The organism is Pseudomonas sp. 50_B (genome assembly GCF_017491625.1).
In the GTDB taxonomy this organism is placed as follows: domain Bacteria; phylum Pseudomonadota; class Gammaproteobacteria; order Pseudomonadales; family Pseudomonadaceae; genus Aquipseudomonas; species Aquipseudomonas danubii.
Map to the genome: position 1 here is coordinate 342,497 of NZ_JAFGYX010000002.1, position 57,311 is coordinate 399,807.

A 57,311-nucleotide genomic window follows, 5' to 3' on the forward strand; every position below is an offset into this window, starting at 1 on the left:
TCGTGATTGAACTGCTCGGTCTGATACAACGCCTCCTCGGCGTTCGCCACGGACTCGACCACATGGCCACTGTCGGTGAGGCGGGTTTGCAGGTGATGGCGCAACAGCGCCTCATCTTCGACGACCAGCAACTTCATAACGCTCTCCCAGGCAAAATTCGACATCTCCGAGGGCGCCCCTGCGCCCTGACGATCAATGCGCCAGCGCCGGACCGTGCCCAAGGCACAGTCCGGCGCGGTTCAGGCCAGGCCGCTTATCAGAAAGCGTAGTTGGCCGACAGATAAGTCTGGGCACTGCTGGTAAGGCTCAAGGAACCTTGCTTGCTGCCGCCCCGCTCGCTCATCTCGGTCCCGGCATTGCTGCGCAGGTAACGGTAGCCGAGCTCTACCGAGGTATTTTGTGAAACCTGCTGCAGGACACCCGCCTGCACTCCCACCGCGTAACCGATGTCGCTGTCGCGGCTGAAGCCCGGGGATTCCTGGGTCAGCTTGGTCAAGCCGGCGGTAGCACCGCCAAACAGCTTGGTGCTGCTGGTCACCGGCAGGAACATATCGTAACTGCCCAGCAGATTTTGCTGACGCAGTTTAATGCCATTGTGAGAGCCGGAAACGTAATCGTAAGTGGCGTAGTAACGGCCCTGGTCATTCTGTTGACCGAAACGCACACCCCAAGTGTTGTCCTTGCCGATCACACCATCGGCGTTCGGATGCCCGAGATTGCTGTTGAGCTGGCTTGATTTTTTAACCTTGTCGCTGGTCTGGCCGTAGGTCAGGCTGGCGAAGTTACTGTCAGCGGCTTGGACGGCGGCGCTGGCGCCGAGAACGGTAAAGGCCAGGATCAGTTTTTTCAATGAAGTCATAGGAAGTTTCCTTTGCGCTATTGGCTTTTTGGGTACGGGGCTAGAGTAAACAGCCCGCCCTGAACTCCCCCTGAACACACTCTTAACCTCGCCTGAACCAGATCCATCTAGCTGTCTTGAGGCATTTCAACCTGCACAACGCTCTCGCCCAGCTTTCTGAGTCCCCTCTCTGCACCACACACCGCTACCCTCGAACTCTTCAACCCGGCAAACTAGCGGCCATGAATGCACTCCCTCCTCTCCCCGCTTGCTGTACCTCTCTAGATGCCTCCTGGCCCCTGCCGGAGGCCTTGCCCCATACCCTTTGGCTGAGCACTCGGTTCGATCCCGGGCAATTGGCCGCGGACGATTTCCAGCGCAGCGGCATTGAAGCGCCGCCCAACATCCAGCGCTCGGTGGCCAAGCGCCAGGCCGAATTCCTGGCCGGACGCCTGTGCGCCCGGGCCGCCCTGTGGCAACTGCAGAATGTGGATTGGGTTCCTCCGATCGGCGCCGACCGGGCGCCGATCTGGCCCGAGCATATCTGCGGTTCCATTACCCACGGCACCGGCCGCGCCGCCGCCATCGTCGCCGACAAACAGCACTGGCGAGCCTTGGGAATAGACCTGGAAAAGCTGCTGAGCAATGAACGCGCGGCCAATCTGGCTGAGCAGATCCTCACGCCGGCGGAACTGCAACGCCGGGACCTGTTGCCCCCCGCGTTGCACGCCCTGGCAGTGACCCTGACCTTCTCGATCAAGGAAAGCCTGTACAAGACCCTGTATCCATTGGTGCACAAAAACTTCTACTTCGAACACGCCGAAGTACTGGAGTGGTCTCTCGAGGGCCAGGTCCGAGTGCGCCTACTGACGGACCTGAGCGATGAATGGCACCACGGCAGTGAGCTACAGGGGCAGTTCGTGGTCGAGGACAACCAGTTGCTCAGTCTGATCGCCATCAAGGCCGCCCCGCCGACAATCCTCAGCGGGGCTCCTGCTGCCGGGGCCAGCTGAGGCTGAAGCAGGCGCCCCCGAGGCTCTTGCTCTGGCTGATCAGGGCCCGACCGTCGTGCCAGTGGATGATTCGCCGCACGATCGACAGCCCCAGCCCATGACCGCCGGAAGCCCGGGTACGACTGTCATCCAGGCGCAGAAAAGGCGTGAAGATCTTTTCCCAGGCACTTTCCGGCACGCCGGGACCGTCATCCTCCACATCCACCCGACAGCGCAACTGGCCCACCTGATAACTGACCGTGACCTGGGATTCCGCATGGCGCATGGCATTGCTCACCAGATTCTGCAGCGCCCGGTGCAGATAGCGCGGCTCGGCCTCAACCCAGGCCCCGTCGCACTCGGCGTCGGACAGGCACAGCCCACGCTGGACCTTGAGGTTGGCCCGCAAGGGTGCCAGTTCGCTGATCACTTGGTTAATCAGGGCATCCAGGTCGATACGCTGGAAGTTCAAGGCCGGCGAGCCCTGTTCCAGGCGGGCATAGGTGAGCATCTCGTCCACCAGACGATCCAGGTCCTGAATATCGTGATCCATGCCATCCAGGTACTTCTGTCGCGCCTGATCGGTATTTGCCGAAGCAATCATCTCCAGACCAAAACGCAACCGAGCCACTGGTGTACGCAACTCATGAGAGACCGCCCGCACCAGTTCGCGCTGGATCGCCAACAAGCGTTGCAAATGCTCGGCCATGCCGTTGAATGCAGCCGCCAGGCGCCCCACCGAATCCACACCACGAGCCGGCACGCGGGTTTCCAGGCTGCCCTTGGCAATTTTCGTGGCCGCCGATTCCAGGCCGCTGAGACGTCGCTCCAGTTGGCGTACCAATAAATAGACGATCAGGCCGATCAAGCTCAGGCCGAGCACGGCAATCAGCACCAGCCATTGCGGCGGATAAGGGTTCATCTGATACAGAGGGCCGATTTCCAGCACCCAGGGCGTACCCACCAACCCCGCAAATACCCGGATCGAATCACCGCCCTTGCCCAGGGCCATCACCGTATCGCCCTCGGCCACCCGTCGGCGCTGGTCCTCATCCATATCGGCGGCATCCAGGGTGGACAGGTGCATATCGAAACCAAACCCCTTGGCCTTCTTCAATGCCGCCAGGCGCTCAGGCTGCTCCGCCACCGGATACCGTACCAACTCGTCCGCCAACAGATAGATGGTTGCCCGGGCCAATTGCTCGCTGATCTGTTGCACTTCGGCACTGAGCAGCAACTGCTCCTTCTCGCTGACCAGGCGATAGACCCGGGCGGCATAGGGCCCGATCTGCTCCACCAGCGCCTGTCCGCGCAGCACCCGGCCACGCTGGCTGCTGTCCAGGTCGGTCTGGTTGAAGGTCTTCAGGCTCAGGGGAATCCCCAACAGCCGCTCCCACACGGCCAAGGCACGGCGACGCTCGATCTCGCTCATGGGCTTGAGGTTATCCGCCATCAGCGAGAAGGTGCCGTGGGCCAGTCGTTCGCGGTACTGCTCGCTGCGCACCTCGTTGAGCAGGTGCAGAGCCAGCACCCCCAGCAGCGCCACCAGGATCAGCGCGGCGCACATACCGCCATAGATCCGCAGGAAGATGGAGTTCACGAGGGCAATTCGGCGGCGGCTTCAGGAACGAACAGATAGCCCTTGCTGCGAATGGTCTTGATCAGCCGCGGATGCTCCGGGTCGTCGCCGATCTTGGGCCGGATGCGCGAGATGCGCACATCGATGGAACGGTCCTGGCCGTCATAACCTATGCCGCGCAGAGCGGTGAAGATCTCCTCACGGGACAGTATCCGCCCCGCATTCACCACCAGCAGCCACAACAGATCGAACTCGGCACTGGTCAGCTCGATGCCGACATCGCTCAGCCATGCCTCACGCAGGGCGTTGTCCACCACCAGAGGACCGAATTGCAGGCGCCGGGTTTTCTCCTGGGCAGGCTCCGCTGCTTCGCTACGCCGCAGCAAGGCCTGGATCCGCGCCAGCAACAACCGTGGGCGTACCGGCTTGCAGACGTAGTCATCGGCCCCCAGGTCCAGGCCCATGACCTGATCCATGTCATCGGTGCGGGCGGTGAGCATGAGGATTGGCCCGTCATAGCGACCCCGGACTTTGCGACAGATACTCAGGCCGTCTTCACCGGGCAGCATCAGGTCGAGAATCACCAGGTCTGGCTGCTCGGCAATGATCCTGGCAGCAGCCCGGGCGCCGTTGCCCTCGATGGCCACCAGCAGGCCGTTGCTTTCGAGATATTCACGGGTCAACTCAGCCAGACGCTGGTCATCCTCGACAATCAGTACCTGCCAGGCTTCTTGCTCCACGCTTGACCTCTTTTTTATTGCCAGCATTCACTGGAAAGAAAGCACCCGTCTTTTTGTCATGAAAAAGACGGATAACCGGCCATGGAAAACGTCGCCAGCAACTCATGGACCGCGACGGATTGTAGCAACCGGGATCGGCCCCCACACAAGCGACTAAAACGACTCGGTCAGGGGGATTTTTTGTGATAGGGTTCGCGCCCGCAAAAATCCGCCCAAGGCAATTTCAGGCGGTAAAAAACAGTGACAAACGGTTCCATGCACTAGGACTGCGGCCTGCGCGAGTTTTACCCAGTCCATACACAATTTACGCACAACCTTATCCACAGGCAGCACGTTGCAATCAGCCCCCAAAACGCATTATCTTGTAGCCCGCCGGCCAAAAACACCTATATCTAGGGTTTTACGCAAAAAACCAAACACACTTCAGACAAGAAACTCAAGCCCTTTTCTTGCCCCGTTTGGTGGAACCAATCGCTGTTTCAGAAGACCAAGACCGCGCGTGCGGATGGCATCGTTTTCCACCCTGTCCAGGAGAAAGCGGTACGGGTGTTGCAGCAACAAGACTGTCACCCACCAGGAATAAGGTGCCGAGCCCAGGCTCGACACCATGACTTCGGCATGGAAGCGGCGCCAATAGCCCCCTTCCTGAACTGTCCCGAAGTCGTTATGCCCGGCCTCTGCCGGCTGTAGTGCTTCAGGACGGAACGGTGGGCACCTCATTGGTGCCCAAACAAACATAGAGAACGTGGAGACACCCATGCAAACCGACACAACTCGCGAGAACCCGCAGGCCAATGCGCCGCAGGCCGCCGATTCCAACCTGGATCTGTCTGCTACCGCCCCTGGCCAATTGCGCGTGATCAAGCGAAACGGCACTGTCGTTGCTTACACCGATGACAAGATCACCGTCGCTATCACCAAAGCGTTCCTCGCAGTTGAAGGCGGCACTGCCGCTGCCTCGTCGCGAATCCACGACACCGTGGCGCGCCTGACCGAACAGGTCACCGCGACCTTCAAGCGTCGCATGCCTTCGGGCGGCACCATCCACATCGAAGAGATCCAGGACCAGGTCGAACTGGCCCTGATGCGCGCCGGCGAGCAGAAAGTTGCCCGCGACTACGTGATCTACCGTGACTCCCGCGCCAAGGAACGTGCCACTCGCTCCAGCGGCGAAGAGACGGTACAAGCCCACCCTTCGATCCGCATCACCCGCGCCGATGGCAGCTTCGCTCCCCTGGACATGGGCCGCCTGAACACCATCGTCAGCGAAGCCTGCGAAGGCCTGGAAGAAGTCGATGGCGACCTGATCCAGCGCGAAACCCTGAAGAACCTCTACGACGGCGTGGCCCTGAAAGACGTCAACACCGCCCTGGTGATGACCGCCCGCACCCTGGTCGAGCGCGAGCCGAACTACTCGTTCGTCACCGCCCGCCTGCTGATGGACACCCTGCGCGCCGAAGGCCTGGGTTTCCTCGAGGTCGCCGAGAGCGCCACCCATCACGAAATGGCCGACCTGTACGCCAAGGCACTGCCGGCCTACGTCGCCAAGGGTATCGAGTTCGAATTGCTGAACCCGGTGCTGGCTGAGTTCGACCTGGAGAAACTCGGCAAGGCGATCAACCACGAGCGCGACCAGCAGTTCACCTACCTGGGCCTGCAAACCCTGTACGACCGTTACTTCATCCACAAGGATGGCGTGCGTTTCGAACTGCCGCAGATCTTCTTCATGCGCGTGGCCATGGGCCTGGCAATCGAAGAGAAGCAACGCGAAGACCGTGCCATCGAGTTCTACAACCTGCTGTCGTCCTTCGACTACATGGCCTCGACCCCGACCCTGTTCAACGCCGGTACCCTGCGTCCACAGCTGTCGAGCTGCTACCTGACCACTGTCCCGGACGATCTGTCGGGCATCTACGGCGCCATCCACGACAACGCCATGCTGTCGAAATTCGCCGGCGGCCTGGGCAACGACTGGACTCCGGTACGTGCGCTGGGTTCCTACATCAAGGGCACCAACGGCAAGTCCCAGGGCGTCGTCCCCTTCCTGAAAGTGGTCAACGACACCGCAGTAGCAGTCAACCAGGGCGGCAAGCGCAAGGGCGCTGTCTGCGCCTACCTGGAAACCTGGCACATGGACATCGAAGAGTTCATCGAGCTGCGCAAGAACACCGGTGATGATCGTCGTCGTACCCACGACATGAACACCGCCAACTGGATCCCGGACCTGTTCATGAAGCGTGTCTTCGATGACGGCAAGTGGACCCTGTTCTCGCCATCCGAAGTACCGGACCTGCACGACCTGACCGGCAAGGCCTTCGAAGAGCGCTACGAGTACTACGAAGCCCTGACCGAGTACCCGGGCAAGATCAAGCTGTTCAAGACCATCCAGGCCAAAGACCTGTGGCGCAAGATGCTCTCCATGCTGTTTGAAACCGGCCACCCATGGCTGACTTTCAAAGACCCGTGCAACCTGCGCAGCCCGCAGCAGCACGTGGGCGTGGTCCACAGTTCGAACCTGTGCACCGAGATCACCTTGAACACCAACAAGGACGAGATCGCCGTCTGCAACCTGGGCTCGATCAACCTGCCGAACCACATCGTCAACGGCAAGCTGGACACCGCCAAGCTGGAACGCACCGTGAACACCGCCGTGCGCATGCTCGATAACGTGATCGACATCAACTACTACTCGGTGCCGCAAGCGAAGAACTCCAACTTCAAGCACCGTCCAGTGGGACTGGGCATCATGGGCTTCCAGGACGCTTTGTACCTGCAGCACATCGCCTACGGTTCCGACGCTGCCGTCGAGTTCGCCGACAAGTCCATGGAAGCGGTCAGCTACTACGCGATCCAGGCTTCCTGCGACCTGGCCGACGAGCGCGGCGCCTATGAGACGTTCCAGGGCTCGCTGTGGTCCAAAGGCATCCTGCCGCTGGACTCGCAACAGATCCTGATCGAGGCTCGCGGCCAGAAGTACATCGATGTGGACCTCAACGAAACCCTGGACTGGGCACCGGTTCGTGCCCGCGTGCAGAAAGGCATTCGTAACTCCAACATCATGGCCATCGCACCGACCGCGACCATCGCCAACATCACCGGCGTATCGCAGTCGATCGAACCGACCTACCAGAACCTCTACGTGAAATCGAACCTGTCGGGCGAATTCACCGTGATCAACCCGTACCTGGTTCGCGACCTCAAGGCTCGCGGTCTGTGGGACTCGGTGATGATCAACGACCTGAAGTACTACGACGGTTCGGTGCAACAGATCGAGCGCATCCCGCAAGAACTCAAAGAGCTCTACGCGACCGCCTTCGAAGTGGAAACCAAGTGGATCGTCGACGCTGCCAGCCGTCGCCAGAAGTGGATCGACCAGGCTCAGTCGCTGAACCTGTACATCGCCGGCGCCTCGGGCAAGAAGCTGGACGTGACCTACCGCATGGCTTGGTACCGTGGCCTGAAAACCACTTACTACCTCCGTGCCCTGGCCGCTACCAGCACCGAGAAGTCGACCATCAACACCGGCAAGCTGAACGCTGTCTCCAGCGGCGGCAACCACGGTGACGACTCGGTCCTGGCAGCGCCTGCCGGCCCTGCTCCAGTGCCGAAGGCTTGCGCCATCGACGAGCCGGATTGCGAAGCTTGCCAATAAGCTGAGCTGACAGGCGCCCATGGCGCCTGTGCCAACCCCCGATAGGCCTGCGGCTTATCGGGGGTTTTCTTTTGCCCGCAACAAAGCTGTAGAAGCCGGCTTAGCAATGAACAAGCCTCACCATCCAAGCGTGCGCAAGCCTCAAGGACGCCTTCACTGGCAAGCCAGCCCCGACAACAAGCCAGCCACCTGCGATACAAGCTTGCACGCCTGCAAAGCCCCCCCCACCAGCGCACGCCTACGAACCCAACACCAATAAAGGAACTGGATGGCAGCAAACAGGCATGAAAAAGCCCCTCATTGAGGGGCTTTTTGTGTAGCGCTCAAGCGAACCGGTATCAGGTCATCTGGATGATGGTCTGCATGATGGTGCTCTGAGTGGAGATGGTCTTGGCGTTCGCCTGATAGTTGCTCTGCGCCTTGATCAGGTTCACCAGCTCGTTGGTCAGGTTGACGTTGGACTCTTCCAGGGAGTTGGATTGGATCGCTCCCAGGGTGCCGGTCTTCGGTGCGTCATAACCTGGAATACCGGACGAGTAGGTCTCTTTCCACTGAGTGCCGCCTACCGGCTGCAGACCTTGCTCGTTGGTGAAGCTGGCCAGGGAGATCTGACCGATCGCCTTGGTCTGCTCGTTGCTGAAGTTGGCCAGCATCACGCCGGTGCCATCGATGGTCAGGCTGCTGATCTGACCGGTGGAGTAGCCGTTCTGCGCGATGACCGAGCGAGTGCTTTCGCCGAACACCGAACCGGTTTTGGTCATGTCGATGCTGACACCGTTCGCCGCAGGCTTGGCACCGTTAGGGGCGAATACGCCATTGGTGACGGTACCCGGAGTCCAGGCGGCAGCCGACATGACAATTTTGTTGCCGGCTATGGTGTACGGCGTAGTCCCTGGCGCAGCTGGCGGGGTAATGGTGCTGAGCTTGCCCGACGAGTCGAACGTCATGGTGATCGGCGACTGGTTGGCCATGCTGAATGCAGTACCGTCCGGGTTGCGACCATCAATCAGCGTGTAGGTTTGCCACTCATTGGGGTTCGGCGTCTTGATCATGTACTGATCCATGACGTGCTTGTTGCCCTGAGAGTCATACACCGGGGTACTGAACGACTTGGTGTAGGTGGTGTTGTCGGTCGGATTGAACACATAGACCGGAGCGGTCGAGGCCACATTGATCGGAGTCGAATCGGAGTTCAGGTTGATCGTCGAGGAGATCGAGTCGGTTGGCTTGGGCGCCAGGTTCGAGGTATCGATCCGCAGGTCGGTCAGTACACCGTTGATGATCTTGCCGTTGGCGTCTACGGCATAACCTTGCAGGCGCGCAGTGCCATCACTGTTGGTGATGAAGCCTTCCTTGTCGGTCTTGAAGGTACCGGCACGGGTGTAGGTCAGCGAGCCATTGGTGCTGAGCACGAAGAAGCCCTGCCCCTGAATGCCCATGTCCAGTACGTTGCCGGTGTTGTTGATATCACCGTTAGTGAACTGCTGAGAAACGTTGGACAGGCGTACGCCGTTACCAATCACCTGAGTACCGCTGCCCAGCTTGGTGGCCGAGTAAACGTCGGAGAATTCAGCGCGGGAAGACTTGAAACCAGTGGTCGCGACGTTGGCGATGTTGTTACCGGTGACGTCCAGCTGTTTGTTGGCAGCGTAGAGACCGCTAAGGCCGATATTGAAAGACATATTCCACTCCTTGTGCCGGTTAGTCGGCTCTAGATACCAATGGTTTGTACTTTGGACAGGGCAATCGGGCTGCTCATCCCTGCCAGGTTCAGCATCAACTCTCCGCCGGTCTGGCTGATGGTGACGCTGTTGACCGTCGCCGGCAGGTAGGTGATCAGGTCAGTGCCCTTGCCATCAATGGTGGTGCTGGCCTTGAAGGTGTAGTTACCCGGGGCCGCCTTGGTGCCATCGGTCATGGTGCCATCCCAGACAAAGCTGGCGTTGCCGGCCTTCTGGCTGCCCATGTCGATGGTCTTGACGGTGTTGCCATCCTTGTCGGTGATGGTCACCTTGACCGAGCTGACGCTGGACGGAACGGTCACCGAACCGGTCATGCTCTTGCTGGTGTCAACCTGTGTGGTGCCGGACTGGACGATCACCGAGCGACCGACTAGGGACGAAGCCTGCAGAGCCTGAGACGACTTGTAATTGCCAGTGATGGAGTTCACCGAGGTATTAAGGGTCGTGATCCCTTCCAGGGTGGAGAACTGCGCCAACTGGGCAACGAACGCACTGTTGTCCTGTGGATCCAGCGGGTTCTGGTTGTTCAGCTGGGTCACCAGCAACTTGAGGAACGCGTCCTTGCCCAGGGCCTGCTTGCCGGTGGCGCTGTTCGTCGCTGCCGCCAGGCCATCGGCGCTGGTGGTGTTCGCGGTCTTCTTCGACGAGTTGGCCAGTACATCCTTGAGGGACGGACCGCTGGTGGTATCAGTAACGCTCATTGGCTTCGCCCCTTATCACTGACCCAGGGTCAGGACCTTCTGCATCATGGTTTTGGCGGTATTCATCATTTCAGCGTTGGTCTGGAACGAGCGACTGGCGGAAATCATGTCGGCCATTTCTTCCACCACGTTGACATTGGGGTAGAAGACGTAGCCCTTGGCATCTGCAGCCGGATGATTCGGTTCGTAGCGAGCTTCCAGATTGCTCTGGTCTTCCACCACGCCCAGCACCTGAACGCCTTGGCCAGCAGCATCCTGGTTCTGGAACAGCGAATCGCTGCCACCGCTCTGGGCGCCCTGGAACATGGTGGCAAACACCGGATGACGAGCGCGGTAAGTCTGGTCGATGCTCGACGACACGCTCTCGGCGTTGGCGATGTTACTGGCGACGGTGTTCAGACGAGTGGTCTGAGCGCTCATGCCACTACCGGCAATATTGAAAACACTGGCAAGGGACATGGATTACTCTCCGCGCAGGGCTGCAACCAGCCCTTTGAATTTGCTGTTGAGCAGCGTGAAGCTGGCTTGGAAGTCCACCGAGTTCTGTGCGTAGCTCGATTGCTCCAACTGGGCATCCACGGTGTTCTGGTCGATCGAGGGTTGCATCGGCGTGCGATACAGCAGCGATTCGGCGCCACTGCTCAGGCCCTGGGCTTCGATATGCCGGGTGTTGGTCATGTTCAACGCGAAGGTGCCGCTCTTGACCTTTTCGTTCTGCTCGGCGAGCACAGCGGAGAAATCCAGATCCCGAGCCTTGTAGTTCGGGGTGTCGGCGTTGGCGATGTTGTTGGCCAGCACTTCGGCACGCTTGGCGCGAAAGCCAAGCGCTTGTTCGTGAATACCGAGCGCTTTATCGAAGCTGATGCTCATGTCGGAAACCTTTGGGTGACCTGATTTTTCGTAACCTTGACTTAGCAAGCTACGTGCCAAGTCAAAGACCCCCATAAATCAAGGGTTCTACGGCAGCGGCAAGGCGGCAATGCCAGAAAAGCGGCAATGGATTTCCGCGAAACGCCGGCAAAGCGGCAATCGACCTGCCGCTTTTAGTCCGGCCACCCGATAAAATGGCACCCACAAAAAAGGAGGCCCTGAGGCCTCCTTTTCTATTGCTGCAACCGCCCATCATTTCGCCTGGTAGATGATTCCAGGGCTGCATTGCACCATCTGATAATGATCCGGCAGACCATTGAGCGCTTCGGAAGCGCCCAGGAACAGGTAGCCACCAGGCTTCAGCGTGCTGTGAATGCGCATCAGGATGTCCTTCTTGACCTCAGCCGAGAAGTAGATCAGCACATTGCGACAGAACACGATGTCGAACTTGCCAAGGCTGGCGTAACTGTCCAGCAGGTTGAACGAGCGAAACTCCACCCGGCTCTTGATCGGCGCCTTGACCACCCAGCGACCCGGCCCTTTAGGGTCGAAGTAGCGCTGCAGGCGCTCGGCCGACAAACCACGGCCGATGGCCAAGCTGTCGTATTCGCCGGTCTTGCAGTTATTGAGCATGGTCCCGGACAGATCGGTAGCAACAATCTGCACCCCCATCTTCAACTGGCCCATGTTGCTGCGCTCGAACTCATCGATGGACATCGACAAGGAGTAGGGCTCCTGCCCCGACGAGCATGCCGCCGACCAGATCCGCAAGCGCTGATTGGGGCTGGCCTTGATGGCTTCGGGAAGCACCTTGTTCTTCAATACTTCGAAGGGATAGGTGTCACGAAACCACAAGGTTTCGTTGGTCGTCATCGCATCCACCACCATCTCGCGCAATCCGCTGCGCGGCTGGGTCTGAATCCGCTGAACCAGCTCACCCAAGGTTTTGATGCCTTGCTGTTCCATCAGTTTGTTGAGACGGCTCGAGACAAGATATTGCTTGTTTTCCCCGAGCAAAATACCACAGGCTTTTTCCAGGAAGACCCGGAACTGTTCAAAATCCAAATTACCCGTAGACAATGCTGCCGCCTCTTAAATCTTATGTTCGCCGGGGGCTGATGCCCTCAGCTGTGGTCTGCTGCTTTGATCCGGTCTACTACCCGGGATGCCAGGTCGTCAGGACGGAACTTGGCAAGGAAGTCATCGGCACCGACCTTCTTCACCATCGCCTGATTGAACACCCCTGACAACGAAGTATGCAGGATGATATGCAGCTTTTGCATGCGTGGATCGCTACGTATCTCGGCCGTGAGGGTGTAACCGTCCATTTCGGGCATCTCGATGTCGGAAATCATCATGAGGAATTCCTCTTCCGGCTTCTTGCCCTCATCCACCAGCTTGCGCAGGTAGTCCAGCGCCTGCCGGCCATCGTTCAGCGCCACCACCTCGACACCCACAGTCTGCAGGCAGCGAGTCACCTGCTTGCGCGCCACTGACGAGTCGTCAACGGTCAACACCCGCAAGGAAACCGCCTTGTGCTGAGTCTCGACGTCAACCACGCCCACCGAAATAGACTCGGAGGTGGGGGCGACTTCCGCCAGAACCTTTTCAACGTCGATGATCTCGACCAACTGGTTGTCCACCCGAGTCACCGCCGTCAGGTAGTGATCGCGCCCCGTGCCCTTGGGCGGCGGATGGATCTCTTCCCAGTTCATATTGACGATACGCTCCACCGAGCGCACCAAAAACCCCTGAGTCTTGGTGTTGTACTCAGTGATAATGACGAACGGATTGCTCTGATCCTGCAATCCCCCCGAACCTGTGGCCATTGCCAGATCCAGGATCGGAATGGTCGCCCCTCGAATATTCGCGACACCGCACACCACAGGGTTGGATTTGGGCATCAGGGTCAACTTGGGGCATTGCAGCACCTCGCGCACCTTGAATACGTTGATCCCGTAGAGTTGCTCACCGTCCAGACGGAACAGCAGCAACTCCAGACGATTCTGCCCAACCAATTGCGTGCGCTGGTTTACCGAATCCATTACACCAGCCATGCCCAGACTCCCCAAAGCTTTAAGATCCGACGCACGCTCATCACTAAACGGCACGGCGCTTGCTTTTTAACTGTTATGAACGCCAAAACGACATTTTTCCGACGCCTGACATCCCCCTACCGCGCATTGCTTTGCGGGATGTCGGCGCTATGTATCCTAAACCCTGGCGGCCCTGCCGTTGCTGATTCGGTCACCCTGCCTGATCTACTTATCGGCGTCACTCAAGGGTTTCTTGAATTCACCGTAGAAGACTATCTGGCTACCAGTCAAACGGAAGGACGCTACGAAATCCAAGTCAACCAGCTGGATCCGCGCATGCGCATGCCTGCTTGCGACAAGGAATTGACAGCGAGCCTGGAAAGTCCGGCACAGCCACTGGGGCGGGTAACGGTCAAGGTCCGCTGCGAGGGAGGCTCACCCTGGACGGTGTTCGTGCCAGCCCAGGTCAAACTGTTTCGCGAAGTGGTCACCACTTCGCGCCCACTCAAGCGCGCCGGGATCATCGAGCCAGGAGACGTGGTATTGCGCGAGAGAGATATCAGCCTGAACAATCAGGGCTACCTGACTTCCGTGGACCAGGCCATTGGTCAGAAACTTGTCCGACCAATGGTCGCCGACCAGCTTATTACTCTGGGTCACCTGGAACAGGCTGAAGTAGTACGCAAGGGCGATCAGGTAGTGATTTCGGCACGTAGCGGCACCTTGAACGTGCGCATGCCGGGGGAAGCACTGTCCAACGGCGGCATGAGCGAGCAGATCAGGGTCAAGAACCTGAACTCGCAACGCGTGATCAAGGCTCGCGTCACCGCGCCGGGGCAGGTGGAAGTGGCCATGTAGATAACTGGCGCTCGACTCGCTCGTTCCCTAAACTGTGGCCGATAAAGGGTCGCAGATACCTGCGCTGGCTCGTCGACAATCGAGCCTAAAGTTTTTCAGGGTATGGCCGAAAACATGGCAAGCGTCCAAATACCCAGAGGTTTTCTTCATCATGGTCATCGACTTCAGCCGTTTAAACAGCTCCCCCTCACTGACAGGCAGTACGCGTACCAGCGCCAGCAAGGAAACCGGTGATGCCGGCAAATCCGCTCCGCTGACGACTGCAGCCGAGACCAGCAAAAGCGGGGAATCGGTACACCTCAGCAATGAGGCTCAACAGTTGCAGAAAATCACCGACAAGCTGCGCGATCAGCCTGCTGTCGACAAGGCCCGCGTGGCCGAGTTGAAGCAAGCCATTGCCGATGGCAGCTATAAGGTCGACAGCAACCGTGTAGCCAGCAAACTGCTCAACTTCGAAGCCCAGCGCTAGCCACAGGCTTGCGCCAGGCTTTTGGACGCTTAATCCCCAAGGCCAGCCATGCACGACATCAATCTACTGCAACTGATCAATGACGACCTTGCTCCAGCTCAACAACTGCTGGAGCTGCTCAGAGCCGAATCCATTGCCCTGCACGGCCGCGACATGCCGCTGCTGGAGGATATCCTGGCGCAGAAGCAGGCCCTGGTCATATTGCTGGAACAGCATGGCCGTAAGCGCACAGAGATCCTTGCCAGCCTGAACCTGCCGAGCAATCGTGCAGGCCTCGAACAACTGGCCAGTCACTCCAGCCTGGGCGATCAACTGCTCGAGCAGGGCAACCTGCTGACCCAATTGCTCGCCGACTGCCAGGCCACCAACGAACTCAACGGCCGCTCGATCCAGATTCAACAGGCCACCACCGCCAACCAGTTGAAAATCCTCAACGGCGGCGAACCCCCAGCTCTTTATGACGCCCGCGGCTCTACCTCTATGCTTGCGAAGCCCCGCCCACTCAGTCAGGCTTAAGCCCCAAAAATGAGCGCGTGCTATCAAGCCGTGAAACATACTGGCAAAATGCCAGACCCTGCGTGTAGTTGTATTTTGTCTGGAGATTGATGAACCGTGTTCAACGCCTCAAACGCGGAAGATGCTCCGCAGCCACCTAAGGTGTTCACCACTGCGTTGGAAATTTCCTCCAACCTGCGGCTGCTGCAAGAGAGCCACGACCCGCTGATCATCACTTTCCATGAGCGCAGCCAGCGCTTCCAGAGCTATCTGGTGGAAGTGGACCGCGATAGCAACATGATTGCCCTCGATGAAATGATCCCCCGCGACGGTGAGCGATTCATGCTGGCGGGCGAGCCATTTCGTGTTGAAGGCTTTCATGAAGGCGTGCGCATCGCCTGGGAAAGCAACGGCCTGCCGACCCTCGACGAGTCCAATGGCGGTCGCTGCTACCGGGCCACCCTGCCGGACGAAGTGGTTTACCACCAGCGCCGCAACGCCTTCCGCGCCGCACTCAAGCTGGCGCAACTGGTCGACATCGAACTCAGCGGCGAAAAACTCAAGTCCCCTCTGACCGGCAAGCTGCTGGATATTTCCGCTACCGGCTGCAAGTTGCGCTTCGACGGCGACATCTCTTCGCGCCTGCAACTGGGCCAGGTGTACGAGCGCTTTATTGCCGCCCTGCCCTTCGGCAGCATGACCGCCCCGGTCGAACTGCGTTACCTGCATCACGAGGAACGTATCGACACCACCTTTGCCGGCGTGCGTTTCCACAACATGAGCGGCCTGGTGCAGCGTCAGGTAGAGCGCTTCGTCTATCAGTTGCAGCGTGAAGCGCGGCGCTTCGACAAAGACGATCTCTGAGCCCCACGCACCAATGAAAACGGGCAGTGCCTTGCGGCAACTGCCCGTTTCTCGTTTCTAGGGCCGAGCCCCGCTTAAATGATCCCGAGCGCATTCATCGGGCGACGCCTCATCCGACGCTTGCGGCGTCTCAGGCTCCGCTGCAGGCGCGGCGTCCGGCGCGGGCGCGGTCTGCATCTGATCCTGCACCACCTGCTCATCCACTCGTGGATCGAGGGCCGCCACCAGAGGTGAGCTGGACATGCTGTCCGGCATGGCGACGTGATGCAGCGGCGCATCATCCACCTGATGCAGATTGGTCACCGCCTTCGGCCGAATCCTCCAGACCAGGACCAGAGCAAAGAAACTGAAGAAGGCATACAGCATCTGACTGCCGAACAACTTCATCAGCACCCCAGCCGCCAACGGACCGATGCTCGCCCCCACGCCATAGGTCACCAGCAGCATCGCCGTCAGCGACACCCGACGATCACTTTCCACGTGGTCATTGGAGAAAGCCACCGCCAACGGATAGAGACAGAACTGCACCAGGGAACAAAGGAACCCGAGGACAAACAGCATCTCCAGAGGGACCGACGGCAGGATCGCCAGAGGCAGGGCCACCACCGCCAGGAACAGCGCGAAACAGCGAATCAGCAACGCCCGATCATAGCGATCGGACAACCAGCCCAATGGCCACTGCACCACCAGACCGGCAAAAATGCAGCTCCCCATGAACAGACCGACCTGCTCGGTACTCAAGCCCTGCTGCGACGCATAGAGCGGCGCAAGGCCATAGAAGGAACCCACGATCAACCCCGATCCCAGCACGGTACTCAGGGACTGGGGAACTCGCTTGATAAAGAAGCGCGGCTCCATCGGCGCCGGATGCAGAGGCGCCGGGTGAATACGCCGGGTCATGGCCACCGGCACCAGGCACAGGGCAAAGCACAGGGCCACCAGCATCAACAGTTCCAACCCCAGGGCCGGGTGCATGACCAGAATCAACTGACCCAGAACCAGGCCCAGGTAAGAGGCAATCATGTAGCCGCTGAACACCAGCCCGCGCTGATTGGCGTCGGCCTGCTCGTTGAGCCAGCTTTCGATGACCATGTACTGGCACATCATCCCCAGGCCGACGATCATCCGCAGCACCAGCCAGGCCGGCAGCCAGTCCACCAATCCGTGCCCGAGCACCGCCGCCCCGACGATCCCGGCACAGGTAGCGTAGGCGCGGATATGCCCGACCCGGGCAATCAACCGGTGCCCCAGCTTGCCCCCCAATACCAGGCCGAAATAGTTGGCCGCCATCAAGGCCCCCACCCACAGGCCATCGACATGGTCGGCGGCCAGGCGAAGAGCCAGATAAGTGCTGAGCAGACCCGAGCCGATCAACATCATCAGCGAGGCGAAATAAAGCGCTCGAAAGGATTTCCAGATTTGGCGCATCGGCGTTCCGAGCGGCTCCTTGAATGAGGTGTCGGACCCTTGGCAAACAAGGGCCCGACCAGCGACGGTTCGGTTATGCCTGGGCCGCTAGCACACGCCGCTCCCAGGGAGTGATTTCATCAAAGAAGCTGGTCAACTCCATGGTCTTCGAAGCGATGTAGCCTTCGATGAACTCAGTGCCGAACAGCTCCCTTGCCAACTGACTACGCTTCAGACGCTCCAGCGCCGCATGCAAGGTACAAGGCAGCGACAGATTGTCCGGAACCTCGAACTCGCCCTGGATCGCCGCCGTGGGTTCCAGCTCATTCTCGATCCCGTGCAAGCCCGCTGCCAGGCTCGCGGCAATCGCCAGGTACGGATTGGCGTCCGCGCCCGGCAGGCGATTCTCTACCCGTCGCGCCACCGGCGAACTGGCCGGAATACGCAGCCCCGCAGCCCGATTGTCATGGGACCAGCAGGCATTGTTCGGCGAAGCGTAAGGATGGCACAAGCGCTGATAGGAGTTCACGTTGGGCGCGAACAATGCGGTGAAGTCCGCCAGCCCGGCCTGCAGCCCGCCGATGAAATGGCGGAACATCGCCGTCGGCTGCCCGGCATCGTCGCTGAAGACATTTCGCCCGCTGCCGATCTCCACCAGGCTCTGGTGAATATGCATCGAACTGCCCGGTGTATGCGCCAGAGGTTTGGCCATGCAAACCACGATCAGCCCGTGCTTGAGGGCCACTTCCTTGAGCAGGTGCTTGAACAGGAAGGTCTGGTCTGCCAGCAACAGCGGATCGCCGTGCAGCAGGTTGATCTCGAACTGGCTGACACCCATTTCATGCATGAAGGTGTCGCGAGGCAGGCCCAGGGCCGCCATGCACTCGTAGACTTCCTTGAAGAACGGCCGCAGGCCGTTGTTGGAGCTGACACTGAATGCCGAGTAGCCCTCCTCCCGTCGACCGTCCAGGCCTACCGGTGGCCGAAAAGCCTGTGCCGGATCGTCATTGGCGGCGAACACGAAAAACTCCAGTTCCGTAGCCACCACCGGCGCCAGCCCCAGGGCCGCATAGCGTGCGATCACCTGCTTGAGTTGGCCGCGGGTGGAGAGTCGCGAACTTTCGCCACTGAGCTCATCCGCGTCACAAATGGCCAGCGCCCGCGGCGTCTGGCTCCAGGGCAGACGATGAATCTGCCGAGGGTCGGCATTGAGCGCCAGGTCGCCGTCGTCGCTGCCGTAAAACCGTGCCGGCGGATACCCGCCCATGATGCATTGCAGCAGCACCCCGCGAGCCATCTGCAAACGCCGCCCTTCGAGGAAGCCCTCGGCTGTCATCACCTTGCCCCGCGGCACGCCATTGAGATCCGCAGTGACGCATTCAATCTCATCAATGCCCGTCAATCGCTCGGCGAGTGAACTGTGGCCATCGGTTGTCATGACTCAATCCTTGTTGTTATACGAGCCGCGAACGGCGACCCGTACAAAATACGCATCACCCGTTCAGGATTTCAAGCAGGCAAGAATAAAATCCCGGCAAGGCGCGAACTCCCGGTGAGCAACCCACACGTCACGGCCAGCACCGACTCTGAAAAAGAAGAAGGGAACAGCCCCTGCCAGGGCCCGGCCAGCCTGATAACACCTGGCCGCAGCCGAGCACGCCGATCAGACACTCAAGGCAAGTACAGCTTGAACAGCCCGCCGCCTAATGGGCCGCCGTTGCTGATGCGGGTGTGTCCGCATACGCCATTGCGCTGATGCAACTCGGCAATGCGCCCGGCGAAATACAGCCCCAGCCCGGTGCTGCCGCTGCTCTGATTGATGCCCTGCACATAATCGGCCTGACGCTCGATCATCGCTGGCGGGTAGCCGTCGCCGTCATCGTTGATGGACAGCACCACCTGCCCCTCTTCATCACTGACCGTGATCAACAGCGCATGGCGGGCATAACGCAGCGCATTGTTGATGCAATTGGCCAACACCGAAGCAATCAGCTCTCGATCGAAGAAGCCCAGGGGACTCAAGGGATCGACCTCATAGGTGGCAGAGATTCCACGACTCTTGAACACATCCTGATGGCTCACCAGTTGCGCTTCGATGAAATCATCCAACTCGTGGTAAGCCGGTTGCAGCGGCAACTGGTTGACCCCCAGCTTGTACAGCCCCAAGAGCTGCACCAGCATGCCGTTGAGGTGAGCGAAGTGGTAATCGATCACCCCCTGTTCCGGCGCCAGTTGCGTCTCGGGCTGACGGGCCTGCCACTGGGCATGGGCCTGCATCAGCATGGCCAGGGAATTTTTCATGTCATGGACGGTGGAGGCAATCACCGTGGAAAAATCGAGCGCCTGTTGCTCTTCGTTCATTCGCCAAACGCCTTGCTTCGCAGCTTCTGGTAGCGCGCATAACGCGCATCGGTATCGGGCATCATGCCCACCATTTTCAGGCACGCCTGGCATTCTTCCAGGAGCGCCGCGTCTGTCTTGGGGTCTGTGCCGTGCAACAGCGACTGCGCCATGTTCAAGGCAATACTGATGTTCTTCGGCTGCATGGCCAAAGCCTTGCGGAACAGCTCCCGAGCCTCACTCAGATTGCCCGCCTTGTAGCTGCGCACCCCCTGGCGGTTGATGTCGGCCGCCGCATTGGACGAACTGAGAATAGTCGGATCATCGGTGAGCTTGGCGATGTTCTGCATGACCTTCGGATCGTCGCCGTAGATTTCCGCACAGTTTTTCAACATCGACGCACCGGCACTGGCCTGCCCCAACATCTGCAGCTGCTTGGCCACCAGCAATGCCGCTTCGGGACTCATGAACTGCTCCATACCGTCCAGGCGCATCAACGCCTGCTCGGTGAGCTTCTCTGCGGTTTCCGCATCATTGAGCAGCAGGCTGGTGGCCTTCATCAAGCGCGCACGAATCTGCAGTCCGGGGTCGGTGGGGTTTTCCTTGGCCACAGCACTCAGGGTCTGGTTGATCTCCAGGCGGGTGCGGGTGTCCAGGCCCTTTTCACTGCCCTTGCTGATCAAGGCATGGGCTAGGCCAAGATTGCTTTCCGGGTCCTTGAAGCGCGACTGCGCGCCCTGAGATACAGCCTGCCGATAAGCCCTGGAAGCGCTGTCGAAGTCTTCGTTGGCCATGGCCAGCTTGCCCAGCAGCGCCTGACGACGCACCGCCAGCGGTGACAGGCGCACTGCCTCTTCCAGCACATGCTGGGCACGCTTGGTGTCGCCTTCAGCCACCAGCACATCCGCCAGTCCGTCGTAAAGCCCGGGCATCATCGGGAAAGCCTTGAGGGCCTTTTCATAGACGGCCTTGGCTTCGCCGACCTGCCCGCGCTTGAACAGCAGGCGCCCCAGGCCGACGTAGGCCCAGGGCAAAGGCCGGTCCGCGAGAATACTGTTATACAGGCGCTCCAAAGGCTCGTTCTGATGCATGTCGCGCAGGGCATCTGCCCGATAGCGCAGGCACAACGGCGCGTAACGCGGGTCCTGCTTGCACAGGGCGATGCAGGCGTTGAGCACTTCCACCGGCTTGCCCCGATCAAGGGCTTGAAGAATCGGCTTGAGCAGGGTCTTGCGCTGCTGCAGCCGCTCCAGGCGCTGGGCCAGACCGGAACGGTTGAAGGGCTTGGTCAGATAGGCATCGGGCTCGTGCTCCAGGGCACTGAGTACCATGGCCTGACTGCTCTCGGCAGTGACCATGAGGAACACGCTCTCATGACTGATGAGCTTTTCCAGCATCAGGTCTTCCAGCACCTGCTGGCCGTTTTTCTTGCCGTCGCCCAGATGATAGTCCTGGAGGATGAAGTCATAGCGCTTCTGCGCGCACATGCGCAGGGCCTGTTCGCCAGTATCGGCGGTGTCCACGTCCTTGACGCCCAGCTCACGCAACATCGAACGCACCGAACTGCGGAAGTCCGAGAAATCATCGACGATCAAAAAGCTCTTTTGGTGGTACGCCAGCATCGAAGATTCCAGGCAAGTAAGAAGATCAATCCAGGGACAGCAGGACCCGCCCGGCTTCGCAGCCTGTTTTTGGCGCGCAGATAATAGCTGCTGGCCACGGGCTATCAAGCACTTTCAAGTCGACCTGTGATGCAGATCGCCACTTGGGAACACAATTGTCCACTGAAGTTATCGGCCGGATTCGCCATTCCCTTATAGAGGCCAGACAGCATTTGCCGCCTGATGAAAAAAGTCCTGGCCCTTCGCTGAAAAACACTTAGGCGGCGTGCTCAAACCTTGGATTCTGAAACATCACCTGATAGCGTGCAGCGCCTCAAAGCCTCGATCGTTTTTGCTCCGCAATGCTGGCCCTGCATGCAGGATCGGCCAGCCGGCAAAGGTTCCATCAGTCGCAAGCCCCACAGGCTTGCAATCCGGGTGTCGAAGGATCGGCATGACGCCCGACGGCGGTATCATCGACGAGCAAATGCCGGTCTGCCAGGCAGTGCATCAAGGGATGCGCAGGTCATTATCAAATGGAGTTAACGATGGCGCATGACAGCAGTGCGATAACCGGGATTGAACTGGAACAGTTCATGGACCGCCTTGAGGCGCAACAGCAGGACCAGGAAACCGATACCCTGCTGGCCCAGTTGCAAGCACAGCCGCTGCGGGCCGACTCCCTGGCCTCGATCGACCGCCTGCACACGCTATGGATGCAGGCCGGTGATTCAGCCGCGGCTCGCGCCGTTATCGCAGAGGATGGCAATGCCCTGCTGCAAGCCGTGCATGAGCCTGCCCGCGCTGAGTTGACGATGAACCTGGCCATCCTGCGTTTGCGCATCGCCAGTTATCTGGACGACGACGCAACCTTGCTTGAGGTGCTCGAACAGCTCAACCAGATGGCCGCGCAAACCCTGGACTTCAATGTCGAGCACTATCGTCGCTACCGAATCTTCGACGAGCTGGAACAGGGTCGCCTCGAAGTTGCGCTGAAAACCATCGAAGTGCGCTACGCCCTGACCTTGAGCAATCCTGCCCGTGCGGCGCTGCGTGCCTGGGACGCCGCCGACCAGTATCAACGCCGCGCCCGCGTCCTGGCCTTCCACGACCGCGACGAAGAAGCCCGGAGCGCCGCGCTGGAAGCCGTCAACGCCTTACGCACGGCCGGCCCCGACCAGGACATCGATGAAGGCGACTGGCTGTGGCTGGGCAATTCCCTGATCGAGATCATCCCGTTACGCCTGGCGCTGTTCGAACAACCCATCGCCCAGCTGACTGCTGGCCGCTCGCTGCCCCAGCGCCGCGAATGGGAAGTGCGCACCGCACGCCTGGCCGCCCGCGCCCTGCACGCCCAGGGTGATCTGGCCGGAGCGTTGAAGGTCTGCAATGCCGCAGCCCTGAGCCTGGATTCTGACGGCGGCAACAATTTCATCGAGTACGAACTGCCTTGGCTGATGGAAGCCGGGCGTATCGACGAAGCGGGGTTTCGAGCCTTCATCGACGTTTATGACAGGCAAACCGAGCTCTGGCCGGCCACCGCCCGCCTGGTTCTCGACCGCCTGCAAGATCCCCAAGAGCACAGTGCCTGGTGGCCGATCTGCGTGATGCGCGCCTGTATTACCGAAGAAGCACTGCAGAGTTTTCTCGAAGCGCTGCCGAACATCGAAACCACCGAGCCCGATACCACCCCACTCCTGGCCGCCCTGTACCAGGCCATGGAAGATCTGGAGACACGCGACTCCCTGTTTGCCCAAGCCCGCGCCGAAGCCCTGCGGCGTGCCCCCGAGCAGCCCTGGATCACCCGCCTGACCGCGGTGCATGACGCAGAGCGCGGCCTGATCGACGCGGCCACCGAAGCCAGCCTGCTGCAGAACGCCATCCAGGCAGGTCGCATGCAGGACAATCGCAGTGCGTTCTCGCTGTTTGCCGCTCGGGTCAACAGTCTGGGAGTGATCGAAGCACTGAAAGCACCGAGGCCGGTGCTGTCCTGCGGCAAATACGCCTACAACTACGCACTGAGCATCGAAGATCTGGCAGAGACCGAAGCCGACAAGTTGCCCAGAGACGCCCGAGACCAAGCTTATTCGTTGCTGCGCGAAGCGCAGAAAGATGCCTACGAGCAGGGCCAGGCCCACATGGAGCGCTACTTCGCCAGCGGCAGCGGACATCCCTACGATGCCTGCGCGCACCTGTACTCCATGCTCTGCAACAACCTGGCGATCAACTATCGCTACTACAACCAGATCCGCTACGAAGACGCCATCGAGTTGCACGCGCGCGGCATCGCCGCCAGCCCGTTCGCCGAGCACTACAACGGCCTGCTCAGTGCGCGTATCTGCCTGGAAGATCTGCCTGGCATCATTGATGCCGCAGAACAGCTTTGGCATTACTCGGCGGAGTTCGGCTATAGCCGCCACGACCCGAATGAGTACGTCGCCTCGGTGGCGTACGCCTTGTACAAGCTCGATCGCGACAATGAAATCCTCATCTGGCTTGAACGCTTGCTCAAGTGGCAGGAAGAGCAAGGCGTCAGCGATCAGCAATTGGACAGCTCCGCGCTGTTCGCCCGGATTCAGGTCGCGCGCTACCTGGCCCATGCCCATCCCGACAACGCCGACAGCCTCTGGCAACGTTACGAGCCAGCAGTGCTGTCCTTGAACGAAGTCTCGGTCATGTCAAGCTCGGTGGACTTCCTCAAGGCCCGCGGCCGCACCGCCGAAGCCATTGACTACTGCGCACGAACCCTGGCCCTGTGCGCCCCGGACGATGACTACGACATCAGGTGCCGCGCCCGGATCGAAGAAATCCTGAGCGAGTTGCAAGCCCCGACTCAACCGGCCGCCAAGAAAAACTGGTGGCAGATATGGAAGTAAGCGCCGACAAGCGCAGCCCCAGCTACGCCCCGCGCAACCTGCTGAATGCCGATGAACTCAAACGCGGCATCACTCAGCGCAGCCAGGGGCGCGGAGACGAAGACGCGGTACAGGGTTGGTTGCTGAATCACTTCTATCGGCACCTGGTGGGCAACTTCGAACCCGCACGGCGCATCCAGACCCTGGAGGACGCCTGTGCAGCGCTGGGTACCGATACGCCGCCAGCCTGGGTGAGCGGGTACTTCGACAGCGCTGCCAAGGCACAGCCCGCAGATACCGCCAACGTCGTGGCGCCCCTGGTCTGGATCGAGCCGCAGGAGCCAGCGCTGTTGCAGCAGGAAGCGCAACTGGTGGAGTTTCTGACCTCGCGCAAAGGCACGGCACTGGAGGGCAAGCTGGAACGCATCACTTGCCCGCAGGCCCTGGCGCTATGGGAAAAAGAGCACGCGCAGATGGCCGCACGGGTCGATCAGGGCTGGCGCCAGAGCTCTCCCGACGCCCTCAATGTGACGGTCTCCTGCGCCGAACACACCTGGGTCGAACTGCGTCCGGAAAGCCCGTTGCTACGGGCTGAAATGGCCTTCGAAAGCTATGTGATGCGTCACTGTCTGGGGCAATTCGCCAACCGCCGGGCCTTGACCGGCGGCTACGGTGAACGCTATGCCGAAGCCGTGGAGCAACAGGGCATGCGCGTATTCAGTCTGCGTGATGCCCAGGGCCAGCCCCACATCACCCTCAGCCTGATCATCCAGGACGACGGCGCACTGACCGTAGAGCAAGTCAAAGGCAAGCAGAACCGCCCGCCCATCGAGCGCTACTTCCGGGACCTGCTGCGCCTCCTCAACAGCCTGGGCACCGACCTGCAGACGCCAGCCGACTGCATTGCCATCGGCATCGTCCGCACCGATGCCGGCTGGTTGCGTATCGAGGAAGTCAGCGATGCGCAAGCCCAGACCCGCCTGGTGGCTCGCTACCCGCAACTGTTCTACCGACTGGACGCACCGTCGGCCATGGTCGAATGGCTGGTGGCGGCCCGTCAGTCCGACTTGCTGCTAGAGGTTGCCCCCCAGGCGCCATCGGTCAAGTACGCCACCCGCCATATCTTCAAGAAAAGCCCCCGGCCACAATGCCACCCCGACGACCCGCTGTATCGGACCGAAGGCGTGCCCTGGACGGACATGTCTGCGCCCCTGGCCGAGGAAATCGTGGCCTGGCAAGCCAGGAACCGGTGAAACGCACATGATGACGATAATTGCCGTAGCCTTCGGCGCCTGGCTGGTATGGCGCTACTTTCGCCGACAGTCGCCCACCTCTCTGGTGGTGTTCACGCCGCGCAAACGCTGGGCACTGAGCCTGGCCCAACCCATGGTGGATGCCACCGGAATGACCGGCTTCTTCGATCCCGAGACCACTCATTTCATGGGTCAGGCGAAAGCCTCCCTCAGGGCCCCGCTGCTGCACCAGATCGGCTTTCGCAGCAACGCCACGGACGACGAAGTCCGCGAGCACTTGGACAGCACCCTGGAACGCCAGTGGTTCCGGGTTGACCTGCACAGCCTGAACGCCAGCGACGACCCGCGAGCAGCAATGGCCTTCGCCTGCGTACGCAGCGCCTTCTTTGTCCGTTGCGCAATGTTGATGGGCTGGATAGACACCGAGAGCGGATGGCGGATCATGCTCCTCAATGCCCAACGCGCTCAGGATTGCTTCAGCGACTGGGAGGACTTCGGCAGAGCCTTCATGCTCGGGCGCAGCCAATGGATCGCAGCGTTCAGGGCCGACTCTCTGGGTGAGGTGTTCAATGAAACAAGCCTGAGCCGACTGCTGATGCCCGGTAGCGGCATCTGGGCTGGGGTTGCCTGGCAGGGGCTGCCGGCGTTGTTGCCTGTAGCGGATTGAGACCGCGAAGGGGGATGGTGTCCCAGGGCAGGTTCGAACTGCCAACCTTCCCCTTAGGAGGGGGATGCTCTATCCAATTGAGCTACTGAGACAAAACGGCAAGCGCCTGATATTTCATGGCGCGTGGGACGGCGTGCATGTTAACGGCCAAGGCCGCATTTGTCATGTTATCCATAGGGCTTTTTGCACGAGCCGCCAGGAGCGCTCCGCTCGCTCATGGCCTCGTCGTGCACATTGCATCACTGCAAAAAGCCATCATTGCAAAATGCAATTCAACAATCCCTAGAACCCATCTCAAGTTATTGTTTTTAAAGAGTTTATCTGCAGTTAAACTCTTGGCACGCAGGCTGCTTTATCAGTGGGTAAAACACTGCGGAGATGACGCCCATGAACAGTGCCCTGTTTCTCTTGAATGCGATCGCCATTGCCGTACTGATGGCCTTTCACTTTCAACCTGTAGACAACGCTGACCCTACCGGACTGTCTACCGCTCGTTACAAGCAGCACCCGGTACCGCAGCTGGCAGTCATGAACACCCAGGTCGAGCCTCGCAGAGTGGCTCGGGTCAACCAGGAAAAGACCCCGCAGCAACTTGCCGCCACGCCAACCGAACGCTGGATTTTTTAAGACCAAGACTTCAGGAGCCTCCAATGTCCACCGCAGCCAAAAGCCTGCTTATTCTGACGTTAATCAGCGCTATCGCCGCCTTGCTGCTGCCTGAAGCCCCCTTGGGCAAAGCTGCTCTGATCATCTGCGGCTCAATGTTCAGCCTATTCCTTTTGGCGCTGTTGGCCGGACGCAAGATCAAGTTCGACCCGATATTGCGCTGATCCCGTGCTCGCTCAGTATGGCCAGCAGATGTTCCAGGGTTGTCGTCAACTCACAGGAATTGTCTAGGCGCACAACCTGCTCGTCATCCAGCAAGGCAGAAGAGGCAAACTGTTCGTTGCGCTGTAGGCGACGCTCTATCTCAGGCAGGTTTTCCCTGCCTCTACGCAGCAGGCGACGGCGCAATACCTCGGTATCAACCATCAGAACTATCGGAAGTAAATCAGGATAACGTTCCCGTGCCTGCGGCAAATGGCCTCTAGAGCCGTTGATCAACACGTTCCGCCCCTGCGCCAACCAAGTATCGATTTGCACGGGAATGCCATAACCCAGACCATTAGCTCGCCAAAACAAGGCAAAATCGCCCCGGGCCACCCGCCGCTCGAACTCCTCGACAGTGACCTCTTGCGCCTCCTCACCCACCGACTCGGCCGAGCGCGTGATCACCCTTCTTACAACCTCACATTCCAAGACACTTAAAGGCTGCCTGGCCGCATCAATCAGGCTATCCTTGCCGGCCCCTGAAGGCCCCATCAAATAAATCAGTCTACCCGGCATGGGCTGCCGCTCCGGACAGCACAACTAGTAAATCGGCCATTTGCCACTATCCTCTAACAGGTAGGGATTACGCTTTCATCCGCATAGCATGCACCTTCACAAGTGCACTGACACTCCCGTCGGATGGGAGAATGCGGCCAACAACGCGGGCCCGGTGATCTTTTCAAACCAGTCCGCATTTCTGATAATTGGTGCTGGCATAACGCCTTTATCCAGTTCAATATTTGTCACAGAATTGACGCCAAGGATCTGGCAATTTTGAGGCATGATGCGGGCCTCTTAACAATTCAGGTTGAACATTTGGCAATCAGGCTTGTCCTAAAAGACAGCTCGCGGCCAATTCCGAGAACCGCTCCCCTGAACTAACCGGTTAAATATATGCGCCCATTGAAACAGGCAATTTATTCCAGCCGTACGGCTGACAAGTTCGTCGTACGTCTACCCGACGGGATGCGTGAACGCATTGCCGAGGTGGCTCGCAATCATCACCGCAGCATGAACTCCGAAATCATCGCGCGCCTGGAGCAGAGTCTTATTCAGGAAGGTGCCTTGGGTGAAGAGTTGAGCATGCGTCTGGACAGCCCTGAGCTGTCCTTGCATGAACGCGAACTGCTTCAACGCTTCCGCCAACTTTCACATCGCCAGCAGAACGCTTTGGTTTCGCTGATCGCCCATGACGCCGAAATGGCCGCAGACGCCAACTGATTTCACCCTGAAAGCTCAAGCCAGCCTAGTTGCTGGCTTTTTTTTGCCTGCGATAAAAGCAACGAAGCGCCATAAAGGCGCTTCGCGAATAAACCGATGTGCAAGGCTGGCTCAAAGCAGGAAGATCGTCGCCAAACCAAGGAAGATGAAGAAGCCGCCGCTGTCGGTCATGGCAGTAATCATTACGCTGGCGCCCATTGCCGGGTCACGCCCCAAGCGCGCCAGTGTCATGGGGATCAGGACCCCCATCAGGGCCGCCAACAGCAGGTTCAAGGTCATCGCGGCGGTCATCACCACTCCCAACGACCAACTCCCGTAAAGCATGTAAGCAACAACACCGATCACTCCCCCCCAGACCAGACCATTGATCAGGGCTACAGCCAGTTCCTTGCGCATCAAGCGTGAAGTATTGCCGGTACTCACCTGGTCCAGGGCCATGGCCCGGACAATCATAGTGATGGTCTGATTACCCGAATTGCCGCCGATACCGGCAACAATCGGCATCAAGGCCGCCAGTGCTACCAACTTTTCGATAGAACCTTCGAACAGACCAATCACTCGGGATGCGACAAACGCCGTGATCAGATTGATTGCCAGCCAGGCCCAACGGTTGCGCAAAGACTTCCAGACCGAGGCGAAGATATCCTCCTCTTCCCGCAGACCAGCCATATTGAGGACTTCGGTCTCGCTTTCCTCACGAATCAGGTCGACCATTTCGTCAATGGTCAAACGACCAATCAGCTTGTCGTTCTTGTCGACCACCGGAGCCGAGATCAAGTCATAACGCTCAAATGCCTGAGCCGCATCGTAGGCATCTTCATCCGGATGAAAGCTCACCGGGTCGCTGGCCATGACTTCCGCGACCTGCTTGTCCGGATCATTGACCAGTAGGCGCTTGATCGGCAGCACCCCCTTGAGCACGCCGTCGTAATCCACCACAAACAGCTTGTCGGTATGGCCCGGCAACTCCTTGAGACGACGCAGGTAGCGCAGAACCACTTCAAGACTGACGTCTTCTCGAATCGTCACCATCTCGAAGTCCATCAGCGCACCGACCTGCTCCTCGTCATAGGACAACGCGGAGCGAACGCGTTCACGCTGCTGGCCGTCAAGGGCCTCCATCAACTCATGGACTACGTCTCGCGGCAGCTCGGGAGCCAAGTCAGCAAGTTCGTCGGCGTCCATCTCCTTGGCTGCAGCCAGGAGCTCGTGATCGTCCATGTCGGCGATCAGGGTTTCACGCACGGAGTCGGATACTTCGAGAAGAATGTCGCCGTCACGCTCAGCCTTGACCAACTGCCAGACGGTCAGGCGCTCTTCCAGAGGCAGGGCTTCAAGGATATAGGCAACGTCGGCAGAGTGCAGATCATCAAGCTTGCGCTGCAATTCGACGAGATTTTGCCGATGGACCAGGTTCTCGACCCGATCGTGATGGTGACCTTCCTGACGGTGTGTCAGGTCTTCAACCACCCGCTGGCGCTGCAGCAGCTCAACGACTTGAGCGAGGCGGTCTTGCAGGCTTTCCTGCGTTTTCTTTACTTCTACTTCGGTCATAGGCGAACTCCACTCCCAGCAGAGGAGCACGCCGGAAGGATCAATCAGTCAGTTCATGATTGTGAAAACGGGATACTGAGTAACTACTGGGTAAGTCCATGGAGGTATTCCACAAGCCCCGGCGGGGCTGACGGGCGCAATGATACACCGCTTGGCAGTTTTAAATGTTAAAAAATCGCGGCAAGAACAAGCGCTTGCGGCATAAACCTGAGTAGCGTCCGAATCTATGAGATTGCGACGCCCCGGCAGAAAAAGAAAACACACACGCAGAGAAAAAAGTTCGGCGACAGACAGGGCATTCGACTTCCGAAGATCAAAGCTGTTCCAGCCGGACGAGCAAAAGAGCGACAAATAAAACGCAAAAAGCAAAAAGCCCGCATCTTTCGATGCGGGCTTTCTGATGTATGGTGCACTCGACAGGATTCGAACCTGTGACCGCTCGGTTCGTAGCCGAGTACTCTATCCAGCTGAGCTACGAGTGCATTTTGTGTTTTTAGACCAGGCCACAACTGGTTGAAGCCAAGTTAACTACATTACTGCAACTAACTCTTAAATGGTGCACTCGACAGGATTCGAACCTGTGACCGCTCGGTTCGTAGCCGAGTACTCTATCCAGCTGAGCTACGAGTGCATTTGTTGCCGCGCATTATAGGCCGTTAAATCTTTTTGTAAAGCACTTTTTCTACTAATTTCAACAACTTACAGAAAAAGCCAGATTACAACGTACTAAACAAATAATGGCGGAGAACGGGGGATTCGAACCCCCGACACCCTTTTGAGGTGTACTCCCTTAGCAGGGGAGCGCCTTCGGCCACTCGGCCAGCTCTCCGCAACACGGGGCGTATATTAACCAGCTTTCTCCCCGTTTGCAAACAAAAAAAACGATAAAAATTAATGGCTTGGTTCTTCGTCCTTCTCTTTCTTTATCCGCAGGTAAATTTCCTCACGATGAACCGCCACTTCTTTGGGGGCGTTGACACCAATACGCACTTGATTACCTTTGACGCCGAGCACGGTCACAGTGATCTCGCCATCACCAATGATCAGGCTTTCTGCGCACCGACGAGTCAGAATCAGCATACCTATCTCCTCACGCATTACATTTTCAGGGACTACAGTCTGCAAAAAAAAGGGTGTCGGCCTACAACCTGGTCGGCTGCAGTCCTACACGCCTAAGTATTGACTAGCACGGGCAAAAGAACAGTTTTCTCCCGTGCCGATCAAAAACACAAAGGGCGCGGTCAGACCGCGCCCCTTTCAAACACTTATCACTCGCCCTGGCGGGCTGGAGCGTCAAGCTCAAACGCGGTGTGCAGCGCACGCACTGCCAGTTCCAGGTACTTCTCTTCGATCACTACCGAAACCTTGATTTCGGAAGTGGAGATCATCTGGATGTTGATGCTTTCCTTGGCCAGGGCTTCAAACATGCGGCTGGCCACACCCGCGTGGGAGCGCATGCCGACACCCACGATCGAGACCTTGGCAATATTGGTATCACCGACCACTTCACGGGCACCGATCTCACGAGCGGTGTTTTCCAGCACAGTCTGAGCCGCCAGGTAGTCATTGCGGTGCACGGTGAAGGTGAAGTCGGTGGTGTTATCGTGCGAGACGTTCTGCACGATCATGTCGACTTCAATGTTCGCCGCACTGATCGGGCCGAGAATCTTGAAGGCCACGCCAGGATTGTCTGGCACGCCACGGATAGTCAGCTTGGCTTCATCGCGGTTAAAGGCGATGCCGGAAATGATCGGCTGTTCCATGGATTCCTCTTCATCAATAGTAATGAGGGTGCCCGGACCCTCCTGAAAGCTGTGCAACACGCGCAGCGGAACGTTGTACTTGCCAGCAAACTCGACCGCGCGGATCTGCAGCACCTTGGAACCGAGGCTGGCCATTTCCAGCATTTCTTCGAAGGTGATCTTGTCCAGACGCTGAGCCTTGGGTACCACACGTGGATCAGTGGTATAGACGCCATCTACGTCGGTATAGATCTGACACTCATCAGCCTTCAGGGCCGCTGCCAGCGCCACACCAGTAGTGTCGGAGCCGCCACGGCCCAGCGTGGTGATGTTGCCGTGCTCGTCAACGCCCTGGAAACCGGCAACCACAACCACACGGCCGGCCTTCAGATCACCACGAATCTTCTGATCATCGATCTGCAGGATTCGCGCTTTATTGTGAGCACTATCGGTAAGAATACGTACCTGGTTGCCGGTGTAGGACACCGCAGGAATACCACGCTTGATCAACGCCATGGCCAGCAACGCAATGGTCACTTGCTCGCCGGTGGAGACGATCACATCCAGCTCACGGGGAACCGGTTTAGCTTCGCCACTGATCTGCTTGGCCAGATCGATCAGGCGGTTGGTTTCGCCACTCATCGCCGACAGCACAATCACCAGGTCATCGCCGGCTTCGCGGAACTTCTTCACCTTGTCGGCGACCTGCTCGATCCGCTCGACAGAGCCGACCGAAGTGCCTCCAAATTTCTGTACGATCAAAGCCATTTTCTAAGCCGCCTCAGCCCGTAAAGGGGCGCCCGTTAATCAATCAAACTGCACAGCGCATGGACCCGCCACTAGACGACGGGCCCGGCTCGGCGCCTTAAATACCCTGTTCGACAAATGGCACGGTCAGGGCCAGTGCCGCATCCAGCGCAGCAGCATCAACACCACCGCCTTGAGCCATGTCTGGACGACCACCACCCTTCCCGCCCACTGCCGCAGCGGCTTGTTTCATCAAATCACCGGCTTTGAGTTGGCCAGTCAGGTCCTTGGTTACACCTGCAACCAGTACGACCTTTTCCTCATGGACACTGCCGAGCAGGATCACTGCGCGACCGAGTTTGTTTTTCAACTGATCCACCAGCGCCAACAGCGCCTTGCCGTCCTGGCCATCAAGACGCGCAGCCAACACTTTCACGCCCTTGACGTCTGCCGCCTGGGCGGACAGATCGTCACCCGCAGCGCTGGCAGCCTTGGCCTGCAACTGCTCGAGCTGCTTCTCCAGCAGACGATTGCGCTCCAGCACCGCCGACAGCTTGTCGATCAGGTTGTCGCGGCTGCCCTTGACCAGGGTCGCCGCTTCCTTGAGTTGTTCTTCCGCAGCGTTCAGGTACGCCAGGGCCGCAGCACCGGTGACTGCTTCAATACGCCGCACACCGGAAGCCACGCCGCCTTCGCTGGTGATCTTCAGCAAGCCGATGTCGCCGGTACGGTTGGCGTGAATGCCACCGCACAGCTCCACCGAGAAATCACCGCCCATGCTCAGTACGCGCACGCTGTCGCCGTACTTCTCGCCGAACAGCGCCATGGCGCCCTTCTTCTTGGCGGTGTCGATGTCGGTTTCTTCGGTTTCCACCGCAGTGTTCTTGCGAATCTCAGCGTTTACGATGTCTTCCAGCGCCTTGATCTGCTCAGGCTTGATCGCTTCAAAGTGGCTGAAGTCGAAACGCAGGCGCTGACTGTCCACCAGAGAGCCTTTCTGCTGTACGTGCTCGCCCAGTACCTGGCGCAGTGCGGCGTGCAGCAAGTGGGTGGCCGAATGGTTCAGCGAAGTGGCGTGACGCACGTCGGCGTCGACCTGAGCATCGACTGCAGCCCCCACGATCAGACTGCCCGACGCTAGTACGCCGTGGTGCAGGAACGCACCGCCGGTCTTGGTGGTGTCGCGCACATCAAAGCGCGCATTGCCGGCCTGCAGGTAACCGCAGTCACCGATCTGTCCGCCGGACTCGGCGTAGAACGGAGTCTGGTCGAGAACCACAACCCCCTCTTCGCCTTCATTCAGTACGTCGACCGATTGCCCTTCTTTATAGAGAGCGACCACTTTGGCCGAACCGCTGGTGGCGTGATAGCCGGTGAACTCGGTGGCCACATCGACCTTGACCAGGCTGTTGTAGTCCATGCCGAAGGAACTGGCGGAACGGGCACGTACCCGCTGGGCTTCCATCTCGCGCTCGAAACCTTCCTCATCGAGGGTCAGGCTGCGCTCACGGGCGATGTCACCGGTCAGGTCCATGGGGAAACCGTAGGTGTCGTAGAGCTTGAACACCACGTCGCCCGGCACTACCGAGCCTTCGAGTGCCGCCAGGTCCTGCTCGAGGATCTTCAGACCCTGCTCCAGGGTCTTGGCGAACTGTTCTTCTTCAGCTTTCAGCACGCGTTCGATATGCGCCTGCTGGGATTTCAGCTCTGGGAAGGCTTCGCCCATTTCGGCCACCAGGGCCGCGACGATCTGGTAGAAGAAGCTGCCCTTGGCCCCCAGCTTGTTGCCGTGACGGCAAGCGCGACGAATGATCCGGCGCAGTACGTAGCCACGGCCTTCGTTGGATGGCAGTACGCCATCGGCAATCAGGAAGCCACAGGAACGGATGTGGTCAGCCACGACTTTAAGCGAAGCCTGGGCATCGTTGGTGCAACCGATGGCCTTGGCCGCTGCGTCCAGCAGGCTCTGGAACAGGTCGATTTCATAGTTCGAATGCACATGCTGCAGCACCGCGCTGATCCGCTCCAGGCCCATGCCGGTGTCCACCGACGGCGCTGGCAGCGGGTGCAGCACGCCATCGGCGGTGCGGTTGAACTGCATGAACACGTTGTTCCAGATTTCGATGTAACGGTCACCGTCCTCTTCAGGCGAACCGGGTGGGCCGCCCCAGATATCGGCGCCGTGATCGTAGAAAATCTCGGTGCAAGGGCCGCAAGGGCCAGTATCGCCCATGGTCCAGAAGTTGTCGGAAGCGTAGGGCGCGCCCTTGTTGTCACCGATGCGCACCATGCGCTCGGCCGGCACCCCGACCTCTTTGGTCCAGATGTCGTAAGCCTCATCGTCGCTGGCGTAAACCGTGACCCAGAGCTTTTCCTTCGGCAGGTTCAGCCACTTGTCGGAGGTCAGGAAGGTCCAGGCGAACGTGATGGCGTCACGCTTGAAGTAGTCGCCGAAGCTGAAGTTGCCCAGCATTTCGAAGAAGGTGTGGTGACGAGCGGTATAACCGACGTTTTCCAGGTCGTTGTGCTTGCCGCCGGCGCGGACGCACTTCTGGCTGCTCACAGCGCGGGTATAAGCGCGCTTTTCCTGGCCCAGGAAGCAATCCTTGAATTGGTTCATCCCCGCGTTGGTGAACAGCAGGGTGGGGTCGTTGCCTGGGATCAAGGAGCTGGAGGCTACACGGGTGTGGCCTTGCTCTTCGAAGAAGCGGAGGAAGGCTTCACGGATTTCTGCGCTTTTCATTAGGTTCTTCCACGGAGACTGCGGCCAAAGGCCTGTGCGCAACGTCAACAGACGAAACGACGGCAAAGGGCCGCATTATATCGGCGTTAATCACTTGGTACAGCGTGTTTGTACGATACAAACAGTCAATTGGACGGAGAACACTGTCAGTTACGGGAAAACTCGGCAAAAGTGCGCACCACTTGTTCGATTTGCCCGGAACTGACATCCAAATGGGTCACCAGACGCAGCCGTGACGCGGCACTGAGGCTGATCCCTCGCTCAGCGGCGAACGCCTTGAGGGCTTCGGCCCTATCCCCCATCTGCACATACACCATATTGGTCTGCACCGGCTCGACACTGAAGCCCGCCTGGCTCAGCCCCTGGGCCAGCAGTTGCGCATTGGCATGGTCATCCGCCAGACGCTGTACCTGATGCTCCAGGGCATACAGCCCCGCTGCCGCCAGCCCACCGGCCTGGCGCATGCCACCGCCGACCATCTTGCGCAGGCGCCGCGCCTTGCCGATCAGTTCACGGGAGCCGCACAACACCGAGCCCACTGGCGCACCGAGCCCCTTGGACAGGCACACCGATACCGAATCGAAATGTTCGGTGATCACCCGGGCATCCACCCCCAGCTTCACCGCCGCGTTATACAAGCGCGCACCATCCAGGTGCAGGGCCAGCCCCCGCTCACGGGTAAAGGCCCGGGCCTGGGCCAGGTAAGCCAGGGGCAGCACCTTGCCCTGCATGGTGTTTTCCAGGGCCAGCAAGCGTGTGCGGGCAAAATGAAAGTCATCGGGCTTGATCGCGGCCGCCACCTGATCCAGGTCCAGGGAACCGTCGGCCTGTAGCTCCAGCGGCTGAGGCTGGATCGATCCCAGCACCGCGGCACCACCTCCTTCATATTTATAGGTGTGGGCCTGCTGGCCGACGATGTACTCATCGCCTCGCTCGCAGTGGGCCATCAAGGCCAGCAGATTGCTCATGGTGCCGGAAGGTACAAACAGGGCCGCGGCAAATCCCAGGCGTTGTGCCAGTTCCGCCTCCAACTGATTGACCGTCGGGTCTTCGCCGTAGACATCGTCTCCGGTACGGGCGCAAGCCATGGCCTCGAGCATGCCGGGAGTCGGCTGGGTCACGGTGTCACTACGAAGATCGATCACGCTCATCACATCTGGCTCCAACTACGGGGGACCGCAAGGTCCGCGCTGAACAGGGGGAATTCCCTTTCGAAACGAATTACTGCGGCCCCACGGCCGATTAATCAAGCAGCAACTGTAGAAAACCTTGTGCCACAGGGTGAAAAATCTGATGAACATTATCCAAAAGGCACAATGCTTCCCCGCCAAATCTGTGTTAAAAACTCACCGCCCGCGAAAAACTCGCGGGCAATCGTTCTCAGGGCGGGGTGTAATTCCCCACCGGCGGTAATTGCGCGCAATGTGCATAGCCCGCGAGCGCTTGGCGATGCCCGTGGCAAGTCCACAGGTGCCAACAAGGTCAGCAGACCCGGTGTGATTCCGGGGCCGACGGTCATAGTCCGGATGAAGAGAGAACGGGATTGGCGCCAAAGGGCCGCTGCCGGGCAGCTCGTGGGAAATCCACGGCCGTTCTGCTCGCACCCTTAAATCCCATTCGATTCATATACGCCCTGTTTTTCATACAAACAGGAGTCAGAACAGATGCAACCCACCGCAATCGATAGCAAAAGCAAACACCACCCCAACGAGCGTATCGCCTTTATCCAGGCCTGCTGGCACAAGGAAATCGTCGATCAGAGCCGCCAGGGTTTCGTCGCGGAAATGCTCGCCCAGGGTTATCAGGAAAGCGATATCGACTTCTTCGAAGTCGGCGGCGCCTTCGAGATTCCTCTGCACGCCAAACTGCTGGCCAAGTCCGGTCGCTACACCGGGATCGTCGCTGCGGGGCTGGTGGTGGACGGCGGCATCTACCGCCATGAGTTCGTCGCCCAGTCGGTGATCAGCGGCCTGATGCAGGTGCAGTTGGAAACCGAAGTGCCGGTATTCTCCGTGGTGCTGACCCCGCATCACTTCCATGCAGGCGAAGAGCATCAGAAGTTCTTCTTCGAGCACTTCGTGCACAAGGGCCAGGAAGCGGCAAAGACCTGCGCCGATACCCTGCAGAAAGTTCGCGCCCTGCGCCGTAACGAGCAGCGTGCGGTAGCGGTTTAAACGTTAGCGATATCGCCGGCAAGCTGGCTCCTGCGGGGGCTCGGCTTGTCGGCGAACGCTCCTTCAGGCCAGGCCGTCAGCCGATGCCGGCACAATCAGAATCCCCGCACGCAGGCCGTTCTTGACCTTGGGATTGGGAAAAATGATCCGCGCGCCCTCTTCCTCGATGACCCAACGGGTCTGGGCGATATCCTCGGCCAGCAGGTAACCCACTTCCAACTCGGAAAAGTTCTCGACGTCCGCCGGCAAATGCAGGTGGAAGCTGTCGCTGTGCTTGATGATTTCCCGCGCCACGCTGAACAGTTTCAAGCCATCGAGGGTGTCCTGTTCGGGCTCTGGCTCGGTGCCTTCGATGATGTGCTTGAGACGGGTTTCCAGGCGCTCGACATTGACCCCCTGGTTTTGCCCGAACGGCCGTGCCTTGCCCAACTCCAGGGTGAAGGACTCGGCCCCCAGCTGATCGTAGGTGTAGGCGCTGAAGACAATGGAAGGCTTGTTCTGCAGCAGCACCGCCTCCATACCCGCCGCCCGCAGGCGCGCCAGTTCACGGCGCGAATGCTGACGCCCATCCTTCCACGGATAGAGGGCAAACTGCTCGATCTTCGAGCCACGGATCGCCGTGTGCAGATCGTAGTGCAAGCGTTCACGCCCCGGCAGGTTGAAGAAGCTCGCCGCCAGACGTTCCAGCTCGCAAGCCCGCAGGGCTTCGAAACCACTGCTCAATTCATGCCGACCGTTGAACAGCCGATTGACGTCCTGCTCGACGAATCGCTCGCCACGGCGCATGGCCTCGGGGTTGCCGAACAGGAACAGAATGCGCGCCCTGGGCTTCAAATCGCCCCGGGCAATGTCATGCAACAAACGGTCGAGCAGCTCGATGGGGGCTGTCTCGTTGCCGTGGATACCGGCGGACAGCAACAGGTCCAGACCGTTATCCCGAGCTTCAGGCGGCCGTACTTCCAGGGCGCCCTCGCTCAGCCAGCGCATGCGCACGCCGTCGACAGTCAGTTGAGTCTTCTCTGCCGGTTCACGGCCGGCGAGGGTCAGTTCAAGCAGTTTGCCGAGGGCGAGCATAAAGCGGCTTCCTTAGTGAGCGTGACCGCAGTCAGGGCCATGCACGTGATCATCTTCACCAGCGTCGGCCGGTTCCATTTCCAGTTGCAGGCTGACCAGGTTGGTTGCCAGCGGACGCAGCAACAGGCTGGCGTATTCGGCATCGCCCTCTTCCACGTCCACGCCGATCAGCAATTGGCCACGGCCGTCCTGCTGGATCCACACTTCCTTGCCCTGCCACAGCACCGCGAAGCGGGTGCAGGAGGTTTGCAGTTGGGTGCCGTCGGTGTCTTCAAGGATCAGTTGCAGGGTATCGCTCATGGGGGTCGTTCTCATCTGGGGTGAAGCGGCGCGCCCGGGATCGCCGGGCGCGGGCTTTCAATTGATCTGGAAGGGATAAACCGCGCCCAGTTTAAGGATTTGCGTCAGTTCATCCAGTGCCGTCCGGCATTCAAGCAACAGCTGCGGGTCCGCCAGATCACTTTCACTGAGGCGGTCGCGGTAGTGCTTGCCGACCCACTGGGTCAGGGTGTCGTACAACGGCGCGGTCATGATAACCCCAGGATTGACTGCCGCCAGCTCGGTTTCATTCAGCGCCACTCGCAGACGCAGACAAGCGGGGCCACCGCCGTTCTGCATGCTCTGCTTGAGATCGAAAACCTTCACTTCGCGGATCAGGCCACCCGAGCTGGTGAGGCTTTGCAGGTACTGCCAGACCCGCTCGTTGCTGCGGCATTCTTCCGGCACGATCAGCAGCATCGAACCATCGGCACGGGACAGCAGTTGGCTGTTGAACAGGTAGGAGCGCACGGCATCTTCCACCGTCACCTGCGAGCGCGGCACACAAATCGACTGGAAGTTGCCGCCGCGCTTGCCCAGTTTGCCCTGCAGTTCAGCGAGCATCTTCTCGGTCTCGAGGAAGGCGTCCTCGTGATAGAACAGCACCTCGCCATTGCCCACGGCGATCACGTCGTTGTGGAACACGCCCTGGTCGATCACCGAGGGATTCTGCTGGGCATAGACCACACCCTCCTCGCTCAGGCCATGCAGACGCGCCACGGCTTGCGAGGCTTCCAGGGTCTGACGTGCCGGGTACTTCTGCGGTGCCGGGTAGCGGTTGTCGAACGCGCTGCGACCGAAAACGAAGAACTCGACACCGGCCTGGCCGTAATCACGGCAGAAGCGGGTGTGGTTGGCCGCACCTTCATCACCGAACTGCGCCACCGCCGGCAACGCGGCGTGATGGGCAAAGTGTTTCTGGTCGGCGAACATCGCCCCCAGCACACGGCTGGTGGTCGGATGCTCGATGCTGCGGTGGTATTTGCAGTTCAAGTTGGCGGCGGTGAAATGCACGCGGCCATCGGCGGTGTCGGCACTCGGGCTGACGGTGGCGGCGTTGGCCACCCACATGCTCGATGCCGAGCAACTGGCGACCAGCAAGGGCATCGCCTGCTGGGCGGCTTGCTGGATGACTTGCGCATCAGTCCCGGCAAAACCCAGTTTGCGCAAGGCCGCAACATCAGGCCGCTCCTGCGGGGCGAGCACGCCTTGCTGGAAGCCCATTTCCATCAGCGCTTTCATTTTCGCCAGGCCCTGCAGCGCCGCTTCCTTGGGATTGGAGCCCTGCTGGCTGTTGCTCTGGGAGGCGACGTTGCCGTAGGACAAACCGCCGTAGTTATGGGTCGGCCCCACTAGACCGTCAAAATTGACTTCATAGGATTTCATCAGCGAGGCTCCACGAATCTGTTTGTTATAGGCATCGGTATCTACACAGGGCGCGCGTTTCGCGCTCGTTCGCCAGCCAGCCGGCTCCTACATATCTGCAAGAGCCGGCTGGCCGGCGAAGAGACCATAAAGGCCTCTCGAATCAGGACAAGCGCACACCCGGCGTCAACGCGCTCGGCAGCACCAGGCTCGGGGTTTCCAGGGAAGCCACCGGATACGCGCAGTAATCCGCCGCGTAATAGGCACTGGCCCGATGGTTGCCCGAAGCCCCAACACCACCAAACGGCGCGCTGCTAGCGGCACCGGTCAACTGTTTGTTCCAGTTGACGATCCCGGCACGGCTCTGCAGCCAGAACTGCTGGTAACGCTCGGCAGAATCCGACAACAGACCGGCAGCCAGGCCGTACTGAGTGTTGTTGGCCTCGGCAATGGCCCCATCGAAATCAGCGTAGCGGATCACTTGCAGCAAGGGCCCGAACAGCTCTTCATCGGGACGCTCAGCCACTGCCGTCACATCCAGAATGCCTGGGGTCAGCAAAGCGGCCTGAGCCTGGGGCTGGGTCATTTCCAGCAAGGCCACGGCGCCATTGGCCAACAGTTGCTGCTGCGCATCCATCAGCGCGCGAGCGGCGCCCAGGGAAATCACCGAACCCATGAACGGCGCCGGCTGCTGGTCATAGGCACCGACATCAATGCTTGCGCTGACCGCCACCAGGCGCGCCAGCAACCCATCACCCCAGGCGCCTTGCGGCACCAGCAGGCGGCGGGCGCAGGTGCAGCGCTGGCCGGCCGAAATGAAGGCCGACTGGATGATGGTGTACACCGCCGCATCCAGATCAGCGACCTGATCCACCACCAGCGGGTTGTTGCCGCCCATTTCCAGCGCCAGGATCTTGTCCGGACGCCCGGCAAATTGCTGGTGCAGATGATTGCCGGTGCGGCTGGAACCGGTGAAGAACAAACCATCGATACCCGGATTGGCGGCCAGGGCGATACCGGTTTCCCGGGCGCCTTGCAGCAGGTTGAGGACGCCTGCCGGCAAGCCGGCTTCGATCCAGCACTGCACCGTCAGCTCGGCGACTTTCGGCGTCAGCTCGCTGGGTTTGAACAGCACGCTGTTGCCCGCCAGCAGCGCGGGAACGATGTGCCCGTTAGGCAAGTGCCCCGGGAAGTTGTAAGGGCCGAACACCGCCACCACGCCGTGGGGCTTGTGTCGCAGCACAGCGGTGGCGTCGCCCAAGGGGCCGCTCTTCTCGCCGGTGCGCTCGCGGTAGCTTTGCACCGAGATGGCGATCTTATTGACCATGCTGGTGACTTCGGTGGCGGCTTCCCACAGCGGCTTGCCGGTTTCCTCGCCGATGCAGCGGGCCAGTTCGTCGGCCCGCGCCTTCAGGCTGGCGGCAAAGGCCTCGAGCACGCTGATGCGCTCTTCCAGAGAGCGCTTGGCCCAGGCCGGAAACGCCTGGCGGGCGGCCTGCACGGCGCTTTCCACTTGCGCGGCCGTGGCGCCGTTACCGGACCAGATAACCGCCTGGGTCACCGGATTGACCGAGGTGAAGGCTTCGCCCTGGCCGGCCAGCCATTGGCCAGCGATGTACAGCGTGCTCATTATTTCGACTCCCGAGAAGCAGACAGCGGAACCGCGCGGACCTGGTCGCCGGCGTTGAGTTGCAGGCGCTTGGCGGTAAGAGGATCAACCACCAAGGTGCCCGCGGCGAAGCGTGCAGGCGCCGCAGTGATGCGGCAGTCCTCGCGTTTACGGTTGTGGATCAGGAACGGCGTGGCGTCGTCGCCTGGGGTGCCGATGGCCAGCACCAATGCCTGGCTGTCACGTACCGCGCGGATCTTGCTGGTCTCGCACTCCACCGCCGGGCCGGCGTCGAAGATGTCGACATAGCCCTGGTAGCTGAAACCTTCACTCTTGAGCATGGCCAGGGCCGGCTCGGTGTCGGTGTGGACCTTGCCGATCACGTTGCGTGCATCCTCGGACAGGAAGCAGGTGTACAGCGGAAACTTGGGCATCAGCTCGGCGATGAACGCCTTGTTGCCGACCCCGGTCAGGTAATCCGCCTGGCTGAACTCCATCTTGAAGAAGTGCCGGCCCAGGCTCTCCCAGAATGGCGAACGACCATTCTCATCAGACATGCCGCGCATCTCGGCAATGATCTTGTTGCCGAACAGCTGCGGGAACTCGGCAATGAACAGCATCCGCGCCTTGGCCAGCATGCGGCCGTTGAGGCCGGTGCGGTAATCGGCATGCAGGAACAGCGAGCACAGCTCGGAGTTGCCGGTCAGGTCGTTGGCCAGGAACAGCGTGGGGATCTCGCGGTAGATGTTCAGCTCCTGGGAGGCGCTGACCGTCAGGCCGACCCGGAAGTTGTACCAGGGCTCGCGCAAGCCGACGGCGCCGGCGATGGCGGAAATCCCCACCACCCGGCCGTTGTCGTCTTCCAGCACAAACAGGTAGTCCGCATCGCCACGCTCGGCTTCGCCGCGAAAGGTCTTTTCCGCCCAGCCAACCCTGTGAGTCAGGCGCTCTTCGTTGGCCGGCAAGGTGGTGAGGCCGGTGCCGGTGCTGCGGGCCAGGTCGATCAGCGCGGGTAAATCGCTGCTGCGTACGGGACGAACGATCATGCTATCTCCTCAGACGCAGGCCGCTGATGGCCTGCGCGAAACTCGCTGCTTTCCAGGCATGCTTTCCAGGTAATGGAAGCAGGCTTTAAACCGCCACCAGACGCACGCTGGCACCTTCGCCGACGCCCAGGGCTTCGGCGGCTTGCAGATCCAGGGTGACCGGTTTGCCCGGGGCGTAATCCAGCTCCAGCAACACCGCGCGGTAATCCTGCAACTGACCGTTGGACACCAGGTACTGACGACCACCGCCCTTGAGCGCTTCGCCAATCTTCACTGGCACCACGCGACTCTGGGCAATGGAGCGGATTCCCGAAACCCGTGCATGCAAGGTCGGACCGCCGTCGAAAATGTCAATGTAGTGATCGGTCTCAAAACCTTCGCGCATCAGGATGTCGAAGGTGATCTGCGCCCGCGGGTGCACCTGGCCCATGGCTTCCTGGGCGGCGTCCGGCAGCAGCGGCACGTAGATCGGGTAATGAGGCATCAGCTCGGCAAGGAAGGTCCGGCTCTTCAGGCCGCACAGGCGCTCGGCCTCAGCGTAGTTGAGGTCGAAGAAATTACGCCCGATGGCGTCCCAGAACGGCGAATCACCGTGCTCATCGCTGTAGCCGACGATCTCGGTCACCACCGAGTCGGCGAAACGTTCCGGGTGGCTGGCAACGAACAGCAGGCGACCCCGGGAGTTGAGCTCCGACCAGGGCGATCCCACCAGCTCCGGCACCACATAGAAACTGGTCAACAGACTGTTGCCGGTCAGGTCGTGGCACTGGGACAGGACGTGAATCTTGTTATGGATCTTCAGCTCGCGGGACGCATGGACAAAGGTTTCATTACGGAAGCTGTAGAACGGCTCGGAATAACCGGCGGACGCGACGATGGCCGAACACCCCACCAGCTTGCCGCTGTCGGTGTCTTCCAGGACGAAAAAGTAGCTTTCCTCACCGTTGAAGCTCACTTCAGCAGCGAACGAAGCCTCGCTTGCAGCGATCTTGTCGCTCAAGCGGTCCACATCGTCCGGCAAGGATGTGACACCAATCGGGCTGTCTGCAGCCAGACGCTGTACCTCGCCCAGATCAGCCATTTGCGCGGGGCGCATCACCAGCATGGTGTCACTCCTTACTCTAAAACAGGTCGGAAACCGTCCGACGCAGGGAAAAAAATGCCGGGACAGCCCGGCACAGGAATTAGGCTCGACGCCGGCTGCAACAGCCGGCGCCGAGGAGTACTGCAACCTGGATCAGGCTTGAGTCAGTTTCGCCACGGCACGCTCGAAGCGGTCCAGGCCCTCATCGATATCGGCGTCTTCGATCACCAGGCTCGGGGCGAAACGCACCACGTCCGGACCGGCCTGCAGAATCATCAGGCCTTCTTTCTCGGCGGCGTTGAACACGTCCTTGGCCTTGCCTTTCCAGGCTTCGCTGAGCACGCAACCGAGCAACAGGCCCAGGCCGCGGACTTCGGTGAACAGGCCATACTTCTCGCCGATCTGCAGCAGGCGGGTCTTGAAGCGGTCGTGCTTGGCTTTCACGCCATTGAGCACTTGCGGGGTGTTGATCACATCGATCACCGCCTCGGCCACTGCGCACGCCAGCGGGTTGCCGCCGTAGGTGGTGCCGTGGGTACCGACCACCAGGTGCTTGGCCAGCGCTTCGGTGGTCAGCATCGCCGCAATCGGGAAACCGCCGCCCAGGCTCTTGGCGCTGGTGAGGATGTCCGGGGTCACGCCGTAATACTGATAGGCAAACAGCTCGCCGCTACGGCCCATGCCGGTCTGCACTTCGTCGAACACCAGCAGCGCGTTGTGCTGATCGCACAGTTCGCGAGCGCCTTGCAGGTAAGCCAGCTCGGCCGGCAATACGCCGCCTTCGCCCTGGATCGGCTCCAGCACCACCGCGCAGGTCTTGTCGGAAACCGCGGCCTTCAGTGCAGCCAGGTCGTTGTACGGCACATGGGTGATGCCGGTGATTTTCGGACCGAAGCCATCGGAATACTTCGACTGGCCACCGACGTTCACCGTGAACAGGGTGCGCCCGTGGAAGCTGTTCAGCGCGGCGATGATTTCGTACTTCTCGGCACCGAAACGATCGTGAGCCACGCGACGGGCCAGCTTGAAAGCGGCCTCGTTGGCTTCTGCACCGGAGTTACAGAAGAACGCGCGCTCAGCGAAGGTGGCGTCGATCAGCTTGTGGGCCAAACGCAGGGCCGGCTCGTTGGTGAACACGTTGGACACATGCCACAGTTTATTGGCCTGCTCGGTCAGAGCCCCCACCAGCGCCGGATGGGCGTGGCCCAGTACGTTGACCGCAATGCCGCCGGCGAAGTCGATCAGCTCCCGTCCCGACTGATCCCAGACTCGAGACCCCGCGCCGCGCACAGGAATGAAAGCCGCAGGTGCGTAGTTGGGAACCATCACCTGGTCGAAATCGGCGCGTTGCACCGGAGCTTGCTCAACGGACATCGGAGTCTCCTGAAGAGGAACACCCGCCTGAAACTGGCGAGCGATGGAGGGATTGTAAGGACAGTTTTGTGCCCGGCCTTGTCGCCAAGCGACAACTTCTTATAGCGCCAACCCAGGTTTTACGCGGGTTTATGGCAATGCGACAAATAGCGTCGCAAAGGCGCAGTTTAAACTGCGCAAGGCTCTAGCGGCAGATTCGCCGGGCAATTTGCCCAAGGTAATTACCCAGGTAGTTATCCAGGTTGCTATTCAGATTGCTATTCAGATAGTTACGTGGCGAGCGGCCCCAAACCTCGAAACGGTTATCGGCATTGCGACCACAAGGCGTCGATCGGGATGTTGCGCGGTGAGCGGGTTGCCCGTGGGATTGGCCGGCAAGCCGACGCCTAACGGAAGGGGTCAGCCGCGCTCGGCTGGTACGGAGGAGAGTTCGAACGGGCTGCTGCTGCGCCGCTGATTGCGATCTTCACGGGGGGTGGCGCCAAAGAAATTGCGGTAGGCACTGGAGAAGTGCGGACCGGAGGAGAAGCCGCAGGACAGGCCGATCTGAATGATCGACTTGCTGGTCTGCATCAGCATCTGTCGAGCCTTGTTCAGGCGCAGCTCCAGGTAATACTGGCTGGGCACCCGATTCAGGTATTGCTTGAAGATCCGCTCCAACTGACGTCGGGACACACAGACATGCTGGGCAATTTCGTCGGTGGTCAGCGGTTCTTCGATATTGGCCTCCATCAGCAGCACGGCCTGAGTCAGCTTCGGATGGCTGGAGCCCAGACGGTTCTGCAGCGGAATCCGCTGACGCTCGCCGCCCTCGCGGATGCGCTCCACCACCAGTTCTTCCGACACCGCGCCGGCCAGCTCGGCACCATGATCGCGCGCCAGCACCGCCAGCAACAGATCCAGCACCGACATGCCGCCACAGGCCGTCAGGCGATCACGATCCCAATCGAACAGATGGCTGGTGGCAATGACCTTGGGGAAACGTTCGGCAAAATCGTCCTGCCAGCGCCAGTGCACCGCCGCCCGATAACCATCGAGCAGACCCAGTTGGGCCAGCGGGTAAACCCCGGCGGACAACCCCCCAATCACACAGCCGGCACGCACCAGCTGCTTGAGGGCGCTACTGAGGGTCGAACTCATCGGTGCCGGCGGCTCATCGGCCAGCAGGAACAACTTCTGACAACCTTCAAGCTTGCCCGCCCAAGGCTCCCCCGGCAGTTGCCAGGCGCCTTCGACTGGCGCTTCGGCCTGCAGGAATGCCAGCTCATAAACCACGTCCGGGTGCACCCGCTGGGCAACACGCAAGGCCTCCTCGGCCAGCGCCAGCGTCAAGGCTTTAGTGCTGGGCCAAATCAGGAAACCAATTCGATGGGCAGTCATGGCGGGCAATCCGAAACGAAAACAGTGTTAGAAGCCAAGGGCGGCAGCACCAAGTTAGACCATCTGGCGCGCGGTGCGCAGCATGACCTAATTTGGTGCATAACGGCAGCTATTACTTGAGGCTGCCGGAGAGGAATTGTTGCAAACGTTCTGATTGCGGGTTCACCAGCACTTCCCGCGGGTTGCCGCTTTCTTCCACCACGCCTTTGTGCAGGAACACCAGCTGGTTGGAGACTTCACGGGCAAAGCCCATCTCATGAGTCACCACCACCATGGTCCGGCCTTCCTGGGCCAGGGCCTGCATGACCTTCAACACGTCACCCACCAGCTCAGGGTCCAGGGCCGAGGTCGGCTCGTCGAACAGCATGACTTCCGGCTCCATGGCCAGAGCCCGGGCGATAGCCACGCGCTGCTGCTCACCACCGGACATGTGCCCCGGGTAAGCATCCTTGCGGTGCGCCACACCCACCTTGGCCAGGTAATGCTCGGCCTTCTCGCGAGCCTCAGCCTTGGACACACCCAGCACATGCACCGGTGCTTCCATGATGTTTTCAATGGCGGTCATGTGCGACCACAGGTTGAAGTGCTGGAACACCATCGACAGGCGCGAACGCATGCGCTGCAACTGCTTGGGATCGGCGGCCTTCAGCGCGCCATCCTTGTTGGCCACCAGCTTCAACTCTTCGTTGTTCAGCAGGATCTTGCCGGCATGGGGCTGCTCCAGCAGGTTGATGCAGCGCAAAAAGGTACTTTTGCCCGAGCCACTGGAGCCGATGATGCTGATCACATCGCCAGCTGCGGCCTTCAGGGACACACCCTTGAGCACTTCGTGACTGCCATAGCGCTTATGCAGGTCTTGGACTTCAAGTTTGTACATGCGGTCGGTTCTCACAAAAACAGTCAGTCGTTGAGCAAGCGCCCGTGACGCAGCGCTTCGCGCCCCGCCACCTTGGCCAGCCAGAAACCGGGTTGGGCATAACGCAGCCGCTCAACGGCGAACAACACGCCGCTGGTGCCAGCACACACCGTACTGACCCGATCGGATAGGGGATCAATCACTTCAAAAATCGGTTCGCCCACTTCCACCCAGCTACCGGCCGGACGCAGAAAGCTCACCACGCCGGGGTGCGGCGCATACAGCAATTCGGTGCCTTCAAACGGCATGGCTTCACAGGCTTCACGCCCGGGCGCCGGCCACTCACCAGCGATCAGCCCCTGCTCGGCGAGAAACGCCAGGATGCCAGCGGCATGCGCCTCAGCCTGAGGCCGCCCGGTGTCGGCCTGACCGCCCAGTTCCAGAGTGGTGGCCAGGCAGGCCAGGGGGATCTGCGCCTCGGGAAACTGTTGCGACAGACGCAACCAGGGCAGCGAGCAGGCCTCATCGAACGAGCTGCCACCGGAATCTTCCGCCAGCAACCCGACCTTCACATCCAGGTGCGCCGCCAGGGAGCGCCACTGCGGCCAATGCTGCGGCAAGGCGTACATATGCAGCGCCGCCTCGGTATCGCAATGCAGGTCCAGCACCACATCCGCCGTGCAGGCATGACTCAGGAGCACCCGCTGCATGCCCTGCAACTGGCTGGCGGCCGGCGGTAATTCGGACAGCACTTCGCTCATGGCCTGACGGATCAAGCGCACATTGGCGTGAGGATCATCCCCCAGGCGCCCTTCCAGGCGCTGGGCCACAGGCCCGCTCAACTCGACGAAGTCGCGGTTGAAGTTCTTGCCGCTGCCGGCCTCGAAACGCCCCTGGTGATTGCCTTGCAGCAACTGCCCCAGCCCCAGCGGATTGGCCACGGGCACCAGCTCGACAACACCGTTGAGGGCACCCTCGGCTTCCAGTTCGGCCAGGCGCTTCTTCAGCTCCCAGGCGGTGCGCATGCCGGGCAACTCGTCGGCATGCAGACTGGCCTGGATATAGGCCTTGCGCTCGCCACTGCCGAAACGGAACACCGAGATGCTGCGTTCGCTGCCCAGGTGGCTCCAGGGCAATGGATGATCGATACGCTGCATATCAGTGCTTCCGCGGTGCCAGGTAGCGCAGCCAGCGGCCTTCGGCCAGCTTGAACAGGCGCACCAGGATGAACGTCAGGCACAGATAGAACACACCCGCAGTGATATAGGCCTCGAACGGCAGGTAGTACTGCGCGTTGACCGTGCGCGCCGCGCCGGTGATGTCGATCAGGGTCACGATGGAGGCCAGACTGGTGGTCTGCAGCATCATGATCACTTCGTTGCTGTACTGCGGCAGAGCCCGGCGCAGGGCCGATGGCAGGAGAATGCGGCGATACATCTTGTAGCGCGACATGCCCATGGCCTTGGCCGCCTCGATCTCACCGTTAGGCGTGGCCTTGAGGCTGCCGGCGATGATTTCTGCGGTGTAGGCGCTGGTGTTGACGGCAAAGGCCAGGCAGGCACAGAAGGTCGCACTGGACAGCCAGGGCCAGAGGAAACTCTCACGCACCGCTTCAAACTGGGCCAGGCCGTAGTAGATCAGGAACAACTGCACCAGCATCGGCGTGCCACGGATTACATAGGTGTAGAGCCAGGCGCTCATGTTCACCAATGGCTGCTTGGACACCCGCATCAAACCCAAGGGCAAGGCCACCAGCAAACCGAAGAACAGCGACAGTGCCAACAGCTTCAGAGTGGTCAGCAAGCCGCTGAAGTACAGCGGCAAGGCGTCATAGATGACGTTGTAGTCGAAGATCATAGATCAGCCGCCCTTACGCCTACCGAGTAGCGCTTCTCAAGGTGACGCAATGCCAGCAACGAAACACTGGTAATTACCAGGTACATGGCCGCCACTGCGAGGAAGAAGGTGAAAGGCTCGCGAGTGGCGTCTGCCGCCTGCTTGGCCTTGAACATCATGTCTTGCAGGCCCACCACCGAAATCAGCGCGGTAGCCTTGGTCAGCACCAGCCAGTTGTTGGTGAAGCCGGGAATCGCCAGGCGAATCATCTGCGGCACCATCACCCGGAAGAACACCTGGAAGCTGCTCATGCCGTAAGCCATGCCCGCTTCGGCCTGCCCCTTGGGAATCGCCATGAAGGCGCCACGGAAGGTTTCCGACAGGTAGGCACCGAAGATGAAACCCAGGGTGCCGATACCGGCGGCCAGCGGATTGAGGTCGATGTAATCGTCGTAGCCCAGCAGCGGCGCCACACGGTTCAGCAGGTCCTGGCCGCCGTAGAAGATCAGCAGGATCAGCACCAGATCGGGAATGCCACGGATCACCGTGGAATACAGATCGCCGAGCCAGGCCAGCCAGCGCACCGGCGAGAGGCGCAACGCGACCCCGATCAGACCCAGAACAATGGCCAGGGCCATGGACGACAAGGCGAGCTGAAGCGTCAGCCAAGCGCCATCGAGGATGACAGCCCCGTAGCCTTTCAACATGATTCAGGTCCTCGAAAATTGGGATGAAAAAATGGCGCAAACTTCAGAGATTCTGCTGCTTGCGCCATCTCGGACTGACTGTTTCGACGGTCTTACTTGCCGTAAATGTCGAAGTCGAAGTACTTGTCCTGGATTTGCTTGTACTTACCATTCTCACGAATGGCAGCGATGGCAGCGTTGATCTTGTCCAGATCGGCCTTGTCACCCTTGCGCACAGCGATCCCTACGCCATCGCCGAAGTATTTGACATCAGTGAAAGCCGGACCGACGAAGGCGAAGCCTTTGCCGGCGTCGGTTTTCAGGAAACCGTCATTCAACAGCGTAGCGTCCGCCACGGTGCCGTCGAGGCGACCGGCCGCCACATCCAGGTAGATTTCGTTCTGCGAGCCGTAAGGCTTGATCTGTGCACCCAGCGGCGCCAGGACTTCACGAGCGAAACGCTCGTGGATCGAGCCACGCTGTACGCCGATATTCTTGCCTTTGAGCTCAGCCAGGCCATCGCTGACCTGGGTACCGGCCTTCATCACCAGACGGGCCGGAGTGTTGTAGTACTTGTTAGTGAAGTCCACGGACTTCTTGCGATCGTCAGTGATCGACATGGACGAGAGGATGGCGTCGATCTTGCGCACTTTCAGCGCCGGGATCAGGCCATCGAACTCTTGCTCGACCCATACGCACTTGACCTTCATCTCTTCGCACAGGGCATTGCCGATGTCGTAGTCGAAACCGACGATGCTGCCATCCGGCGCCTTGGAGGCAAACGGAGGGTAAGCCGCTTCGATACCAATTTTCAGCGGCTTTTCATCGGCGAAAGTCGGCAAGGACAGCACGGACAGTGCCAGGGCGCCAAGAAGCACGAGTTTCTTCATCTTAGAACTCCATCGGTAAAGGGCGAAAACGGCAGAGTGAGCGACAGCCCAATATGCGAATGGGTGAAACCTGAATTGCCGCGCTGCGTCCCGGGAACTCCGCAGAGGACTCACACACAGGCAGCGACGAGCGAGTGACCGGCATTCTAACGACAGGCTGGAAGCCGATATTTCCTCAATGCGACAACAAATTACAGAAGCATTGAGAATGCCGGGGCAGCACATTGACAGCTCTTCAAATCTATGCAAGAGCAAAAGACAGTAAACCGATCTATGTTGCAAATTGCGGGCCTATTATTCGCAAAGCCTTCTATTCCGGCAAGCGCAGCGTGATGACTTATTTTTTGTAAGGGTATAAAAGGCCCCGGAATAGGGCCGGGCGTTTCCCTTTGCCCCGAAAGTGAGCTCGGGGTTACATCTTCGGCAACACCGGTAACATTCGTATGCGCTCGCCGGAAATATCCGATATTTATTCGCCCCTCTTCGCTGACAAGCCACCCCCCTGCAACAACCACGCAGCCCTGCAGCAATCAGCTTGCCGGCGCATCACGTGGCCACAAAAAAGCCCCGCCCGGCACAAGGCCGGGCGGGGCTGGATGACTCGGAACCCGCCTCAGGCGACGTTCATGGTCTTGTGGGTATCAATCAGATGCTGCACCACACTTGGGTCGGCCAAGGTGGAGATATCGCCCAGACCGTCGTACTCCGCCGTGGCAATCTTGCGCAGGATTCGCCGCATGATCTTCCCGGATCGGGTTTTCGGCAGGCCCGGCGCCCATTGGATGACATCCGGCGAGGCGATCGGACCGATCTCCTTGCGCACCCAATTCTTCAGCTCCAGACGCAGGGCTTCGCTCGGTTCTTCGCCGCCATTGAGGGTCACATAGACATAGATGCCCTGGCCCTTGATGTCGTGAGGCACGCCCACCACCGCCGCTTCGGCAACTTTAGGGTGAGCGACCATGGCACTTTCGATCTCGGCGGTCCCCATGCGGTGCCCGGACACGTTGAGTACATCGTCCACGCGGCCGGTAATCCAGTAGTAGCCGTCTTCATCGCGACGCGCGCCGTCACCCGTGAAGTACATGCCACGGAAGGTCTTGAAGTAGGTATCGACGAAACGATCATGATCGCGGTACAGGGTCCGCGCCTGGCCCGGCCAGGAGTCGAGGATCACCAGATTGCCCTCGGCCGCGCCTTCGATGATGTTGCCCAGGTTGTCTACCAGGGCCGGGACCACGCCGAAGAACGGACGTGCTGCGGAACCCGGCTTCAGGGCATGCGCCCCCGGCAGCGGGCTCATCAGGGTGGCGCCGGTTTCGGTCTGCCACCAGGTGTCGACGATCGGGCAACGGGATTGGCCGACGTTCTTGTAGTACCAATCCCAGGCTTCCGGGTTGATCGGCTCGCCCACCGACCCCAGCAGGCGCAGGCTGCTGCCGTCGGCGCCTTCACAGGCAGCGGTGCCCGAAGCCATCATGGCGCGGATCGCGGTCGGAGCGGTGTAGAGGATATTGACCTTGTGCTTGTCGACGATCTTCGCCACCCGGGTCACGTCCGGGTAGTTGGGCACACCTTCGAACAGCACAGTGGTGGCGCCGTTGGCCAAGGGGCCATAGACAATATAGGTGTGGCCGGTGACCCAGCCGACGTCGGCGGTGCACCAGTAGACTTCGCCCGGACGGTAGTCGAACACCCGCTCATGGGTCAGCGACGCATAGAGCAAGTAACCGCCAGTGGTGTGCTGCACGCCCTTGGGCTTGCCGGTGGAGCCAGAGGTGTAAAGGATGAACAGCGCTTCTTCGGCACCCATCTCTTTCGGAGCACAGACGCTGCCGGCCACTTTCATCAGGTCTTCGTACCAGATGTCGCGGTGCTGGTTCCACTTGATGTCGCCACCGGTGCGCTTGCACACGATGACTTTCTGGATGCTGCTGGTTTCCGGGTTGGTCAGGGCGTCGTCGACATTGGCCTTGAGCGGCACCTTCTTGCCGGCCCGGATGCCTTCGTCGGCAGTGATCACCACTTTCGAACGGCAGTCGATAATGCGACCGGCCAGCGCCTCAGGCGAGAAGCCACCGAACACCACCGAATGGATCGCGCCGATACGGGTACAGGCCAGCATGGCCACCACCGCTTCGGGGATCATTGGCATATAGATAGTCACCACGTCGCCGCGGTGCACGTCCTGGCCGCGCAGGGCGTTGGCGAACTTGCAGACTTCTTCATGCAGTTCGCGGTAGGTGATGTTGCGGCTTTCGGAAGGATCGTCGCCTTCCCAGATGATCGCGATCTGATCGCCACGTTCGGCGAGATGGCGATCCAGACAGTTGTAGGAGACGTTCAAGGTGCCATCGGCGAACCACTTGATATCCACGTGGTGGTCGTCGAAGGAGGTCTGCTTCACCGTGGTAAAAGGCTTGATCCAGTCGAGACGCTTGGCCTGTTCGCGCCAGAAACCGTCCGGGTTCACGACCGACTGCTGGTACATGGCCTTGTAGGTCGCCTCGTCAGTCAGCGTATTGGCCAAAACCTCGGGACGAACGGGATACAGAGAAGCCGCACTCATCTTTCTTACCTCGGTGACATAGTTGTTTTTGTATGACCCCGTTGTAGCCGGGGGGCGCCTATAGAACCATTCGACGATGGTAGTAACAACCCCCTGCGAAATACCCCGATATTTGCCGCAACCCTTCAAGAACGCTGCTTACAGCGATATTCACCGCGGATAAAAATGTTCAAACAGACCAGCAGACAGGCCTTTTTCGGGGATTGTTACAAAAACTGTCAAAGGTGTTTATCAAAAGTACGCCTATATGGCCGCCGGCCCCGGGCCTAAAATCCGTCTCGCCAAACAGGCAATCTGATTAACCAAGTTGCAGCCCCCACGAAGGCAGTTAATCAAACTTCTACTCAAGTTCCACACGCAGCCCCACAAAGGCTGCGTGACCCCACACGACCTTAGAAAGGTAAAACGCAAATGAAAGCTTTATTAGTTCTGGCCCTCAGCAGTCTGTGCGTTACCGCGATGGCTGATGAGATCCCGACTGATGTCGCCCAGCAGCAAGTACCGGTTGAGGAATACACTTACTCCACTGACCTGGATATCGCCAAAGTTATCTCCATGAGCGAAGTTCCAGAAGTATGCGAAGTTGTACCAGCGCGCATGGAATATGAAGACTCCCACGGTCAGCGGCATATTCTTCAATACCGCGTAATGGGCAACGGTTGTTCTAACGGTTAATAGCCAAGTTCATTGCATAGACCTTGATGACTGCCGGCCGCAAGAAATCCCTCTTGCGGCAAAGATGCCCGACAACGACCCACCCAAGGGTAGTGAAAGGCTTCACCTTGACGACGTGCGAGTACGGCAATCGCACGCACTTTTCCTGCCGTGATTGATGGCCTGCTCATGGCACTGCCAACGACCTTCTAAGCCTCTTGGCTGACGACTTCGGCGAGGGCAATCCCGCCGACCTTGAAGACCTCTGCCAGGAGATTTTCAGTGACAAAACCGGACGATTCGAGTTGTGTTCAAAACCTGAAAAAGGCTTGCAAAAACACAACATCTAGTAAAATTGGCTATTTTTTGGCCACTTGAAGATATTTTTTTCGAGCCTGAAAAAAAATCTTCAACGGCCAAAGCCTTGTAAACCCGCGCTTTGCTCTCAGTCCCCCTCCTTCTTGGGCCCGCCTGCGCCCATCGGTCGCCCCACGGCCCTGAAAATATCCTTATAATGCGTCCTCAAAACGGGCCCGCAACATTCCCTTACCGGATGAAAACGACCTGCTGAATCCCGCGCCGGAGCCGACACCCTCAGTTCCGCCCGACAGCAGCTTCAAGGCACCCGAGCACGTATTTCTGTTTATTGCCTGCGTTCACTGCTGCAACAAACGATTTCCAATGATTTAACGCGGCCAGTAGCGCCGTGTGAAAAGCCAACCCTTTTGTTTTCACACGGGCATCTGGCCCTCAAGCAGGAGACGACACGTCATGCTGAGCTGGGACGAATTCGACAAAGAAGAAGGCGAAGTTGCAGTCAAAGGCGCTAACGCCGGCCACGCTACCGAAGCCAACATGGACCGCCTCGACAGCGCCGGTGGTGCCGCCGCTCTTGAAGCACGCGCCGTGACTGCCAGCGACTCCGCTGCCGTGGCCCGCGCCAAGGCGTCCCTGGACCAGCTCGATATCGCCGAAGGCCTGGCTGAACTGGAAGGCTCTTCCGCTCGTGTCGCCGTTGACGAAAAGCGCATGATCAACTGCCGCGCCGACCTCAACCAGCTGGTACCGTTCAAGTACGACTGGGCCTGGCAGAAGTACCTTGACGGCTGCGCCAACCACTGGATGCCGCAAGAGGTCAACATGACCGCCGACATCGCCCTGTGGAAAAACCCGGAAGGCCTGACCGACGACGAGCGTCGCATCGTCATGCGCAACCTGGGCTTCTTCTCCACCGCCGACTCCCTGGTTGCCAACAACCTGGTATTGGCCGTGTACCGCCTGATCACCAACCCGGAATGCCGCCAGTACATCCTGCGCCAGGCGTTCGAAGAGGCGATCCACACCCACGCCTATCAGTACTGCATCGAATCGTTGGCCATGGATGAAGGCGAGATCTTCAACATGTACCACGAGATTCCTTCGGTCGCGAAGAAAGCTGCCTGGGGCCTGAAGTACACCCGTTCGATCTCCGATCCGAAGTTCGAAACCGGCACCGTCGACACCGACAAGGAACTGCTGCGCAACCTGATCGCCTACTACTGCGTCCTGGAAGGCATCTTCTTCTACTGCGGCTTCACCCAGATCCTGTCCATGGGCCGACGCAACAAGATGACCGGTGTCGCCGAGCAGTTCCAATACATCCTGCGCGACGAATCCATGCACCTGAATTTCGGCATCGACGTGATCAACCAGATCAAGATCGAAAACCCGCACCTGTGGGATGCCGAGATGAAGGAAGAAGCCACCCAGATGATTCTCCAGGGCACCCAACTGGAAATCGAATACGCTCGCGATACCATGCCGCGCGGCGTACTGGGCATGAACGCGGCGATGATGGAGGACTACCTCAAGTTCATCGCCAACCGTCGCCTGTCGCAGATCGGTTTGAAGGAAGAGTACCCAGGTACCACCAACCCGTTCCCATGGATGAGCGAGATCATGGATTTGAAGAAAGAGAAGAACTTCTTCGAGACCCGCGTGATCGAGTATCAGACTGGCGGTGCATTGAGCTGGGATTGATTCCCGGATCGATAAAACAAACAAGAAGCCCTGACTTGGTCAGGGCTTTTTTATTGGCCGCGCAAATCCGCACCTGCTTCATCTACAAGGCCCGGCTCATTAAAGTACGTGCAGGCTCCAAGACCTGCCGATATAAAGTCCACTCCCCCGCTTAAGGATCAAAGCGCTCATGAAATTCGATACCGCCTACTGCATCAGCCTCGACGAAAAGTTGTCGATCTATGACGTGCGGGATCTGAACTTCGATGAAACCCTGGTCTTCGACTCGGCCAAGGAAAGCTTCCAGTGCCCCAATGACGACTGTCGCACAGCGTTCGATGCCGCCAATCAGCTGGGCACCTTCAATGCCAAGAACGTCAATTACATCCGCACTCCGCATTTCAAGAACCTGCCCAGCACTCTTCATATAGAAGGCTGCCCTTACGGGATCAGCAAAAGCCCCGGCAGCATCGAAGGGGCTGCAGTCGAGGATGATCGCGAGGAACACTTCCCTTCGGAGCTGCTGCTGACCCGCCGCGAATACCTGCGGCGACCGGCCAACCCGACAGCAGCGCCGCAGACACCTGGAAACAATCCGCCAGTGACGCCTGCCAGCTTGCAAATGCCCCACGCCGGGCGCGATACAACCCCAGACAAGACCTGTGTCTTCGCTCACCCGGTGGAATGCTTCGTGTCGAATATCGACGACAAGGAACTGCTCAAGCGCATGCCGTTGAAGATTGGCGAACACACCGCGTCCTACGCCTCGTTCTTCAAGAAGATCGAGTACCTGCTGGATAACAAGGGGCTGATCTACTGGGGCAAGATCAAGGAAATCAAGGACTACACCCAGAGCTTTCGCATCGACTTCGAGCACAAGGTCTGGTTCAAGGAAGAGGGAGAAGCCAAGAAGAAGCCTTATTCAGTCAACGTCTACCTGAGCAAGAAACTGATCGACAACTATCGCAAGCGCAAAGCCTTCCTCGAAGAGATCAAGAGCGCCATCGACAGCCAGCGCGAGTTGTACTGTTTCTTCTACGGTGTCACCCCGACACTCAAGCAGGTGCCGAGCAAGAAAAACCCCGAAGCGACCTTCGGGGTGTTCAGCGCCAACATCGAGAACCTGGACCATTTCGTGATTCGCGAGGCACCGGGCCTGGAAGCAAAATAGCCCCCTACGGTTTCACCGCTTGGGCAACTCCAGGGCCAAGGCCCCCGGATGCTTCCTGACCACCGCCCCTGCCAGCCGTCGGCTGTGCATTGGATCAATCCGTTGAACATGGAAGCTCCCTTGTATGAAAAAGCCGAAAACACGGTCAGCCAAGCCAGAGCCAGCATTCAGCAGCGGGCAATTATGGATCTGCGGACAAGGACAATCGAGCCACCAAGCGTGACGCTCCTAGCCCTTCACACACATGCTGAACAACACCAGCAACAACAGACCGATGTACACCCTTGCATGTACGCGGTCGGGAATTCTGCCAATCCAGGAAGTGGCCAGGCGGATGCCCAGCAACGAGCCGAGGGTCAGTACCGAGAACGCCAGCAGGTCGACATAACCG

At 59.6% G+C, this 57,311-nt stretch carries 51 protein-coding genes, 4 tRNA genes and 1 riboswitch (2 of these 56 running past the window's edge); of the genes, 16 read left to right on the plus strand and 39 right to left on the minus strand.

All coding sequences use genetic code 11. The features are described 5' to 3' along the window. On the minus strand, positions 1–137 hold the start of the coding sequence (locus J5M73_RS04680; RefSeq protein WP_102860717.1) for a response regulator. The gene continues 541 nt to the left of window position 1, outside the view; the window shows 137 of its 678 coding nt (coding positions 1–137); the start codon lies at positions 135–137; its stop codon lies off the left edge, out of view. Between the two features lie 119 nt (positions 138–256). Next, positions 257–859 carry a hypothetical protein gene (locus J5M73_RS04685; protein ID WP_102860716.1) on the minus strand — a complete coding sequence of 201 codons (603 nt, stop codon included), beginning with the start codon at positions 857–859 and terminating at the stop codon, positions 257–259. A gap of 221 nt (positions 860–1,080) precedes the next feature. On the opposite strand from J5M73_RS04685, the gene J5M73_RS04690 reads away from it, so the two are divergent. Beyond that, positions 1,081–1,851: a 4'-phosphopantetheinyl transferase superfamily protein gene (locus tag J5M73_RS04690; protein ID WP_102860715.1), complete on the plus strand. Its 771-nt coding sequence runs from the start codon at positions 1,081–1,083 to the stop codon at positions 1,849–1,851. On the opposite strand, the gene J5M73_RS04695 is transcribed toward J5M73_RS04690, so the two are convergent. Together J5M73_RS04695 and J5M73_RS04700 are read right to left on the minus strand one after the other, a co-directional pair. Beyond that, on the minus strand, positions 1,820–3,430 hold the full coding sequence (locus tag J5M73_RS04695) for an ATP-binding protein (RefSeq protein ID WP_102860714.1): 1,611 nt from the start codon (positions 3,428–3,430) through the stop codon (positions 1,820–1,822). The two genes, J5M73_RS04690 and J5M73_RS04695, sit on opposite strands and share 32 nt — an antisense overlap. Beyond that, positions 3,427–4,149: a response regulator gene (locus J5M73_RS04700; RefSeq protein WP_102860713.1), complete on the minus strand. Its 723-nt coding sequence runs from the start codon at positions 4,147–4,149 to the stop codon at positions 3,427–3,429. Before J5M73_RS04700 ends, J5M73_RS04695 begins: the two co-directional genes overlap by 4 nt. A gap of 757 nt (positions 4,150–4,906) precedes the next feature. On the opposite strand from J5M73_RS04700, the gene J5M73_RS04705 reads away from it, so the two are divergent. Then, positions 4,907–7,801, plus strand: a complete 2,895-nt coding sequence (locus J5M73_RS04705) for a ribonucleoside-diphosphate reductase subunit alpha (protein WP_102860712.1) — start codon at positions 4,907–4,909, stop codon at positions 7,799–7,801. A 338-nt stretch (positions 7,802–8,139) separates the two neighbouring features. Here the strand turns inward: J5M73_RS04705 and flgE are convergent, their stop codons facing one another. The 6 genes from flgE to J5M73_RS04735 all read right to left on the minus strand — a co-directional run bounded on the left by flgE (position 8,140) and on the right by J5M73_RS04735 (position 13,171). Next, the gene (gene flgE / locus J5M73_RS04710) at positions 8,140–9,483 is read right to left on the minus strand and encodes a flagellar hook protein FlgE (RefSeq protein WP_102860711.1); all 1,344 of its coding nucleotides are present in this window, start codon (positions 9,481–9,483) and stop codon (positions 8,140–8,142) included. Between the two features lie 29 nt (positions 9,484–9,512). Continuing rightward, a complete protein-coding gene (gene flgD, locus J5M73_RS04715) occupies positions 9,513–10,244 on the minus strand; it encodes a flagellar hook assembly protein FlgD (RefSeq protein WP_102860710.1) in 732 nt (243 codons plus the stop codon). A 15-nt stretch (positions 10,245–10,259) separates the two neighbouring features. Continuing rightward, positions 10,260–10,703 carry a flagellar basal body rod protein FlgC gene (gene flgC, locus J5M73_RS04720; protein WP_102860709.1) on the minus strand — a complete coding sequence of 148 codons (444 nt, stop codon included), beginning with the start codon at positions 10,701–10,703 and terminating at the stop codon, positions 10,260–10,262. A gap of 3 nt (positions 10,704–10,706) precedes the next feature. Beyond that, complete coding sequence (flgB, locus tag J5M73_RS04725) at positions 10,707–11,114, minus strand: flagellar basal body rod protein FlgB (RefSeq protein WP_102860708.1); 408 nt, start codon at positions 11,112–11,114, stop codon at positions 10,707–10,709. 252 nt (positions 11,115–11,366) lie between these two features. Beyond that, entirely contained in the window at positions 11,367–12,194 is an 828-nt protein-coding gene (gene cheR, locus J5M73_RS04730) for a protein-glutamate O-methyltransferase CheR (protein WP_011062744.1), read from the minus strand. A 44-nt stretch (positions 12,195–12,238) separates the two neighbouring features. Beyond that, entirely contained in the window at positions 12,239–13,171 is a 933-nt protein-coding gene (locus J5M73_RS04735) for a chemotaxis protein CheV (RefSeq protein WP_102860707.1), read from the minus strand. A 75-nt stretch (positions 13,172–13,246) separates the two neighbouring features. On the opposite strand from J5M73_RS04735, the gene flgA reads away from it, so the two are divergent. From flgA to J5M73_RS04755, 4 genes are all read left to right on the plus strand, one after another. Continuing rightward, positions 13,247–14,008, plus strand: coding sequence for a flagellar basal body P-ring formation chaperone FlgA (gene flgA, locus J5M73_RS04740; RefSeq protein WP_102860706.1), 762 nt, complete (start codon positions 13,247–13,249; stop codon positions 14,006–14,008). Positions 14,009–14,159: 151 nt separating this feature from the next. Next, positions 14,160–14,477: a flagellar biosynthesis anti-sigma factor FlgM gene (flgM, locus tag J5M73_RS04745; protein WP_102860705.1), complete on the plus strand. Its 318-nt coding sequence runs from the start codon at positions 14,160–14,162 to the stop codon at positions 14,475–14,477. Between the two features lie 48 nt (positions 14,478–14,525). Continuing rightward, positions 14,526–14,993: a flagellar protein FlgN gene (locus J5M73_RS04750; protein ID WP_102860704.1), complete on the plus strand. Its 468-nt coding sequence runs from the start codon at positions 14,526–14,528 to the stop codon at positions 14,991–14,993. A 96-nt stretch (positions 14,994–15,089) separates the two neighbouring features. Continuing rightward, a complete protein-coding gene (locus tag J5M73_RS04755; RefSeq protein ID WP_102860703.1) occupies positions 15,090–15,836 on the plus strand; it encodes a flagellar brake protein in 747 nt (248 codons plus the stop codon). Between the two features lie 57 nt (positions 15,837–15,893). On the opposite strand, the gene J5M73_RS04760 is transcribed toward J5M73_RS04755, so the two are convergent. The 4 genes from J5M73_RS04760 to J5M73_RS04775 all read right to left on the minus strand — a co-directional run bounded on the left by J5M73_RS04760 (position 15,894) and on the right by J5M73_RS04775 (position 21,205). Next, the gene (locus J5M73_RS04760; RefSeq protein WP_102860702.1) at positions 15,894–17,264 is read right to left on the minus strand and encodes an MFS transporter; all 1,371 of its coding nucleotides are present in this window, start codon (positions 17,262–17,264) and stop codon (positions 15,894–15,896) included. A gap of 73 nt (positions 17,265–17,337) precedes the next feature. Further along, on the minus strand, positions 17,338–18,579 hold the full coding sequence (locus tag J5M73_RS04765; protein ID WP_180988437.1) for a glutamine synthetase family protein: 1,242 nt from the start codon (positions 18,577–18,579) through the stop codon (positions 17,338–17,340). A 335-nt stretch (positions 18,580–18,914) separates the two neighbouring features. Next, positions 18,915–19,604, minus strand: coding sequence for a HAMP domain-containing sensor histidine kinase (locus tag J5M73_RS04770; protein ID WP_102860700.1), 690 nt, complete (start codon positions 19,602–19,604; stop codon positions 18,915–18,917). After that, a complete protein-coding gene (locus tag J5M73_RS04775; protein ID WP_102860699.1) occupies positions 19,601–21,205 on the minus strand; it encodes a tetratricopeptide repeat-containing response regulator in 1,605 nt (534 codons plus the stop codon). The genes J5M73_RS04770 and J5M73_RS04775 overlap by 4 nt, the downstream gene beginning before the upstream one ends. Before the next feature lie 527 nt (positions 21,206–21,732). On the opposite strand from J5M73_RS04775, the gene J5M73_RS04780 reads away from it, so the two are divergent. From J5M73_RS04780 to J5M73_RS04790, 3 genes are read left to right on the plus strand one after another with little or no spacing between them, the layout of a single operon-like run. Then, on the plus strand, positions 21,733–24,060 hold the full coding sequence (locus J5M73_RS04780) for a hypothetical protein (protein ID WP_102860698.1): 2,328 nt from the start codon (positions 21,733–21,735) through the stop codon (positions 24,058–24,060). Next, positions 24,051–25,292, plus strand: coding sequence for a hypothetical protein (locus J5M73_RS04785; protein ID WP_102860697.1), 1,242 nt, complete (start codon positions 24,051–24,053; stop codon positions 25,290–25,292). Before J5M73_RS04780 ends, J5M73_RS04785 begins: the two co-directional genes overlap by 10 nt. A gap of 7 nt (positions 25,293–25,299) precedes the next feature. Beyond that, entirely contained in the window at positions 25,300–25,959 is a 660-nt protein-coding gene (locus J5M73_RS04790; RefSeq protein ID WP_102860696.1) for a DUF1266 domain-containing protein, read from the plus strand. Between the two features lie 15 nt (positions 25,960–25,974). Here the strand turns inward: J5M73_RS04790 and J5M73_RS04795 are convergent. Next, positions 25,975–26,051: transfer RNA gene (locus J5M73_RS04795), tRNA-Arg, on the minus strand. Positions 26,052–26,346: 295 nt separating this feature from the next. On the opposite strand from J5M73_RS04795, the gene J5M73_RS04800 reads away from it, so the two are divergent. After that, positions 26,347–26,586, plus strand: a complete 240-nt coding sequence (locus J5M73_RS04800) for a hypothetical protein (protein ID WP_102860695.1) — start codon at positions 26,347–26,349, stop codon at positions 26,584–26,586. A gap of 23 nt (positions 26,587–26,609) precedes the next feature. Next, positions 26,610–26,789 carry a PA3371 family protein gene (locus J5M73_RS04805; RefSeq protein WP_102860694.1) on the plus strand — a complete coding sequence of 60 codons (180 nt, stop codon included), beginning with the start codon at positions 26,610–26,612 and terminating at the stop codon, positions 26,787–26,789. Here J5M73_RS04805 and phnN read toward each other — a convergent pair. After that, positions 26,764–27,345: a phosphonate metabolism protein/1,5-bisphosphokinase (PRPP-forming) PhnN gene (gene phnN / locus J5M73_RS04810; protein ID WP_102860693.1), complete on the minus strand. Its 582-nt coding sequence runs from the start codon at positions 27,343–27,345 to the stop codon at positions 26,764–26,766. The two genes, J5M73_RS04805 and phnN, sit on opposite strands and share 26 nt — an antisense overlap. A gap of 378 nt (positions 27,346–27,723) precedes the next feature. Between phnN and J5M73_RS04815 the strand changes: the two genes are divergently transcribed. Next, entirely contained in the window at positions 27,724–28,050 is a 327-nt protein-coding gene (locus J5M73_RS04815) for an Arc family DNA-binding protein (RefSeq protein ID WP_016968184.1), read from the plus strand. A 111-nt stretch (positions 28,051–28,161) separates the two neighbouring features. Here the strand turns inward: J5M73_RS04815 and mgtE are convergent, their stop codons facing one another. The 8 genes from mgtE to ltaE all read right to left on the minus strand — a co-directional run bounded on the left by mgtE (position 28,162) and on the right by ltaE (position 35,987). Then, on the minus strand, positions 28,162–29,604 hold the full coding sequence (mgtE, locus tag J5M73_RS04820; protein WP_102860692.1) for a magnesium transporter: 1,443 nt from the start codon (positions 29,602–29,604) through the stop codon (positions 28,162–28,164). 405 nt (positions 29,605–30,009) lie between these two features. After that, positions 30,010–30,086: transfer RNA gene (locus J5M73_RS04825), tRNA-Arg, on the minus strand. A gap of 72 nt (positions 30,087–30,158) precedes the next feature. Further along, positions 30,159–30,235, minus strand: a tRNA-Arg gene (locus J5M73_RS04830). 107 nt (positions 30,236–30,342) lie between these two features. Then, positions 30,343–30,433: transfer RNA gene (locus J5M73_RS04835), tRNA-Ser, on the minus strand. Positions 30,434–30,495: 62 nt separating this feature from the next. After that, the gene (gene csrA, locus J5M73_RS04840; protein WP_002554426.1) at positions 30,496–30,684 is read right to left on the minus strand and encodes a carbon storage regulator CsrA; all 189 of its coding nucleotides are present in this window, start codon (positions 30,682–30,684) and stop codon (positions 30,496–30,498) included. A 188-nt stretch (positions 30,685–30,872) separates the two neighbouring features. Beyond that, positions 30,873–32,114, minus strand: a complete 1,242-nt coding sequence (locus J5M73_RS04845) for an aspartate kinase (protein WP_102860691.1) — start codon at positions 32,112–32,114, stop codon at positions 30,873–30,875. Between the two features lie 97 nt (positions 32,115–32,211). Further along, positions 32,212–34,836 carry an alanine--tRNA ligase gene (gene alaS / locus J5M73_RS04850; RefSeq protein ID WP_102860690.1) on the minus strand — a complete coding sequence of 875 codons (2,625 nt, stop codon included), beginning with the start codon at positions 34,834–34,836 and terminating at the stop codon, positions 32,212–32,214. A 146-nt stretch (positions 34,837–34,982) separates the two neighbouring features. Then, positions 34,983–35,987 (minus strand): low-specificity L-threonine aldolase, encoded by a 1,005-nt coding sequence (gene ltaE / locus J5M73_RS04855; RefSeq protein WP_102860689.1) that lies wholly within the window; start codon positions 35,985–35,987, stop codon positions 34,983–34,985. 221 nt (positions 35,988–36,208) lie between these two features. After that, a riboswitch (FMN riboswitch) is annotated at positions 36,209–36,379 on the plus strand. A 121-nt stretch (positions 36,380–36,500) separates the two neighbouring features. Between ltaE and J5M73_RS04860 the strand changes: the two genes are divergently transcribed. Further along, entirely contained in the window at positions 36,501–37,010 is a 510-nt protein-coding gene (locus J5M73_RS04860; RefSeq protein ID WP_102860688.1) for a 6,7-dimethyl-8-ribityllumazine synthase, read from the plus strand. A 63-nt stretch (positions 37,011–37,073) separates the two neighbouring features. On the opposite strand, the gene astE is transcribed toward J5M73_RS04860, so the two are convergent. The 14 genes from astE to acs all read right to left on the minus strand — a co-directional run bounded on the left by astE (position 37,074) and on the right by acs (position 53,097). Then, positions 37,074–38,084: a succinylglutamate desuccinylase gene (astE, locus tag J5M73_RS04865; protein ID WP_102860687.1), complete on the minus strand. Its 1,011-nt coding sequence runs from the start codon at positions 38,082–38,084 to the stop codon at positions 37,074–37,076. A 12-nt stretch (positions 38,085–38,096) separates the two neighbouring features. Then, complete coding sequence (locus J5M73_RS04870; RefSeq protein WP_102860686.1) at positions 38,097–38,384, minus strand: topoisomerase II; 288 nt, start codon at positions 38,382–38,384, stop codon at positions 38,097–38,099. A 57-nt stretch (positions 38,385–38,441) separates the two neighbouring features. Further along, positions 38,442–39,788, minus strand: coding sequence for an N-succinylarginine dihydrolase (gene astB / locus J5M73_RS04875; protein WP_102860685.1), 1,347 nt, complete (start codon positions 39,786–39,788; stop codon positions 38,442–38,444). Between the two features lie 142 nt (positions 39,789–39,930). Beyond that, positions 39,931–41,400, minus strand: coding sequence for a succinylglutamate-semialdehyde dehydrogenase (gene astD / locus J5M73_RS04880; RefSeq protein ID WP_162884154.1), 1,470 nt, complete (start codon positions 41,398–41,400; stop codon positions 39,931–39,933). Beyond that, positions 41,397–42,422 carry an arginine N-succinyltransferase gene (gene astA, locus J5M73_RS04885; protein WP_016968175.1) on the minus strand — a complete coding sequence of 342 codons (1,026 nt, stop codon included), beginning with the start codon at positions 42,420–42,422 and terminating at the stop codon, positions 41,397–41,399. The genes astD and astA overlap by 4 nt, the downstream gene beginning before the upstream one ends. An 85-nt stretch (positions 42,423–42,507) precedes the next feature. After that, positions 42,508–43,527, minus strand: coding sequence for an arginine/ornithine succinyltransferase subunit alpha (gene aruF / locus J5M73_RS04890; RefSeq protein WP_102860683.1), 1,020 nt, complete (start codon positions 43,525–43,527; stop codon positions 42,508–42,510). 132 nt (positions 43,528–43,659) lie between these two features. Further along, on the minus strand, positions 43,660–44,880 hold the full coding sequence (locus tag J5M73_RS04895) for an aspartate aminotransferase family protein (RefSeq protein ID WP_102860682.1): 1,221 nt from the start codon (positions 44,878–44,880) through the stop codon (positions 43,660–43,662). 399 nt (positions 44,881–45,279) lie between these two features. Further along, the gene (gene argR / locus J5M73_RS04900) at positions 45,280–46,260 is read right to left on the minus strand and encodes a transcriptional regulator ArgR (protein ID WP_102860681.1); all 981 of its coding nucleotides are present in this window, start codon (positions 46,258–46,260) and stop codon (positions 45,280–45,282) included. Between the two features lie 112 nt (positions 46,261–46,372). Next, positions 46,373–47,137, minus strand: coding sequence for an ATP-binding cassette domain-containing protein (locus J5M73_RS04905; protein ID WP_011062773.1), 765 nt, complete (start codon positions 47,135–47,137; stop codon positions 46,373–46,375). Between the two features lie 23 nt (positions 47,138–47,160). Further along, positions 47,161–48,273: a succinylglutamate desuccinylase/aspartoacylase family protein gene (locus J5M73_RS04910; protein WP_102860680.1), complete on the minus strand. Its 1,113-nt coding sequence runs from the start codon at positions 48,271–48,273 to the stop codon at positions 47,161–47,163. Position 48,274: 1 nt separating this feature from the next. Further along, positions 48,275–48,973, minus strand: coding sequence for an ABC transporter permease (locus J5M73_RS04915; RefSeq protein WP_102860679.1), 699 nt, complete (start codon positions 48,971–48,973; stop codon positions 48,275–48,277). Further along, a complete protein-coding gene (locus J5M73_RS04920) occupies positions 48,970–49,659 on the minus strand; it encodes an ABC transporter permease (RefSeq protein WP_016968104.1) in 690 nt (229 codons plus the stop codon). The genes J5M73_RS04915 and J5M73_RS04920 overlap by 4 nt, the downstream gene beginning before the upstream one ends. A gap of 92 nt (positions 49,660–49,751) precedes the next feature. Further along, on the minus strand, positions 49,752–50,528 hold the full coding sequence (locus J5M73_RS04925) for an ABC transporter substrate-binding protein (protein ID WP_102860678.1): 777 nt from the start codon (positions 50,526–50,528) through the stop codon (positions 49,752–49,754). 613 nt (positions 50,529–51,141) lie between these two features. Next, complete coding sequence (gene acs / locus J5M73_RS04930; RefSeq protein ID WP_016968106.1) at positions 51,142–53,097, minus strand: acetate--CoA ligase; 1,956 nt, start codon at positions 53,095–53,097, stop codon at positions 51,142–51,144. Between the two features lie 411 nt (positions 53,098–53,508). Here acs and J5M73_RS04935 point away from each other — a divergent pair, with 411 nt between their 5' ends. From J5M73_RS04935 to J5M73_RS04945, 3 genes are all read left to right on the plus strand, one after another. After that, the gene (locus J5M73_RS04935) at positions 53,509–53,772 is read left to right on the plus strand and encodes a DUF2790 domain-containing protein (RefSeq protein WP_016968107.1); all 264 of its coding nucleotides are present in this window, start codon (positions 53,509–53,511) and stop codon (positions 53,770–53,772) included. 750 nt (positions 53,773–54,522) lie between these two features. Next, complete coding sequence (locus J5M73_RS04940; RefSeq protein ID WP_011062780.1) at positions 54,523–55,770, plus strand: ribonucleotide-diphosphate reductase subunit beta; 1,248 nt, start codon at positions 54,523–54,525, stop codon at positions 55,768–55,770. Between the two features lie 169 nt (positions 55,771–55,939). After that, positions 55,940–56,920: a hypothetical protein gene (locus J5M73_RS04945; RefSeq protein ID WP_102860677.1), complete on the plus strand. Its 981-nt coding sequence runs from the start codon at positions 55,940–55,942 to the stop codon at positions 56,918–56,920. Between the two features lie 228 nt (positions 56,921–57,148). On the opposite strand, the gene J5M73_RS04950 is transcribed toward J5M73_RS04945, so the two are convergent. Next, on the minus strand, positions 57,149–57,311 hold the 3' end of the coding sequence (locus J5M73_RS04950; protein WP_102860676.1) for a sulfite exporter TauE/SafE family protein. The gene runs 656 nt beyond the window's last position; the window shows 163 of its 819 coding nt (coding positions 657–819); its start codon lies off the right edge, out of view — the gene reads right to left on this strand; it ends in the stop codon at positions 57,149–57,151.

Coding starts and splice junctions, on each gene's coding strand:
- J5M73_RS04685 (WP_102860716.1), bottom strand. CDS start 859: ATGACTTCATTGAAAAAACTGATCCTGGCCTTTACCGTTCTCGGCGCC.
- J5M73_RS04690 (WP_102860715.1), top strand. CDS start 1,081: ATGAATGCACTCCCTCCTCTCCCCGCTTGCTGTACCTCTCTAGATGCC.
- J5M73_RS04705 (WP_102860712.1), top strand. CDS start 4,907: ATGCAAACCGACACAACTCGCGAGAACCCGCAGGCCAATGCGCCGCAG.
- flgE (WP_102860711.1), bottom strand. CDS start 9,483: ATGTCTTTCAATATCGGCCTTAGCGGTCTCTACGCTGCCAACAAACAG.
- flgD (WP_102860710.1), bottom strand. CDS start 10,244: ATGAGCGTTACTGATACCACCAGCGGTCCGTCCCTCAAGGATGTACTG.
- flgC (WP_102860709.1), bottom strand. CDS start 10,703: ATGTCCCTTGCCAGTGTTTTCAATATTGCCGGTAGTGGCATGAGCGCT.
- flgB (WP_102860708.1), bottom strand. CDS start 11,114: ATGAGCATCAGCTTCGATAAAGCGCTCGGTATTCACGAACAAGCGCTT.
- J5M73_RS04735 (WP_102860707.1), bottom strand. CDS start 13,171: ATGGCTGGTGTAATGGATTCGGTAAACCAGCGCACGCAATTGGTTGGG.
- flgA (WP_102860706.1), top strand. CDS start 13,247: ATGAACGCCAAAACGACATTTTTCCGACGCCTGACATCCCCCTACCGC.
- flgM (WP_102860705.1), top strand. CDS start 14,160: ATGGTCATCGACTTCAGCCGTTTAAACAGCTCCCCCTCACTGACAGGC.
- J5M73_RS04750 (WP_102860704.1), top strand. CDS start 14,526: ATGCACGACATCAATCTACTGCAACTGATCAATGACGACCTTGCTCCA.
- J5M73_RS04760 (WP_102860702.1), bottom strand. CDS start 17,264: ATGCGCCAAATCTGGAAATCCTTTCGAGCGCTTTATTTCGCCTCGCTG.
- J5M73_RS04765 (WP_180988437.1), bottom strand. CDS start 18,579: ATGACAGCCGAGGGCTTCCTCGAAGGGCGGCGTTTGCAGATGGCTCGC.
- J5M73_RS04770 (WP_102860700.1), bottom strand. CDS start 19,604: ATGAACGAAGAGCAACAGGCGCTCGATTTTTCCACGGTGATTGCCTCC.
- J5M73_RS04775 (WP_102860699.1), bottom strand. CDS start 21,205: ATGCTGGCGTACCACCAAAAGAGCTTTTTGATCGTCGATGATTTCTCG.
- J5M73_RS04780 (WP_102860698.1), top strand. CDS start 21,733: ATGGCGCATGACAGCAGTGCGATAACCGGGATTGAACTGGAACAGTTC.
- J5M73_RS04785 (WP_102860697.1), top strand. CDS start 24,051: ATGGAAGTAAGCGCCGACAAGCGCAGCCCCAGCTACGCCCCGCGCAAC.
- J5M73_RS04790 (WP_102860696.1), top strand. CDS start 25,300: ATGATGACGATAATTGCCGTAGCCTTCGGCGCCTGGCTGGTATGGCGC.
- J5M73_RS04800 (WP_102860695.1), top strand. CDS start 26,347: ATGAACAGTGCCCTGTTTCTCTTGAATGCGATCGCCATTGCCGTACTG.
- J5M73_RS04805 (WP_102860694.1), top strand. CDS start 26,610: ATGTCCACCGCAGCCAAAAGCCTGCTTATTCTGACGTTAATCAGCGCT.
- phnN (WP_102860693.1), bottom strand. CDS start 27,345: ATGCCGGGTAGACTGATTTATTTGATGGGGCCTTCAGGGGCCGGCAAG.
- J5M73_RS04815 (WP_016968184.1), top strand. CDS start 27,724: ATGCGCCCATTGAAACAGGCAATTTATTCCAGCCGTACGGCTGACAAG.
- mgtE (WP_102860692.1), bottom strand. CDS start 29,604: ATGACCGAAGTAGAAGTAAAGAAAACGCAGGAAAGCCTGCAAGACCGC.
- csrA (WP_002554426.1), bottom strand. CDS start 30,684: ATGCTGATTCTGACTCGTCGGTGCGCAGAAAGCCTGATCATTGGTGAT.
- J5M73_RS04845 (WP_102860691.1), bottom strand. CDS start 32,114: ATGGCTTTGATCGTACAGAAATTTGGAGGCACTTCGGTCGGCTCTGTC.
- alaS (WP_102860690.1), bottom strand. CDS start 34,836: ATGAAAAGCGCAGAAATCCGTGAAGCCTTCCTCCGCTTCTTCGAAGAG.
- ltaE (WP_102860689.1), bottom strand. CDS start 35,987: ATGAGCGTGATCGATCTTCGTAGTGACACCGTGACCCAGCCGACTCCC.
- J5M73_RS04860 (WP_102860688.1), top strand. CDS start 36,501: ATGCAACCCACCGCAATCGATAGCAAAAGCAAACACCACCCCAACGAG.
- astE (WP_102860687.1), bottom strand. CDS start 38,084: ATGCTCGCCCTCGGCAAACTGCTTGAACTGACCCTCGCCGGCCGTGAA.
- J5M73_RS04870 (WP_102860686.1), bottom strand. CDS start 38,384: ATGAGCGATACCCTGCAACTGATCCTTGAAGACACCGACGGCACCCAA.
- astB (WP_102860685.1), bottom strand. CDS start 39,788: ATGAAATCCTATGAAGTCAATTTTGACGGTCTAGTGGGGCCGACCCAT.
- astA (WP_016968175.1), bottom strand. CDS start 42,422: ATGATCGTTCGTCCCGTACGCAGCAGCGATTTACCCGCGCTGATCGAC.
- aruF (WP_102860683.1), bottom strand. CDS start 43,527: ATGCTGGTGATGCGCCCCGCGCAAATGGCTGATCTGGGCGAGGTACAG.
- J5M73_RS04895 (WP_102860682.1), bottom strand. CDS start 44,880: ATGTCCGTTGAGCAAGCTCCGGTGCAACGCGCCGATTTCGACCAGGTG.
- argR (WP_102860681.1), bottom strand. CDS start 46,260: ATGACTGCCCATCGAATTGGTTTCCTGATTTGGCCCAGCACTAAAGCC.
- J5M73_RS04905 (WP_011062773.1), bottom strand. CDS start 47,137: ATGTACAAACTTGAAGTCCAAGACCTGCATAAGCGCTATGGCAGTCAC.
- J5M73_RS04910 (WP_102860680.1), bottom strand. CDS start 48,273: ATGCAGCGTATCGATCATCCATTGCCCTGGAGCCACCTGGGCAGCGAA.
- J5M73_RS04915 (WP_102860679.1), bottom strand. CDS start 48,973: ATGATCTTCGACTACAACGTCATCTATGACGCCTTGCCGCTGTACTTC.
- J5M73_RS04920 (WP_016968104.1), bottom strand. CDS start 49,659: ATGTTGAAAGGCTACGGGGCTGTCATCCTCGATGGCGCTTGGCTGACG.
- J5M73_RS04925 (WP_102860678.1), bottom strand. CDS start 50,528: ATGAAGAAACTCGTGCTTCTTGGCGCCCTGGCACTGTCCGTGCTGTCC.
- acs (WP_016968106.1), bottom strand. CDS start 53,097: ATGAGTGCGGCTTCTCTGTATCCCGTTCGTCCCGAGGTTTTGGCCAAT.
- J5M73_RS04935 (WP_016968107.1), top strand. CDS start 53,509: ATGAAAGCTTTATTAGTTCTGGCCCTCAGCAGTCTGTGCGTTACCGCG.
- J5M73_RS04940 (WP_011062780.1), top strand. CDS start 54,523: ATGCTGAGCTGGGACGAATTCGACAAAGAAGAAGGCGAAGTTGCAGTC.
- J5M73_RS04945 (WP_102860677.1), top strand. CDS start 55,940: ATGAAATTCGATACCGCCTACTGCATCAGCCTCGACGAAAAGTTGTCG.